General features: G+C 34.8%; 38 protein-coding genes and 1 tRNA gene (1 of these 39 cut by a window edge). 15 read left to right on the top strand and 24 right to left on the bottom strand.

Going from position 1 to position 46,067, the window contains the following annotated elements:
• The 4 genes from G508_RS0102860 to G508_RS0102875 form a co-directional block, all read right to left on the bottom strand.
• Positions 1-245, bottom strand: the 5' portion of a protein-coding gene (locus G508_RS0102860) for a hypothetical protein (RefSeq protein WP_157485861.1). 43 nt of this gene lie to the left of the window's left edge; only the first 245 of its 288 coding nucleotides appear in the window; the start codon lies at positions 243-245; its stop codon lies off the left edge, out of view.
• Between the two features lie 126 nt (positions 246-371).
• The gene (locus G508_RS0102865) at positions 372-3,776 is read right to left on the bottom strand and encodes a hypothetical protein (protein WP_026703912.1); all 3,405 of its coding nucleotides are present in this window, start codon (positions 3,774-3,776) and stop codon (positions 372-374) included.
• A gap of 121 nt (positions 3,777-3,897) precedes the next feature.
• Positions 3,898-5,154, bottom strand: a complete 1,257-nt coding sequence (locus G508_RS0102870) for an aspartate kinase (RefSeq protein ID WP_026703913.1) — start codon at positions 5,152-5,154, stop codon at positions 3,898-3,900.
• A gap of 52 nt (positions 5,155-5,206) precedes the next feature.
• Positions 5,207-5,686 carry a GNAT family N-acetyltransferase gene (locus G508_RS0102875; protein WP_026703914.1) on the bottom strand — a complete coding sequence of 160 codons (480 nt, stop codon included), beginning with the start codon at positions 5,684-5,686 and terminating at the stop codon, positions 5,207-5,209.
• Positions 5,687-5,794: 108 nt separating this feature from the next.
• On the opposite strand from G508_RS0102875, the gene fbp reads away from it, so the two are divergent.
• Positions 5,795-6,814: a class 1 fructose-bisphosphatase gene (gene fbp, locus G508_RS0102885; protein WP_026703915.1), complete on the top strand. Its 1,020-nt coding sequence runs from the start codon at positions 5,795-5,797 to the stop codon at positions 6,812-6,814.
• Between the two features lie 183 nt (positions 6,815-6,997).
• Here fbp and G508_RS0102890 read toward each other — a convergent pair whose 3' ends face one another.
• A complete protein-coding gene (locus G508_RS0102890) occupies positions 6,998-7,429 on the bottom strand; it encodes a tellurite resistance TerB family protein (protein ID WP_026703916.1) in 432 nt (143 codons plus the stop codon).
• Positions 7,430-7,602: 173 nt separating this feature from the next.
• Between G508_RS0102890 and G508_RS0102895 the strand changes: the two genes are divergently transcribed.
• The 3 genes from G508_RS0102895 to G508_RS0102905 all read left to right on the top strand — a co-directional run bounded on the left by G508_RS0102895 (position 7,603) and on the right by G508_RS0102905 (position 10,350).
• Complete coding sequence (locus tag G508_RS0102895; protein WP_026703917.1) at positions 7,603-8,193, top strand: HupE/UreJ family protein; 591 nt, start codon at positions 7,603-7,605, stop codon at positions 8,191-8,193.
• 153 nt (positions 8,194-8,346) lie between these two features.
• A complete protein-coding gene (locus G508_RS0102900) occupies positions 8,347-8,778 on the top strand; it encodes a deoxycytidylate deaminase (protein WP_026703918.1) in 432 nt (143 codons plus the stop codon).
• Positions 8,779-10,350, top strand: a complete 1,572-nt coding sequence (locus tag G508_RS0102905; protein WP_026703919.1) for a S41 family peptidase — start codon at positions 8,779-8,781, stop codon at positions 10,348-10,350. It abuts the gene before it with no gap.
• 260 nt (positions 10,351-10,610) lie between these two features.
• Here the strand turns inward: G508_RS0102905 and G508_RS0102910 are convergent, their stop codons facing one another.
• The 3 genes from G508_RS0102910 to G508_RS0102920 are packed head-to-tail and all read right to left on the bottom strand — an operon-like array spanning position 10,611 to position 12,038.
• On the bottom strand, positions 10,611-11,219 hold the full coding sequence (locus G508_RS0102910; protein WP_026703920.1) for an FAD-dependent oxidoreductase: 609 nt from the start codon (positions 11,217-11,219) through the stop codon (positions 10,611-10,613).
• Between the two features lie 2 nt (positions 11,220-11,221).
• The gene (locus tag G508_RS0102915) at positions 11,222-11,422 is read right to left on the bottom strand and encodes a hypothetical protein (RefSeq protein WP_026703921.1); all 201 of its coding nucleotides are present in this window, start codon (positions 11,420-11,422) and stop codon (positions 11,222-11,224) included.
• Between the two features lie 40 nt (positions 11,423-11,462).
• Entirely contained in the window at positions 11,463-12,038 is a 576-nt protein-coding gene (locus G508_RS0102920) for a MarC family protein (RefSeq protein WP_026703922.1), read from the bottom strand.
• A gap of 184 nt (positions 12,039-12,222) precedes the next feature.
• On the opposite strand from G508_RS0102920, the gene G508_RS0102925 reads away from it, so the two are divergent.
• The 6 genes from G508_RS0102925 (at position 12,223) to G508_RS0102955 (ending at position 19,115) form a co-directional block, all read left to right on the top strand.
• Positions 12,223-12,789 (top strand): DUF3109 family protein, encoded by a 567-nt coding sequence (locus tag G508_RS0102925; RefSeq protein WP_026703923.1) that lies wholly within the window; start codon positions 12,223-12,225, stop codon positions 12,787-12,789.
• Between the two features lie 266 nt (positions 12,790-13,055).
• A complete protein-coding gene (locus tag G508_RS0102935; RefSeq protein WP_026703925.1) occupies positions 13,056-14,045 on the top strand; it encodes a ribonucleotide-diphosphate reductase subunit beta in 990 nt (329 codons plus the stop codon).
• A gap of 182 nt (positions 14,046-14,227) precedes the next feature.
• The gene (locus tag G508_RS0102940) at positions 14,228-16,648 is read left to right on the top strand and encodes a ribonucleoside-diphosphate reductase subunit alpha (protein ID WP_026703926.1); all 2,421 of its coding nucleotides are present in this window, start codon (positions 14,228-14,230) and stop codon (positions 16,646-16,648) included.
• 103 nt (positions 16,649-16,751) lie between these two features.
• A complete protein-coding gene (locus G508_RS0102945) occupies positions 16,752-17,456 on the top strand; it encodes an AAA family ATPase (protein ID WP_026703927.1) in 705 nt (234 codons plus the stop codon).
• A gap of 11 nt (positions 17,457-17,467) precedes the next feature.
• Positions 17,468-17,689: a hypothetical protein gene (locus G508_RS0102950; RefSeq protein WP_026703928.1), complete on the top strand. Its 222-nt coding sequence runs from the start codon at positions 17,468-17,470 to the stop codon at positions 17,687-17,689.
• A gap of 82 nt (positions 17,690-17,771) precedes the next feature.
• Entirely contained in the window at positions 17,772-19,115 is a 1,344-nt protein-coding gene (locus tag G508_RS0102955) for a deoxyguanosinetriphosphate triphosphohydrolase (protein ID WP_026703929.1), read from the top strand.
• A gap of 5 nt (positions 19,116-19,120) precedes the next feature.
• On the opposite strand, the gene G508_RS0102960 is transcribed toward G508_RS0102955, so the two are convergent.
• Genes G508_RS0102960 through G508_RS0102970 form a run of 3 tightly spaced genes read right to left on the bottom strand, consistent with a single transcriptional unit; the run spans position 19,121 to position 22,549 of the window.
• Complete coding sequence (locus G508_RS0102960) at positions 19,121-20,089, bottom strand: DUF3078 domain-containing protein (RefSeq protein ID WP_026703930.1); 969 nt, start codon at positions 20,087-20,089, stop codon at positions 19,121-19,123.
• A 45-nt stretch (positions 20,090-20,134) separates the two neighbouring features.
• Positions 20,135-21,904: a 1-deoxy-D-xylulose-5-phosphate synthase gene (locus G508_RS0102965; protein WP_026703931.1), complete on the bottom strand. Its 1,770-nt coding sequence runs from the start codon at positions 21,902-21,904 to the stop codon at positions 20,135-20,137.
• Between the two features lie 54 nt (positions 21,905-21,958).
• Complete coding sequence (locus G508_RS0102970) at positions 21,959-22,549, bottom strand: hypothetical protein (RefSeq protein ID WP_026703932.1); 591 nt, start codon at positions 22,547-22,549, stop codon at positions 21,959-21,961.
• Positions 22,550-22,608: 59 nt separating this feature from the next.
• Between G508_RS0102970 and G508_RS0102975 the strand changes: the two genes are divergently transcribed.
• Entirely contained in the window at positions 22,609-23,055 is a 447-nt protein-coding gene (locus tag G508_RS0102975; protein WP_026703933.1) for a nucleoside deaminase, read from the top strand.
• On the opposite strand, the gene G508_RS0102980 is transcribed toward G508_RS0102975, so the two are convergent.
• The 8 genes from G508_RS0102980 to G508_RS19965 all read right to left on the bottom strand — a co-directional run bounded on the left by G508_RS0102980 (position 23,052) and on the right by G508_RS19965 (position 29,775).
• The gene (locus tag G508_RS0102980) at positions 23,052-23,501 is read right to left on the bottom strand and encodes an outer membrane beta-barrel protein (protein WP_026703934.1); all 450 of its coding nucleotides are present in this window, start codon (positions 23,499-23,501) and stop codon (positions 23,052-23,054) included. The genes G508_RS0102975 and G508_RS0102980 overlap by 4 nt on opposite strands.
• Before the next feature lie 197 nt (positions 23,502-23,698).
• On the bottom strand, positions 23,699-24,064 hold the full coding sequence (locus G508_RS0102985) for a DCC1-like thiol-disulfide oxidoreductase family protein (RefSeq protein WP_026703935.1): 366 nt from the start codon (positions 24,062-24,064) through the stop codon (positions 23,699-23,701).
• Positions 24,061-24,798 carry a GLPGLI family protein gene (locus G508_RS19395; protein WP_051197410.1) on the bottom strand — a complete coding sequence of 246 codons (738 nt, stop codon included), beginning with the start codon at positions 24,796-24,798 and terminating at the stop codon, positions 24,061-24,063. The genes G508_RS0102985 and G508_RS19395 overlap by 4 nt, the downstream gene beginning before the upstream one ends.
• 5 nt (positions 24,799-24,803) lie before the next feature.
• Positions 24,804-27,299 carry a hypothetical protein gene (locus G508_RS0102995; RefSeq protein ID WP_026703936.1) on the bottom strand — a complete coding sequence of 832 codons (2,496 nt, stop codon included), beginning with the start codon at positions 27,297-27,299 and terminating at the stop codon, positions 24,804-24,806.
• A gap of 29 nt (positions 27,300-27,328) precedes the next feature.
• Positions 27,329-28,195 (bottom strand): hypothetical protein, encoded by an 867-nt coding sequence (locus G508_RS0103000; RefSeq protein ID WP_026703937.1) that lies wholly within the window; start codon positions 28,193-28,195, stop codon positions 27,329-27,331.
• Positions 28,167-28,808: a hypothetical protein gene (locus G508_RS0103005; RefSeq protein WP_026703938.1), complete on the bottom strand. Its 642-nt coding sequence runs from the start codon at positions 28,806-28,808 to the stop codon at positions 28,167-28,169. Before G508_RS0103005 ends, G508_RS0103000 begins: the two co-directional genes overlap by 29 nt.
• Positions 28,809-28,863: 55 nt before the next feature.
• Positions 28,864-29,112, bottom strand: a complete 249-nt coding sequence (locus G508_RS0103010) for a hypothetical protein (protein WP_026703939.1) — start codon at positions 29,110-29,112, stop codon at positions 28,864-28,866.
• A gap of 492 nt (positions 29,113-29,604) precedes the next feature.
• A complete protein-coding gene (locus G508_RS19965; protein WP_157485862.1) occupies positions 29,605-29,775 on the bottom strand; it encodes a hypothetical protein in 171 nt (56 codons plus the stop codon).
• A 312-nt stretch (positions 29,776-30,087) separates the two neighbouring features.
• Here G508_RS19965 and G508_RS0103020 point away from each other — a divergent pair, with 312 nt between their 5' ends.
• The gene (locus tag G508_RS0103020) at positions 30,088-31,827 is read left to right on the top strand and encodes a helix-turn-helix domain-containing protein (RefSeq protein ID WP_084625906.1); all 1,740 of its coding nucleotides are present in this window, start codon (positions 30,088-30,090) and stop codon (positions 31,825-31,827) included.
• Here the strand turns inward: G508_RS0103020 and G508_RS0103025 are convergent, their stop codons facing one another.
• The 4 genes from G508_RS0103025 to G508_RS0103040 all read right to left on the bottom strand — a co-directional run bounded on the left by G508_RS0103025 (position 31,828) and on the right by G508_RS0103040 (position 34,970).
• A complete protein-coding gene (locus tag G508_RS0103025; RefSeq protein WP_026703941.1) occupies positions 31,828-32,343 on the bottom strand; it encodes a hypothetical protein in 516 nt (171 codons plus the stop codon). It lies immediately after the preceding gene.
• Positions 32,344-32,444: 101 nt separating this feature from the next.
• Positions 32,445-33,011 carry an aminoacyl-tRNA hydrolase gene (gene pth / locus G508_RS0103030; RefSeq protein ID WP_245569836.1) on the bottom strand — a complete coding sequence of 189 codons (567 nt, stop codon included), beginning with the start codon at positions 33,009-33,011 and terminating at the stop codon, positions 32,445-32,447.
• A gap of 354 nt (positions 33,012-33,365) precedes the next feature.
• Entirely contained in the window at positions 33,366-33,977 is a 612-nt protein-coding gene (locus G508_RS0103035; RefSeq protein WP_026703943.1) for a 50S ribosomal protein L25/general stress protein Ctc, read from the bottom strand.
• A 51-nt stretch (positions 33,978-34,028) separates the two neighbouring features.
• The gene (locus G508_RS0103040; protein ID WP_026703944.1) at positions 34,029-34,970 is read right to left on the bottom strand and encodes a ribose-phosphate pyrophosphokinase; all 942 of its coding nucleotides are present in this window, start codon (positions 34,968-34,970) and stop codon (positions 34,029-34,031) included.
• Between the two features lie 203 nt (positions 34,971-35,173).
• Between G508_RS0103040 and G508_RS0103045 the strand changes: the two genes are divergently transcribed.
• The 3 genes from G508_RS0103045 to G508_RS0103055 all read left to right on the top strand — a co-directional run bounded on the left by G508_RS0103045 (position 35,174) and on the right by G508_RS0103055 (position 36,492).
• Positions 35,174-35,253: transfer RNA gene (locus G508_RS0103045), tRNA-Leu, on the top strand.
• Between the two features lie 87 nt (positions 35,254-35,340).
• Positions 35,341-35,976, top strand: coding sequence for a hypothetical protein (locus tag G508_RS0103050; RefSeq protein ID WP_026703945.1), 636 nt, complete (start codon positions 35,341-35,343; stop codon positions 35,974-35,976).
• Positions 35,977-36,096: 120 nt separating this feature from the next.
• Positions 36,097-36,492: a DUF983 domain-containing protein gene (locus G508_RS0103055; RefSeq protein ID WP_035693854.1), complete on the top strand. Its 396-nt coding sequence runs from the start codon at positions 36,097-36,099 to the stop codon at positions 36,490-36,492.
• Positions 36,493-36,505: 13 nt separating this feature from the next.
• On the opposite strand, the gene G508_RS0103060 is transcribed toward G508_RS0103055, so the two are convergent.
• Positions 36,506-45,376: a choice-of-anchor D domain-containing protein gene (locus G508_RS0103060; RefSeq protein WP_026703947.1), complete on the bottom strand. Its 8,871-nt coding sequence runs from the start codon at positions 45,374-45,376 to the stop codon at positions 36,506-36,508.
• Positions 45,377-46,067 lie beyond the last annotated feature (691 nt).

A 46,067-nucleotide genomic window follows, 5' to 3' on the forward strand; every position in this document is an offset into this window, starting at 1 on the left:
TATGTTCCAAATGAAATACCTAAAGCTAATAAAATCAAAATATTGGAATCTATAGGCACTACAGTATCGCAATAGTCTTGTTCCGGATCAGCCTCACAAGCTATCAAGCAATCGGATTCTTCTGCCGGTGGTAATCCAATACAACACTCACAATCTGTATCTGGAGGAGGAGGAGCACCATCATCATCAGCAAACGCCAAGGCGACGTTCAAAAATAAAACCAATACTAAAATATACTTCTTCATTTCAATTTTCATAGGTCGTAAAAGTAAAAAAAAAAATTGTGAGACAAAACTTTTATGTGTTTATTATTGATTTATTAATACTTATGTGTTTTTTTATGAGTAAAAATTTACTTTTTGGTGTGTTTTTTAAAAGAAAGCTCTGAGTTGTATATTCCCAGTATGAATAGCATTACTGGTTTCACTTTTTCGCCCTTGATAATTTATATTTACGTCTAAATATTGTGTCAGGTTTTTTTGTACCAATAGACGCCACGTGAGGTTTTCGCCAGCTTGCAATCCTTCGAGCATCTGGAAAGCAACGGGCGACAAAACATCTCCTGAAAAATTATTTTGATATAACGAAAACTCTCCGTTCATCGTGAATTGTTTCTGGCTAACATAGGTAAATGAAGTTCCAAATCGCTGCTGCTTCAAAGTTTCTAAAGTACCAATGGTGTTTTCTTTGTTCTGAAATTCATAAAAAAGATCCAAACTGGTGCTTTTTGAAAAAAGATAGGAAATTTTTGGAGCCAATTGATAACCTTTCAACTCATAGTTCTTAGAACCATAATTTTCAGAAAAAAGAGTAGTTTCGATTGTTTTTCCACCAAACCCGAACAGCCAACTTTTTTGAAGCAAATGTGCATATTGCAATTGGTGCGATTTATTATTATTCTCTTGAGAACCAACCGACAGCAAATTCCGAACCCGGTTGATAAGATAAGTATAAGTCACAGAATGTTTTTGCTTTCCACGATTGTAAAATAAACTATTGCGGAAACTCGAATTTAATCCTAACAAATTAGTATCATTTGAGCTAAAAGGATTAAAGTCAAAATCACTGCCTTTGCGTTCAATTTTCCTTTCTGTTAGATAAGAAGTCTGGTTGTAAAAATACGACAGGAATTTCTTAATGCCTTTTTCATTTTGCCATTGTGTTGGATTCAAGGTCAACGATTGTGAGAATTTATTTTGATGGGTTTTCAAAAACACCTGATTTGGCAAATAGACCCTAATATATTTTGCCTGATCGGGAAACGGAGCAATTTCAAATTCTTCTAATTCCTGAATACTATTCTCATTGTAATCGTTCCAAGTATAAACGCCTTGACCGGGTTCTACCTCGAGATACGAAAATTCCTGTTGGGCAATTCGTCCCGAAGTGGTTTCATAAGCCGTTGTAAGTTGAATCAGTTGATTAAAAAATCGTGTATTATAAAGCAATCTCGAATTCAACGAAGGCTCATCTTCACGAGCCTTATCTTCATATTTTAATTTTCGATAATTTACAAATAGAGACAAATCACTTTTGTCATTTTGAATCAGTTTTGATTTCAAATAATAAGAATTTGAGGTGTTCACGCGTTTTAGGAAACCATCTTGCAAACTGTCGTTGACTCGGTTCAAATAGCCCAATTCGACATATACTTTCGTAGAATCGCCTCTTCCTATGAAAGCTCCATATTCTGTAAATTTTTGGCTTAAAGCCGAAAAAGAATTCGTTGCTTTTATTTTTTCCTGATTGTTTTCTAGTCGTAACGTAGCACCAACCCAATTTTTCTTGAAATGATATCGAGTTTGGGTTTGATTACGCAAGAATTTCGATGTCGAGAGTGATCCGTCGCTTTGCAAATAGCTTCCATTGTTTTGAAAGCTCCAGTTTTTTAACTTGAAATTTCCGTTGATCACATGACGATTTCCCGAAAAGCTATCCGAGAAATCGAGTTTCTCAAATTGATACGTCAATTGTCCTTTTTCTGGTAAAGTAAACGAAGCTCCCGAAATCAACAAGCTTTGGTTGCCTGTCGGGTTGGTCAGGTTCCAATCACGGTCAAATTCTATGGTAAACAAACGCTCAATTGTTTTGAACTCTTTCTGAACAAATTGATAATTCGCAAAAGCATCAATCTGCCATTTTTTTGAAAGTAAACGTTGTTTGACGTTGATTTTTCCTGCCAGACCTTGATTGTCACTATCATCAATGGACGAAAATAAGTTTTGGTCGTTATTGCTAAGTCCGATTTCAAAATCAATATTTGTTTTTTCTGATGGATTATATTTTCCCAAAACGGTAGCAATTTGGATTTTTGTTGGCGGAACCAATCGGCTGATGGGTTCATAATCGCCTCTCGGAACCCCATTTTCGGGGGCTATATATTTATAAACTCTTCCTGTTCCGGTAACGGTTTCTAATTCATAGTTTCCCATCTTGGCACCAACAAGCGAAAACCTCACGTTGTACAATTCTTCATCTGGATTGGTTGAAGCTTCAAAAATTTCTACACCATTAAAAAAAGTCTTACGGTATAGGATTTTATTTTCAGAATAGGAGTCGACATAAGCAGAAGGAGCCGTCATTAAATCGGGATTGTCTCCAGCATTTGCCAAAATTTGTGCTTGTTCAGGAGATAAGTTTTGTTGTAAAGGCTGATTCTTTACATCATTTTCAGAATATAAAAAACCGCCAATGCTCCAATTTTTTCTTTCGTGAGTCGCACCAGCATAGGTTACAAAACGGGTATAATTTCGATCCGAGAATTGATATTCGATATTGATTCGCATCTCCGAAGTAATCGGAAAAAGTGATGTAAAGATGATTTCTCCAGCATTGTAATCGATAATGTAATCATTATTCTCACCACGTTTTAGCAAAATTCCGTTTACAAAAACCCTTTCCGAACCTGAAATGATGAGAATAAACAATTCGCCATTTGGACCACGAAGTTTATATGGACCTTGATTGCCTTCCTGACCGACAAAAGTACTTTTGGCATATTGTCCCCGAACCAAAGCAGCCGAGGCAAAAACATTTGTTTTGGCTTCGTCATCGCCAAAAGTGAAATTGGCAGCCAAACCTTGTACTTTCTTATTAAAATTTAAAAACTTAGACTTTCTGTTTTCTAAAAATAAATCTCCAGCTCGAATGTTCCATTTGTCGCTGAAAAGTTCAATGAAAATCTGGTCGAATTCATCGAGTTTTTGAGAATAACCCCCTTCTTGCAGTGGGATGTTTGTATCTTGAATGGAGGCCCTCAAGCTGACCTTATCCGAAATTTTTCCTGTAATCTGCAAATCCAAAGACGAATTCACAACCGCATTTTGATTGTTTCCGATGGTAACGCCACGAGTGATACTGCCCGATGTATTCAATCCATCAAAGGGAACAAATCGTTTTGCAGGATCACGTGAAACCTTATACAAACCGCCAGAAGCATCGTTGCTAACAACACGGCTTTTGTCGTAAATGCTGTATTCTTTGGTAAGATAATTGGGTAGTTTGAAAAAACGAACAATTAGAGTATCAGAAGCTGCATAATTTTCATTGAAAACTAAAGTTCCTTTTTGAAAGTTTATCTTATAAAAGGAAGTATCAACGGTAGTGCCAGCTTGGTCAATCACTTTAAAAAAACTCGGATTGATACTTACACTGTCAATTTTTATGGTGTCACGAGAAGGAAAGATCTTTTTTGTCTTGTAGGGCGAATTGATTTCCTGGGCATTAACGCCAGAAAAGAATCCAATTGCAAGACAAAAAAGAAGTTTTTTAAGCATAGATAGATAACTCTAAAAGCCCAAAAGTAGTATTTAAAATCCTAAAATTAACTTTGCGACTTTAGCCTCTAATGCATAGAATAAAAAACCACGCTGTTAACGTGGTTTAATTTTTTTTGGATTATACTTCCCTAGTCACAATTTGCATCGTCTCTCGACTGACTTGTTTCAAAAGAACTTCTTTGTTTTTTTCTACCATCTGAGAAGCTTTTTCATCAAAATGGCGAATCGTGTAGAGCGAAACATTCTCGTTATAGGAAACTTGGAATTTTTTAGAAAGTATATTTTTTAGCTCATTAAAATTGCCAAATTTGTCTTCGATACAAACGGAGAAACTAATGGCAGAATTCTGAATCAAGCTTACCTTCATTTTATATTTGTGGAACAAACCGAAGATTTCACTGATGTTTTCTTCCATAATAAAATCGAAGTTTATGGAAGAAAGCGAAACTAATAATTGACTTTTTTTCACAATAAAACAAGGCAAGTGTGGCTCTAGATCGGCACCTTTGCTAACGCTTGTTCCTGGTAAATCAGGATTTATAAAGGATTTTACAAACAACGGAATTTCTTTTTTTCTTAATGGCTGTAAGGTTTTAGGGTGAATAACCGTTGCGCCATAAAAAGCCAATTCGATCGCTTCACGATAGGAAATCTGGTTGAGCAAAGTTGCATTTTCAAAAAATCTCGGATCTGCATTCATCACTCCGGGAACATCTTTCCAAATCGTTACACTTTCGGCATTCAAGCAATAGGCAAAAATAGCAGCGGTATAATCTGATCCTTCACGTCCTAAAGTTGTCGTGAAATTATTTTCATCAGAACCTAAAAATCCTTGGGTAACATTCAGCACTTTTCGCTTTACGTTTTTCGAAATATTTTGCTGTGTCAAATCCCAATCTACTCCTGCATCGCGGTAGTTACTGTCGGTTTTTATGAAATCGCGAACATCAATCCAGTTGGTTTTTATTTCGCGATAGTTCATGTAATGGCTCAAAATGGTAGTCGAAATCAATTCTCCGAAACTCACGATTTGATCATAAACAAAGTTGTAATTTGGCGATTTATTATGGTTGAGGAAATATTCTAATTCGGCAAAAAGGGTAGTCACATTTTTAAACACAACATGCCTTTCGTCTTCAAAAAGATCCATCAAAATTTCGTTGTGATACTTCTTGACTTCCTGAACTGAAGCTTGCAATTCTTTCGATTTTTCGAAATAATTCTTTATTACCACTTCCAATGCGTTAGTAGTTTTTCCCATTGCGGAAACCACTAACAATACATCCTCATAACCCACTTTTTGAAGAACGTCATACACGTTTCTCACTCCGGCAGCATCTTTTACAGAAGCACCTCCAAATTTGAATACTCTCATTTTTAGATTTTAGATTTTAGATTTAGGAATTAGGATTTTCCTGAACCTGAATTTATTTGGTATTTAGATTGTAAAATTCTTCTATCCCCTTTTCGTCCATTTGGACCACTCGCCAAGTTTCTAGCAATTTAGCTCCCGATTTTTCATAAAAATCAATGGCCGGTGTGTTCCAATCCAAGACATTCCATTCCACTCTTCTCACATTGTCTCTTTTTCCCTGTTTCAAAACTTCAGAATATAAGGCAAACCCTAAACCTTTTCCACGCATTTTTTCATTTACAATCAAATCTTCCAGATGGATGGTTTTGCCTTTCCAGGTAGAATAACGGTAATAATAGAGTGCAACACCAACAATTTTGGCATCAACTTCGGCAACAAAAGTATGGAACAAAGGAGTTGCCGAAAAACCATCACGTTCTAAATCTTCGACTGTAATCACAACTGCATCAGGTTCTTTTTCAAAAACCGCTAGTTCTTTAATCAGATTTAAAACCGAATAGATGTCTTGTTTAGTGCCTTTGCGAATGTTCATTGGGAATAATTTGGGCAAATATACAATTCTCGGAAACTATCCAATAAAAAGGCTTCCATTTTCACAAAAAAACCGATATTTGTACCACATAACTACAACGATTTCGGAATGGAAGAACGTAACAAAACCTTAGGTGAGTTTATCATCGAAAAACAAAAAGACCACCAGTATTCATCTGGAGAATTATCAAAAATAATCAATTCTATCCGCTTGGCGGCGAAAGTTGTAAACTACAAAGTGAATAAGGCAGGGTTGGTAGATATTGTTGGAGCTGCAGGAGAACAAAATATTCAGGGTGAAGATCAGCAAAAACTCGATGTGTATGCCAATGAAGTTTTTATACAAACGCTAATCAATCGTGAAATTGTTTGCGGAATTGCCTCCGAAGAAAACGACGATTTCATTACCGTAGAAGGTTTAGACAACGGTCATAATAATAAATATGTAGTATTGATGGATCCGCTTGACGGTTCTTCAAACATCGATGTCAATGTTTCGGTAGGAACTATTTTTTCGGTTTATAAAAGGATTACGCCAATAGGAACTCCTGTTACTTTGGAAGATTTTTTACAACCTGGAACAGCTCAAGTAGCTGCAGGTTATGTAATTTATGGAACTTCAACAATGTTGGTTTACACTACAGGACATGGTGTTAATGGATTTACTTTGAATCCAGCAATTGGAACATTCTATCTTTCACACCCAAATATGAAATTTAAGGAAGATGGAAATATCTATTCTATCAATGAAGGAAATTATATCCATTTCCCACAAGGAGTTAAGGATTATATCAAATATTGTCAAACAGAAGAAGGTGATCGTCCTTATACTTCTCGCTACATCGGAAGTTTGGTTTCCGATCTTCATCGAAATATGATTAAAGGAGGAATTTATATTTATCCAACAAGTTCAAAAGCTCCAAACGGGAAATTACGTTTACTTTACGAATGTAACCCTATGGCTTTTATTGTGGAACAAGCTGGAGGAAAAGCTTCGGATGGTTTTGGTAGAATCATGGATATTGAACCTACAGAATTGCATCAACGTGTACCATTTTTCTGCGGAAGCTTGAATATGGTAGAAAAGGCCGAAGATTTCATGATGAAGGCCAAATTGAGCAAGTACTAAATCAGTAACATATCTCGCAAAAACGCAGAGCCGCAAAGTTTAATTTCTTTGTGGCTCTTTATTTTATAAAAATATAAAAACCATTAAGATGTTAAGTTTATTAAGTCATGCTTAATTTTTCTTAATACCTTAATGGTTTTAAAAACTCAGTTGCTTAGTAGCTTAGCCACTCAGCAACTTTTCTTATTTATTCATGTGTTGCATCTCGAAAAGGAAAGTATCCAAATCAACATTCAATACTAATAAAGACAAAGCTTTGTCTACAATATAATGAACGTTTCCTGGTGTAAAACCTAATGCCAATGCAAAACGAGTCAAAATTTCTTTTTGTTTTGGGCCAAGAACGTGATCTGCATAAACCATTCTCGACAAATCGTATAAACGCTCCAACCTTTGGGTGTGCAAGTAAGGAGGGTTAATTGGATATTTCAAAGGATTTTCGAGAATCTCTTTGTATTCTTCCGAAGAAATTTCCAATTGGTTGGCCAACTTGTCCAAGAAATGTCTTTCTTCTTCGCTCAAGTGTCCATTCTCCATTGCGACTCTCACAATAGAAGAAAAGTGACCTTTATTTCTGTTTTTAAATCCGCTATCAAATAATTCTGCAAATGACATAATTAATGTTTTAAATATCCTGCAAATATAATTCTATTTCAAAAATTTTAGCCGTATAATTTTAAAAGTTTTATCAATAAAAACAAATCATTGCGTTATAAAGATAGGAATTCTTTATTCGCAAAATAAATTGTAAGTTTGACTTCCCCAAAAACGTTTAAAAATTATTTACTATGTCAGAATTAATGATATATCTCGAAATAGGACTTCGCCACGTTCTAGACATCAATGCCTACGATCATATTCTTTTTCTTGTGGCATTAACCGTTCCCTATGCCTTCAAGGATTGGAAAAAAGTATTGATTTTGGTTTCTATTTTCACACTCGGACACACCTTGGCTTTACTGCTATCGGTTTTAGAAGTGGTAACTATAAAAGCAAGCTTGGTCGAATTCCTTATTCCTATAACAATTCTTTGTACAGCAATTTACAACCTTTTTACGGCTGGAAAATCAGTCAGAAAAGAAAATATCAGCGTCACAGGATTCATCACTTTATTCTTTGGAATTATCCATGGACTCGGGTTTTCTAACTATTTCAAATCCATACTAGGAGGTTCGGCTGGAGATAAATTACTGCCTTTACTTGAATTTGCATTAGGAATTGAAGTCGCCCAAATAATTGTAGTCTTGCTTGTTCTCGTTCTTTCTTTCATCGTTCAAAATTTTTTCCGAAACTCAAAACGCGATTGGATTCTCATCGTTTCGTCGATTATAATAGGAATAATCATCCCGATGTTAATAGAAAGCGAAATTTGGAATTAATAGCTTTTGAAGCGAAACGTTTGCGTATTTTTGTAAACCATTTTCCTGCCTTCCTTCCAAATCTTTTTATTTTTTTAAAGAAAAAAAATAAAAAGGATTTTCCCTCCAGTCAGGGCTAGAAAGGAAACCATTTGAATTTTTGTAAACAAAGTAATGAATCTGAAGAAACTCAATAAATACGACAAAGCCTATCTCCGAATTGCAAAGGAATGGAGTCTTCTGTCCTACTGTAAACGAAAACAAGTTGGTGCCATCATCGTAAAAGACAGGATGATTATTTCCGATGGCTATAACGGAACTCCAAGTGGATTCGAAAACTGCTGTGAAGACGAAGAAGGATTGACACATTGGCACGTGCTTCATGCCGAAGCAAATGCTATTTTAAAGGTAGCACGATCCACACAATCCTGTGAAGGAGCAAGTTTATACATCACACTTTCACCATGCAAGGAATGTAGTAAGCTCATCCATCAATCTGGAATTAAAAGAGTAGTCTATCAAAATGGTTACAAGGACGATTCTGGAATTCAATTTTTGATAAAAGCAGGAGTAGAAGTAGTCCATATTCCAATATTAGAGCAATAAATGAAAAGCACAAAAAAATATCTTCCCATATTATTTTTTGCAACCTTGGCAATTGGCGTTGTTCTTGGAACTATGCTCAATTTTCCCGTTCCTGGAAATTTTTCTTCGGCAAATAATCATAAAAACAAACTCAACAAGCTGATTGATTTTATTGATGCAGAATATGTTGATAGTGTCAATACCGATTCTATTGTGGATCTAACCGTAAATAACATTCTCGAAAAGCTCGACCCACATTCGGTTTATATTGCTCCAGAAGAAATGGAAGGTGTTTCCCAAAGCATGAAAGGCGATTTTGTAGGGATTGGGATTAATTTTTATATGGTAGGAGATACTATTGCAGTCATCAAACCTGTAGAAAACGGTCCTTCAGCCAAAGCTGGAATTCAAGCTGGTGACAGGATTTTATTTGCTGGAAAAGACAAGCTCTTCGGAAAAAAAATACATCAGGATACGTTGTTTTCGAAATTAAAAGGAAACGTTGGCTCAGAAGTGCAATTGACGGTCTATAGGAAAACCCAAAATAAAAAGTTCAATGTAAAAGTCATTAGAGATGTAGTTCCCATAAAAAGTGTAGATGTGGCTTTGATGCTCGACAAAACAACGGGTTACATCAAGATCAATCGCTTTGCCGAAACTACTTATGATGAATTCAAGAAAGGTTTGTTTTCGCTTAAAAAACAAGGAGCAAAAGCATTGGTAATTGACGTTCGGGATAATGGCGGTGGTTATCTCGAAAAAGCAGTAGAAATAGCCGATGATTTCTTGAAAAAAGACCAATTGATTGTTTTTACAAAAAATAAAAAAGGTAGAACCGACAAGACTTTTGCTTCCGAAAAAGGAATTTTCGAAACCGGAAATGTATATGTTTTGATTAACGAAAATTCAGCTTCAGCGAGTGAGATATTGGCTGGAGCTTTGCAGGATAATGATCGAGCTACAATTGTTGGAAGACGTTCTTTTGGAAAAGGATTGGTGCAACGCGAAATGGATTTTGGTGATGGTTCGGCTGTTCGATTAACGGTTGCCCGTTATTTTACACCAACAGGTCGTTCGATTCAAAAATCATACAAGGAAGGAAACGAAGATTATTTCAGGGAATTTGGGCATCGTTTTGAAACGGGCGAATTATATTCAAAAGACAGTATCAAAATCGCCGATACTTTGAAATTCAAGACACCAAAAGGTAAGATTGTATATGGTGGTGGCGGAATTGTACCCGATGTTTTCGTGCCTTTGCAAGTAGAACATGGTCAGGAAAGTATCGTCTATATCATGCAATCGCCAATGGTTGGGAATTATGCTTTCGAGCAATTGGATCAAGACAGAAATGCTTTTAAAGGACTTACATTTGAGCAATTAGTAGCCAAAATGCAAAAAACGGATTTGTATTATACTAATTTCAAAGCCTATCTCAAGAAAAATGAAATCGATCTGAAATTGGATAAAAACAAGGAGATGGTTAAAAGATACATCATGGCAGAATTTGCCGGACAACTTTTTGGAGAAGAGAAGTATTTTGAAATCATTCTGCAACAAGATGCGATGATCAAGGCAATTTTGAAGAAGTAAGGGTATGAGTTAATGGATTCAAAACAGAAGGAAATCATTAACTGAAAAGAAAATCCAAGTGCGAAATATTATAAATCAAGTTTATAAGCCCAGAGGGCTGAAATTATTATAGCATAATTTTACAACATTTAAAAAACCCTGTAGGGGTGACATTATTGTAGAATGTTTGTTGGTAAATCATCACAACCCCGTAGGGGTGACATTTTATCTAAGAAATAATGTCATCCCTACGGACTTGATATATTTTGCGACAACAAAACTTATTTTTTTATACTATCGTGAGCTTGAGAATGAATTCCATTATTCCACAAAGTCAAAATATCGGTAGCAACGGATGCACCACTTCCCGAAGCTATAGAAAGCTGGCTTCTCCAACCCGCTAAAGTTCCCGCAACATAAATTCCTTCAGTAACTTTATGGTCAACGTTTGTTAGTTGAATTCGGTTTTTCTCTGGAATAGCCTTTCTGTGAGGCTCTACATATTGCATCAAGCCTTCAATCGCAAAGGTATTCGAAGTATTGATGGCTACAACAATATTTTGTGTACGGTAGGATTTTTTATTAGTTACAACCAAAAAATCAGGATATTCACCTTCAATTTTGAATACTTTTTCGTTGGGAATTTGATCGATATGAGGATAAGCTTCGGATAGATGCTCAAGACTTTCAGTCAATAATTCGGAACCTAATTTTCCTGCTGGAATTCCGTAGGCATTATTAAACAAGGCTTCTTGAAGGTTTGAACTTTTTTGATGAGTAAAGATTCCGATTTTTTTATCGCTTGCAAAAGGTTTTTTATAGGCAGAACCTAGAACCAAGGCACATGAAACTCCCGAAACTCCGCCACCAATTATTAGAACATCAAACATGCTTAATTGCCTTTTGTTTTTTCTTCAATCATTTTCGACATTCTGAAGATAAGTAGAATAAAAACAGCACAAAATGAAGCTGCAATTCCAATCAATCCAACCAAACTATCTCCTGTGAATAAATTATCGAAGTCAAGAAGCGTGATGTTGAAAACAATTAGGGCAAGTGCCAAAACTATTAATATGGAAGTGAAAATTTTCATTAAATATATTTTATAGGAAGTGAAATTAGTATTTTTTAGCCTAAATAAACAGTGCTTTAACATTAGATGCAAATAATTTAACAGCAATCGCTAAAAGCACTACTCCAAATGTTTTTCGGATGACTCCTAAGCCATTCTTGCCCAGCATTTTCTCGATTTTTGAAGACGATTTTAGTACGGCATAGACCAAAATAATATTTAGAATAATACCGATGATGATATTTACCGTTTGAAATTGGGCTCTCAAAGACAATAAAGTTGTCATGGTTCCAGCTCCAGCAATCAAAGGAAAGGCAATCGGAACAATGGAAGCCGAACTTGCTTCTTCATCTTTATAAATTCGAATGCCTAGAATCATTTCTAAAGCAAGAAAAAACAATACAAATGAACCTGCTACAGCAAATGAATTTACGTCAATCCCAATCAGGTTTAGGATTTCTTCTCCAACAAAAAGAAAAACAATCATGATGATTCCGGCAACAAGCGAGGCCTTTTCAGACTCAATGTGGCCGTGTTTTGATCGTAAATCAATAATAATTGGAATACTTCCGATGATGTCAATTACTGCAAATAATACCATTCCAACAGTAATCATTTCTTTGAAATCAAAGTTCATAAGAGAGGGGTTTTTTCAGACCGCAAAAGTATTTTATTTTATAGAGAACATTGCCAAGTATTAGTTAATTTTTTTAGATGTTTATCTGTTGAAAATCAAAACGTTGTGAGTTTAAATCCTAAAGCCTAAATCTAATCCCGAAGCTTCGGGACTAAATTCTAAATTCTAATCGTATCTTTGCAGCATGTTTCAACTAGGAAAAACAATTGTCTCCGAAGACATTTTAGAAAAAGATTTTGTGTGCAACCTTTCGGCTTGTAAGGGTGCTTGTTGTGTAGATGGTGATGCAGGAGCTCCATTATCCGAAGAGGAAACTAAAATCATGGAAGCTATCTATCCAAAAGTCAAGCCTTTTCTTCGCAAGGAAGGAATCGCGGCAATCGAAGCTCAAGGCACTTGGGTTGTGGGAACCGATGGAACTTTAGAAACGCCTCTTATTGATGAAAAGGATTGTGCTTACGTTATTTTTGATGGAAAAACCGCACTTTGCGGAATAGAACAAGCCTATAATCAAGGAGAAGTTGATTGGAAAAAACCTGTTTCCTGTCATTTATATCCAATACGAGTAAAAGATTTCTCTGAATTCGCAGCTGTCAATTATGACCGTTGGGATATTTGTGATGATGCCTGTTCTTTGGGTAAAGAATTAGAAGTTCCTGTTTACAAATTTGTAAAGGAAGCTTTGGTTCGAAAATTTGGTGAAGATTGGTATGCTGAACTTGAAAAAGTGGCTGCCGAACTCAAAAAATAAACAACTCAACAATAGTATTTATTTTCGTTTTTATTTGTAATAGATTCCTATATTTTACAGCACTTCGCATTCTTTTTTTATTTTTAAAATATTGATTTTCAGTATTTTGTAAATTGTATGAAAACGCCTCACAATTTTTATCGTTGTTAAAAACTATCGGCAATTGTGGATAAGTTTGGCTTTTATTTAACGCAAGAAATCGCAATCTTTGTATCACCCTTTACGGCAAAAATTAATCTTCATAATACAATAAAAGTCAGTCCAGTATGTCATCAATAGAACCAATTTTACAAGAGAACAAAGATCGTTTCGTAATTTTTCCTATAAAACACCACGATATCTGGGAATGGTATAAGAAAATGGAAGCCAGCTTTTGGACTGCTGAAGAAATTGACCTTCACCAAGATTTGAACGACTGGAACAATAAATTGAACGAGGATGAAAAGTATTTCATCAAGCACATCTTAGCTTTTTTTGCTGCTTCTGACGGAATTGTAAATGAAAATCTAGCGGAGAATTTTGTGAATGAAGTGCAATATGCCGAAGCGAAGTTTTTCTATGGTTTCCAAATCATGATGGAAAACATCCACAGTGAAACCTATTCGCTTTTGATTGATACGTATGTAAAAGATGAAGTAGAAAAAGACCAATTGTTTCATGCCTTGGAAGTGTTTCCAGCGATTCGTAAAAAAGCGGATTGGGCTTTGAAATGGATTGAATCCGATTCATTCGCTGAAAGACTGATTGCTTTTGCAGCCGTTGAAGGAATTTTCTTTTCAGGTGCATTCTGTTCGATTTATTGGTTGAAAAAACGTGGTTTGATGCCAGGTTTGACCTTTTCGAACGAATTGATTTCTCGTGACGAAGGTGTTCACTGTGATTTTGCGGTTCATTTGCACAATCACCATTTAATAAATAAAGTGCCGAAAGCGAGAATCACGGAAATTTTAGTCCAAGCTTTAGATATTGAAAGAGAATTTGTTACCGAGTCACTTCCTGTAAGCCTTATCGGGATGAATGCAAAATTAATGACACAATACTTGGAATTTGTAACCGATAGACTTTTAGTGGAATTAGGATGTGCAAGAGTGTACAATTCTACCAATCCGTTTGACTTTATGGACATGATTTCACTTCAAGGAAAAACAAATTTCTTTGAAAAAAGAGTTTCAGAATACCAAAAAGCGGGTGTAATGAACAGCGGAACAGCAAACGATAGCGATAGCCAAAAAATAAGCTTCGACGCCGATTTCTAAATTTCTGCCTTTAGGCAAAAGCCAAAATCAAAATTAATAATCAAAGTTTAAGACAACTTAAACTTCAAAATAACGTTGCAATATCATAGCGTAGCGACTTTATGCCTTGACGGCAAAATATATTACAAATAACCCGAAATCAGGGAAGGGATTCTCGGTTTCACAAAAAAAAACAAAAGCTTATGTATGTAGTAAAAAGAGACGGCAAGAAAGAGCCGGTAATGTTCGACAAGATTACGGAAAGAATTAAAAAACTATGTTACGGGCTGAATCATTTGGTTGACCCTGTTAAAGTTGCAATGCGTGTTATCGAAGGTTTGTATGACGGTGTTTCTACCTCAGAACTGGATAACCTTGCGGCAGAAACGGCAGCGGCAATGACCATTACACATCCGGATTATGCACAGTTGGCGGCTCGTATTGCGATTTCTAACTTGCACTCCAATACCAAAAAATCATTCTCGGAAACCATGACAGACATGTATAATTATGTCAATCCGAGAACTAATAAACTTTCTCCATTATTGTCTGATGAAGTTTATGAATCCATTATGGAAAATGCTGAATTCTTGGATTCGCATGTGATTTATACGAGAGATTTCAATTACGATTACTTCGGGTTCAAAACCTTAGAGCGTTCGTATTTGCTTAAGATAAATGGAAAAATCGTCGAAAGACCACAGCACATGTTGATGCGTGTTGCTGTCGGGATTCACTTGAACGATCTTGAAGCGGTTATTGAAACCTACGACTTGATGTCGAAAAAGTTCTTTACACACGCTACACCAACACTTTTCAACTCAGGAACACCAAAGCCACAAATGTCGTCTTGTTTTCTTCTAACGATGAAAGATGACAGTATTGATGGAATTTACGATACGTTGAAACAAACGGCAAAAATCTCGCAATCAGCGGGAGGAATCGGTTTGGCTATCCACAATGTGAGAGCTACAGGTTCTTACATCAGCGGAACAAACGGAACGTCTAACGGAATTGTGCCAATGCTTCGTGTGTATGACATGACAGCTCGTTATGTTGATCAAGGTGGAGGTAAAAGAAAAGGAAGCTTTGCGATTTATATCGAACCTTGGCATGCTGACATCATGGATTTCCTTGATTTGAGAAAAAACCATGGTAAGGAAGAAATGAGAACCCGCGATTTGTTCTTGGGAATGTGGATTCCAGATTTGTTCATGAAACGAGTTCAGGAAGATTCAACTTGGACGTTGATGTGTCCAAACGAATGTCCAGGTTTGAGCGAAAATCATAGTGAAGCTTTTGAAGCTTTATACTTGAAATATGAAGCCGAAGGAAAAGGAAGAAAAACCATCAAGGCAAGAGAAATTTGGGAGAAAATCATGGAATCTCAAGTAGAAACTGGACTTCCTTATATGTTGTATAAAGATGCAGCCAACAGAAAATCCAACCAGAAAAATCTTGGAACTATCCGTTCGTCTAATTTATGTACGGAAATCATTGAATATACGTCTCCAGATGAGGTTGCGGTTTGTAACTTAGCTTCGATTTCACTTCCGATGTTTGTGGAAGATGGCGAATTCAACCACCAAAAATTATATGAGGTAACCAAACGCGTTACCCTAAACTTGAATAAAGTAATCGACAGAAATTACTATCCTGTAATTGAAGCCGAAAATTCAAACAAACGTCATAGACCAGTAGGTTTGGGAGTTCAAGGTTTGGCCGATGCTTTCATTATGTTGAGAATGCCTTTTACAAGTGATGAGGCCAAGAAATTGAACCAAGAAATTTTCGAAACGCTTTATTTTGCAGCCGTAACTTCTTCGATGGAATCTGCGAAAGTAGAAGGGCCATATTCATCGTATGAAGGTTCGCCAATTTCGCAAGGAGAATTTCAATTCAACCTTTGGGGATTAAAGGATTCTGATTTGTCAGGTCGTTGGGACTGGGAAGGATTGAGAAAAGAAGTATTGAAACACGGTGTTAGAAATTCACTTTTGGTGGCGCCAATGCCAACGGCTTCTACGTCACAAATTCTTGGAAACAATGAAGCTTTTGAGCCTTATACATCTAATATTTATACCAGAAGAACACTTTCTGGAGAGTTTATAGTAGTAAACAAGCACCTTTTGGAAGACCTTGTAAAAAGAGGATTGTGGAACGAAAACTTGAAGCAAGAAATCATGCGTCATAATGGTTCGGTTCAGAATATCGATGTGATTCCGCAAGATTTGAAAGAACTTTACAAAACCGTTTGGGAAATGTCGATGAAAGATATCCTTGATATGTCGCGTCAAAGAGGATATTTCGTAGATCAATCGCAATCGTTGAACTTGTTTATGCAAGATGCGAATTATGCAAAATTAACGTCGATGCATTTCTATGCTTGGCAATCAGGATTGAAAACAGGAATGTATTATTTGAGAACAAAATCAGCAGTTGATGCGATTAAATTTACATTGAACAATGATAAAAAAGTAGAACCAATTCCAGTAGCAGCTCCTTTAGAAGTTGTAAACATGGTGCAGGAACCCGTTGCTCCAATCGCTGTTGATGATTTCAAAGCAATGTTGGCAAGAGCACAAGCTGCTGAACCAGATGATTGTGAAATGTGTGGTTCGTAAATAAGAATTATAATTTAAAAATTAGAAAACAGCTGTCAAATGACGGCTGTTTTTTTTAAGCACTAATTTCAGTCTTCGTATATTTGCATCAAAATAAAAAAGCTTGAGTTTATTATATTTTAGAGATCGGGAGAATGTTGATTTGGAAAATGTTTTCTTCGAACATTCCGTTTCCGAACAAATCCAGCAATTCCTGAAGGAACATCAGTTTGCTGAAATTCTGCAACAGTATGAACTTCCTGTAGCCAACAAGATTTTATTGTATGGAAAAACAGGTTGTGGCAAAACCATGACGGCAAAAGCCATTGCAAAAAAGCTCAACAAGAATATTTTTATTGTCAATTTGGCTTCGGTTGTTTCTTCGAAATTGGGAGAAACGGCGAAGAATGTCCAAAGCATTTTCAAGGAATCCAATTATGAAAATTCGGTTTTGTTCTTTGATGAATTCGATTCGTTGGGACAAATTCGAGACTATGATAATAAAGACAGTAGCGAGATGAAACGAGTGGTAAATGCCATTCTTCAATTAATTGATAACTTCCCCAAAAACTCTATCTTAATTGCAGCTACAAATCAAATCCAGATGATTGACGAAGCTTTGATTAGAAGATTTGAACTACGGCTTGAATTTGCCTTACCTTCAAAAATAGTTTTGGAAGCATTTTACACCAAATTACTGTCTAAATTTCCTGCTAAATATCAAAACATCGAAAAGCAATATGGAATTTCGTTTTCTGAAGCAAAAGACCTTATCTTTAGGCAAGTCAAAAACAACATCATTTCGGATGAAATGAATAAATTAAATTAAAAAACATTAAAATGTCAAAGGAAAAAGGAGTCTATACCGGAATTATAGAGCAAGATGCCGACGGAAATTTTTTCTGTGGAGAATACCTGCTGGATTATCAATATACAGTTGCGAATTTCAAATTAGGAGATGAAGTTAATATCAAAACCGTGATTGTAAATCCAAGTGATAGAAGCTACAATCTATATCCGAAAAAATCAAGAAACTTTTTCTTGGCGAACGAAAAGGAGTAGTGATCAGTGATCAGTTGAAGTGAAATCCTCAATCCTAATTCCTCAATCTAAACTCTAAAATCTAAACTCTACAATCACAATGATGCACTGGGAACAACTCTTATCCTTAAAAAGACAAGGCGACAAAGGCAAAAGACTACGAAAAGAACAAGACGATACAAGGCTTGGTTTTGAAGTAGATTATGACCGGATTATTTTTTCGTCGGCTTTCCGGAGCCTTCAGGATAAAACACAGGTTATTCCGCTTTCAAAGACTGATTTTGTGCATACACGTTTGACCCATAGCTTGGAAGTTTCGGTTGTAGGCCGTTCTATCGGAAGATTGGTAGGCAAAAAAATCATTGAAAAATATCCGCATCTTCAAGAAATACATGGTTATCAAGCGAATGATTTTGGTGCAATTGTAGCTGCTGCTTCGTTATCGCATGATATTGGAAATCCACCTTTTGGACATTCGGGCGAAAAGGCAATTGGAGAATATTTCAAGATTGGAAATGGCAAACAATTCAAAGATCAGCTTTCGCCAAAAGAATGGCAGGATTTGATTGATTTTGAGGGAAATGCAAATGGATTATACGTTTTAACAGGAACAAGACCGGGAGTTTCTGGCGGTTTAAGATTAACGTATGCTACTTTGGGAGCTTTTATGAAATATCCGAAAGAATCACTTCCAAAAAAGCCCACTCCAAATATTTCGGATAAAAAATACGGTTTCTTTCAAGCTGATAAATTATTTTTCCAGGAAGTTGCCGAAGAATTGGGAATGATCAAAAAAACAGGAACGGACATCGCTTTTCAAAGACATCCTTTGGCCTTTTTGGTTGAAGCTGCCGATGATATCTGCTACACGATTATCGATTTTGAAGACGGAATCAATTTAGGTTTGGTATCAGAGGATTTCGCCTTGGAATATCTGATTAATTTAGTAAAAGACAGCATTGATTCTTCTAAATTTCATCAACTCACAACAAAAGAAGACCGAATCAGTTATTTGAGAGCTTTGGCTATCGGAAGCTTGATTAACGATGCAGTAAAGGTTTTTATCGAAAACGAGGAAGCCATTTTAAGAGGCGAATTCCATTCGGCCTTGACCGATAAAAGCAAGTATAAAGTACAGATGGATGACATCATTAAATTGAGTGTCAAAAATATCTATCAAAGCAGGGAAGTGGTCGAAAAAGAAGTGGTTGGTTATCAGATTATCCAAACTTTATTGGACAAATTCATCACGGCTTTCAACAATAAATTCAACGGGGAAGCTTCGAATTATGATAATTTACTCTTGAAAATGCTGCCTGAAAAATTCCACGAAGAGAAGGATGATTTATACAAAAGATTGCTTCACATTTGCCACTACGTTTCACTATTAACTGATGGAAATGCATTAGAATTATTTGAAACAATAAATGGAAGAAAGAAATTATAGACTGACTAGAAGCTATAAATTAAACCAATTCCTAACATCTGTTTCAATTGCATTTTGGGACCAAGAGTAACTTGAACACCATCAATTTCTTCTTTTGCCTTGATATCATCGTCATAAATAATATGAGTGTTTACTGTAGCTCGGACATGTTTGTTGACAATAAATTCCCAATTCATTTGCCAATCGATGTCGATATTTCCAAAATTGTTGAGATAATCGGTATAAAGATTCAATCGATTATCGAGTTTAATATTTTTGAAAACTTCTTTCTTATAATTGCTGGTAAATAAGAAACCAAGTTCCGTTCTAGAATTTTTTCCTTCTCGAAGTAGCTCTTCTGTTATAGGGTCATAAATCGCTTTTTCAACCCCAAAAGCTCCCTGGTTGGCTAATCTTTGATCCAAAACCAAGGTGTTTTTCATCGTCAATGGCGAAATATAGAGTTGTAAATTCTTAGCCTTATTGTTATATTCGGCACCGACACCCAGAAAAGTATAGGCTGGAGCAAAAAGACGGGAAATGGCTAGATCCGTGTTGGGATAGGCATAACCGTTCGTGAATTGTGTGTTGAAATTGAATTTCGCACTATGGTACCAATTCGATGTGGTGTCTTTTCGATAACCAACTGTGGAGTTGATTTGGAAAGCATCATCAGTTTTACGCAATTCTACACCATCCTGCTTGCTAATCCCGTATCTAACAATCAATTCGTTAGACCATTTTAGATTTTCATTGTTATAATTTCGAGTAAAAGTTCCTTTTAATAAACCTGAAATAGAACTGTTTCCACCGGCACTCCAATTGACAAATGCAATTTCATTTAAGTCAAAACCCACAATATTTTCTTTTTTCCAATGGCTTTTAATTATTTTGGTAGAATCTGGCAGGTTTACTTTTATCGTGTCTACAGATTGTGCAAAAGAGCTGAACCCGACAAAAAGTACCAACCAAAAGGTCAAGGAAAAAAATCTCATAGTGAAGCAATTAATCAAATTAGGGTAATGCAAAAATCCATAATTTTAATAGCTTTCAAAAATTATTTGCAAACTTTTTGCATCAATTTCACTATAACGTTGTAGTTGATTCACGGTTCCATGTTCAATAAATTCATCTGGAATGCCGAGAATTTTTATTTTTGATGTATAATGATGAAGTGCAGCAAATTCAAGTATAGCAGTTCCAAAACCACCTTTTATAACCCCATCTTCAACGGTAATAACGTGTTCAAATTGGGTTAAAATTGATTGTAAAAGCTTCTCATCTAATGGTTTTACGAAAGGAAAATCATAATGGGCAAACTGGTCTTTATTTTTTATTTCGGCTAAAGCCAAAGTCACACTGTTGCCTATATACCCATTTGAAATGACAGCTACTTTCGAACCTTTCTTTATCAAGTTTGCCTTTCCAATTTCGATTTCTTCGTAAGGTTTGATCCAATCTTGATGCAGTCCACGACCACGAGGATAACGAATCGCTATCGGATGTTTCAGGCCTAATTGAGCTGTATATAAAATATTTCGCAGATCCATTTCATTCATTGGAGCATAAAGGATCATATTTGGAATGCATCGTAAATAGGCGATATCAAAAACGCCATGATGAGTAGCACCATCTTCGCCAACCAAACCAGCTCTGTCCAGACAAAAAATAACCGGAAGATTTTGCAACGCCACATCGTGAATTACTTGATCATAAGCTCTTTGCAAGAAAGTAGAATAAATATTGCAAAACACAATCATTCCTTGAGTTGCCATTCCAGCAGCCAAAGTTACAGCGTGTTGCTCAGCAATTCCAACGTCAAAAGCTCTGTTTGGAAAAGCATCCATCATGAATTTTAGTGAACTTCCCGATGGCATTGCAGGAGTAATTCCGATAATTTTTTCGTTGTTTTTGGCCAAATCTAAAACGGTCAAGCCAAAGACATCCTGGAATTTAGGAGGCAGATTTTCTTCAGATTTCTGAATGATTTCACCCGTTAATTTGTCGAACTTTCCAGGAGCATGGTATTTTACTTGGTCTTTTTCGGCTTGCTCCAAACCTTTTCCTTTTGTCGTGATGATGTGAAGGAACTTGGGGCCTTTTGTATTTTTTAATCGTTTCAATTCTTTGATTACAGTAAATATATCATGACCATCAATTGGTCCTGAATAATCAAAATTCAACGATTTGATCATATTATTCTGCCTCGGATTTTTTCCAGATTTTACCGCGGTCAGATAATTTTTTAAAGCTCCAACACTTGGATCAATTCCAATGGCATTGTCGTTCAAAATCACCAATAAATTTGTATCGGTAACTCCGGCATGGTTCAAACCTTCAAAAGCCATTCCCGAAGCAATCGAAGCATCACCCACAACTGCTACATGGTTTTTTTCAAAATCACCTTTTAAATTCGATGCAATTGCCATTCCCAAAGCGGCTGAAATTGCGGTAGAAGAGTGGCCTACGCCAAACGTGTCGTATTCGCTTTCAACTCTTTTTGGGAAACCAGAAATTCCTCCCAGTTGTCTGTTGGTGTGAAAATTATCTTTTCTACCGGTTAAAATTTTATGCCCGTAAGCTTGATGACCAACATCCCAAACCAATAAATCTTCGGGAGTATTGAAGACATAATGCAAGGCAATCGTTAGTTCTATAACGCCTAAACTCGCACCCAAATGGCCTTCCTTTACTGAAACGACATCGATGATAAAATCGCGTAATTCTTTGGCAAGTTGAGGCAATTCCGTTTCGGGAATAAGACGTAAATCTTTTGGGGAATTGATATGTGAAAGTAAATTGCGATTCATAGTATCCATAGAGAAGCAAATTTACATTATAAAATCGAATTTCTATTTCTCTGTTTATTTTAAAGAGTCTTTTTCGCGAACTATTACCGCTCCTGTAAGAACGATAGGTTCAGCAGGTTTTTTAGGTTGCTTTTTTATTACTGACTTGGTTTTACCAACGCTAGTTGGAGCTACAAGTTTGGCAGTGTCAATTGTAACATTTTGAAGTGTTTGGTTATTTTGTTCCAAGGTGTCAGGATGGAGAGGCAATCCCATAGTAGTCACAGGATGTGTTGTGTCATCAACAATTTCAACCTTGTCAATTTTTTGTTTGTCGCCATTTTTATCAGAACAACTCAATAATGTAGTTCCCATTGTGACCAATAACGCCAAAAGGAACATTTTATGAAACTGGACTTGAGAAACTAAAATCTGTTTTGGAATTTGAATGGTTATGGTGCTTAATTGTTTTTGATTGAACCGTCCACAAACTTTTTTCACTTGATTCTCTACTAAATAATGCTGGATTTCTGATGTATTCCAATTGGTAAAATCGACTACATTTTTCATGCAAGTGTCACAAAATCTTCCGTTTTCACTTGGTGTCATCTTCTCCCAGCTTTTAGAGCAAGGTTTTGGGATTTCAATTTTGTATTTAGTTTCCATAAGTAAGAGTCATTTTTAAAGATAACGGAAAATGATATCAAAAACGTATTTTTGTACCTATGGAAAACATTTTTACCGACGAATATTTTATGAAAAAAGCCCTTCAAGAAGCCGAAATGGCCTTTGAGAAAGGCGAAATCCCTGTTGGAGCCTTGATTGTAATCGACAATAAAATCATCGCTCGAACCCATAACTTGACCGAGATGTTGAATGATGTTACGGCTCATGCCGAAATGCAAGCTATTACTTCGGCAGCAAATTTCCTTGGCGGTAAATACCTGAAAAATTGTACGCTTTACGTAACCTTAGAACCTTGCCAAATGTGTGCTGGAGCTTTATATTGGAGCCAGATTTCTAAAATCGTTTTTGGAGCAAGTGATGAACAACGCGGTTTTGAGAAAATGGGTACTCAGATTCATCCTAAAACTACTGTTGTGAGAGGTGTTTTGGCGAAGGAAGCTAGGGATTTGATGAAGCGGTTTTTTTTGGAACGCAGAAAAAACTAAAATCGATATTCCATTTTCAATAAAGCATATCTTGGTTGCAAACGGTATTCTATTTTTGAAATAGTGATGTCGGAGATGCTGTAATTTCTAAATGTTTCAGTATTGAAAAGGTTGTTCCCAGAGAGTGAAAGTGTGAGTTTATTGTTTGTAAGCACATACCGAGCTTTTAGCTCTAGAAAATGATATTGGTTGTTTTCGCGATCGAGATTTCCAAAAAAGTAACGTTCAGATTTTAGTTGAACATTAAATTTATCGCTAAACATAAAAGAAAAATCCAGAAAACTCATTTTGTCCGTAAAGGAGTTCTCAATTGTAGTTTTCACTTGATTGTAATTCCATTTTGAGCCAATGTGGTAATTGAAAATGCCTCTAAAACCAGAACGGACTTCAAAACCATAATCGGTACTGAGGCTTTTAACTTCTCTCAGATTCGTGTTGTTCACCATGTTTTTGAAATTGATTTTAGACCTACTAGGATGAATGTAAATTAAATTTTATAGGTTCTAGATAATGTCAATGTTTGATGAAAGTGGCAAAAACGCTCAGTTCATTCTAAGGCTATGGAAAATAGTTCTACTGAATTTTGCATAAACAAAATAATAATTTTAAAAACTCATCAACTATTTTTAGTACACTCCCTTTTTTATATTTCGCAACTTTTAGAATTGCAGTGTATAGGTATTATTTTTCTTTTAACTGCTAATTCATTATAAATGTATTCTCCTATTCTAGTTATTTTTAAAATCAAAAGTAATGGGGTAATTAACCAAAATATTGGTAATTTTGAGAATATTAAACATATGGATTGAAAACCATAGTTCCATTTTCCATTATAACATGCCATTTGTTTTTTTGCTAATTCTAGATTTAAGTTTGGATAGGTGTTTTTATCTATATTTCTTAATTTTTTAGCATCTATTAGTTTAAAGTAATCTAGTTTTTGAATGGTATTTATAAAATTAGTGCAATTAGGACACCAATTGTCGTAGAGAACAATTATTTTTTTCATTTTTTAAATTGTGAAACTAAATTAGTTTTCTTTAATAAAAATACGGTTTCTTCTGTAAAATCATTTTGTTTAATATTTTTTAATTCATTCTTAATTGTGCTTTCAGATTTTGTGTAATTACTATAATTTTTTTCATAAGAAATCTTAGTTACAGAAATTGTACTAAAGTAATCCTCTGCCCATAAGACAAGACCAGGTAAATTATTATAGAGTGATGGTCCTGTTTGCACGGGAATCTCTTTTGTAAACCATACCGTAAACATTAAATCTTTATTTTTTGAAATTGCTTTATAACATTTGTAACCCATAATTTCTTTTGTGTCGTTTAATATTTCCCATTCTATGTTGTCTTTTCCTGTGATGTATATTTCTTGATCAAATATTTGCTCTTTTCTTTTATAGTAACCATCTTTTTGAATGATACAAAAATTTATTTTATTTTCAGGGTCTGTCCAATAATCCTCCTTACCTTTTACTTTAGTAACGATTAAAGTATCTAAAACAAATAAAGATTTTTTTTCTTTTAAATTATAATAGAGCGAATAATTGTAATTGTAACCTGTTCTTAAAGCAATGTCGAAATCTTTTTCTTCTTGCGGCGTTGAAGCATCATGGTTAAAGTAGTATTGACTGATTGGCAATAGACTATAATTAATTTTTAATATATTTTTATCACTTTGAGAAAATGCGAAATTTAAAAAAAAGACAGTACAAAATAAAGCAAAATGGTTCATGATAATTAAAGTTTAAATTGAATTCCGGTTAATAAATATCCTAATATATTAGGGTTTGTTGTTGTTGTAGTTATGCCTTGATTGTTGTTTGTTGAAATATTAGAAATGGGATTATCTAAATTAAATAGTGTTAATAGGGAATTTCCGGAGATCGTTAAATTAAATGTTTTAGAAAATTTATAAATAAAATTTAAGTTTATGTCATGTCTTTTAAATTTTGTTGAACCTAAATTAAAATTTTCTATATAAAAATTTGTTTTAAATTCTATTTTAGAGCTTTCGGCTAAAAACGACAAATTATATTTATCTATGATTACTGTATTTGTTTTTAAATTGTTTTCAAAAAAAATTGTATTACTAATTGAATAATTCAAGGATGCCTCTTTAATAAACCATTTGTTAGGCTCAAAAGAAATGTTATATTTTTGAATAAAATTTTGATTGTTAAATTTTACTGAATGATTAATGTTGTTTTGAATAAAAGTAAATTCATATTTTGGACTAATGGTAATTTTATGTAATTGTTTAGAAAAATACCAACCTTTTGAATAGGTTACATTATTATTTGTTACTATTTGTTTGTCTGATATAATTGCATTATAGACAAGCTGATTATTATCTATGCTATTAAAAATATAATTTATAGCATTATAGTTAAGGGAGCCATTTGTTGATAATGATAAATACTCTGATTTAGAAAAATTATAGAACGTGTATTGCAACCCTAGATTATTATTGGTTACTAATTGATTGTTAAAAGCGGTATCTGATAAATATCTAGAAAAACTATCTTTGTAATAAATTGGAATTGTTTGGATTATATCATTTTTTTTTAAAGTTCGCTCATAAAATAAATTCACACTTTTTTTTCTATTAATTTTAATGAATGCCGATAATGATATTGGAATAATAAATTTTTTAATGCTTATGTCATTTATTTCATTTTCCCAAATGGAGGCATTTGTTTTAAAAAAATAATTTATTTTTTTATAATCTCCTCTAAAAATTAAAGGAAATGAAAATATAGTTTCCGTATTTTCTAAATTAATAGCATTGATGCTCAGACTTTCAATATTATTCAAAACTTCTAATCCAAAATTAAAATTATGCTTATTGAAGTTATAGTCAAATAAATAATTAGTTTTAATTTTTGTTGATTTTAGATTGATGTTCTGGTCAAGATTTTGAGGTATTGGCATGTTATTTTGCACTACATCAGTTGAGTTTTCATTATAAAGATGAAAATCAAACGCACCTACAAAGTTATTTTTAAATTTTTGCTTTAATGAAATTGTATTAATGATGTTTAAAACTTTTAGATTAATGATTTCATTAGTATCAAATAAAGTCTCTGGATTATAAGATAAAGTTGATGTTGAATTTTCTTTTCTTTTATTAGAATAGCCAATGTTTGAGTCAAAAGTTAAAATATTATTTTGGTTTAATATTTTTGTATATTGAGCATTAAAAAGGTTTAGACTTCCCTTGTGTTCATTTTCAATTTTTTGATAGTTAATTAATTTATCAATTTCATTTCGTTCAATTTTTGTTTCAAAAATATTTTTAAGTGTATTTTGATAAACAATGAAGTTAAATTTTGAGTTTTTCTTTTCTTTTCTTAAAGTTAAACTGGATGAGGATAAGAAAGAAGTGTTTACGTTCCTATTTTCTGATGTAAAATCATAAATCAAGTTTTTATAATAATTACTTGATAAATTATTTATTTCTGTACTATTGTTTTCAAATTTTAAATCTTTTTCTAAGACATTATTAGTATTATTTGTAAAGAAAAAATTTAGTTTATCTGAAAAATACATGGTTTTTATTTTAACTAAGTATTTGTTTGAATAACCCGCACTAGTTTCAAAATTGCCTTTTAATAAACCTTTAAATTTAGTTTTGGTATCTATATTAATCACAGAATTCCTTTCGCTTTCAAAATCAAAACTAAATTTATCTTTATAGTTATTTACTACTTGGACTTTTTCTATCATTTCTTTAGTTATATTATTTAGTGCCAAATTATTTTGATTTATAAAAACTTCTTTTTGGTTAATTAATATTTTATTTATGGGTTTTCCTTCATAAAAAATGGTACCATTATCTGAAATTTGTAACTCATTATTTTTGTTGAGGATATCCTTTAAGGTTGATTCTTCAGTAAGATTATCACTTATTTTTAAATCAACAGTATCTTTAAGTATTTTGGCTGTTATCTCAACTTCTTTAAGAATAAAATTTTCTTCTTCTAATTCTATATCATAGATTTCTAATCCTTCAAAATTTATATTTTTTGTTTTGTAACCGATACTCGATATTTCTATCCTAAAAATTTTACCCTTGTAATTGACTTTAAAAAAACCCTCTTCAGTTGAAGTTGTATAGTTTATAATTTTATTGTTTAAATCATACAATAAAATTGAAGCCGACACAATTGGCTTTTGCTGCACATCATATATTTTGCCTTTTATTTCTTGTGAAAAAGAAATAAAAGAGATCATAAAAAGCAATAAAAAAAAAAAATTACGTATCAATTTAGTACTGCTTCTTTAGGTTTAACGAAATTAAAATCTTTACAGAATGCAGTAATATTCCAAATTATCATAATGGTTGCAAAGCTGTACAAGTTCAAAAAAAAGGCTATTCCTAGATGCATAGAAATTATGGAGATTAGAATTATATTTCGAAATCTTTTAAATAGTATTAATGGATAAAATATTTCCATCAATAATATGCTAAAAGATAATACAGCATATATTGTTGGAGGCAATTCTATTGAGAATTTATAGATAGAGCTTATGGATTTATAAATTGCATTTCCATTCCACCAACCCGTGTCTATTGATTTTGCGATGCCAGATGTAAAATAAACAATACACAAATGTGCTTGTAAAAATCGTCTTAAAAAAAGGCTATAAGTTATATTGTCCTCTTTGTATAAAAAAGTAGCAGGAAATAGTGCAGTGTAGAAAAAAGAAATGGTTAAAAAATTATCAAATCCATAATTAAACGAAGAGAATGACTTGAAAATTATCAGCTGTAATACTAAAACAATTATTGATACCAATCTTGATTTGAATCCAATTATAAATAAAATAAGTGCTATAATATATAGTAGTATAATGTTGTTATAAAATAGGTCTAAATAATTATTGGTCTCTAAAAATACATAGATCGGTTTTAGAAACCCATAATAATCACTATATAGATATAACAATTCTTGCGGAATAATTGTTTGATCTTTTGAAAAGAAAGATTTTATATCTGAAATAATTGATAATACATCTATTAAAGCTAATAAACCAATCGAGATCCTGAAAAATATTGTTATGAAACTATAACTAGCATTAGAATTTGAAAAATACTCTTCAATTTTTAACATAATATATTTTTTCATTTAAAATGTATTTTTTTAATTTTTCTTCTTCATATTTCCATATATCGCTTGGTATTAAACAATAATGTGTAACAACATAATGCGTACAATTTTTTGATAGATCAATATTTTTAATTTTGAAATTATTATAATTAAACAAACCTATATATTTTGATATCCTATCGTTATATTTTATCTTGTTTTCAATATTTAACGAATCACTCTTTTTTGTTTTAGTATTTTTTGTTTTTTTAAAATCGTCTATTGCAGATAGTGAGTTCATTTCTGAAGAAGCTATAGTTAAAAACCTAATCAAAGAGTTTTTAGATTTTAAATTGTTATTTGTTGTAGTATAAACGAGTTGATTTTTATTATAAATATCAGTTTTATAATAACTTTCTGTCGCAACATTAATTCCAAAAAAACCATAACCTGTATTCAATCCAGAATACCTTTTGTAAAAATCAGTAGCACTATTATTAAGTATTAATGTTGATGAATAATTAATATTGTCTACAATTTTATTATTAATTTTTTTAAATTCGAAATAGTCAAAAAAAACCAAACTAATTGAATGAAAAAAAATGAAAGCAAAATGAACGATAAAGAATACTATAAAAAATTTATTTTTCATATTGAATAAGAATTAAAGTTGGGCAAGTGATTTGCCCAACTTTAAAAATTAAAAATTAGTAATTTTCAATTACATTAGATTCTGCCAATACAGCTGGCTCATACGTTCTTCTTCTTGTTGAGAACTTATCAGGAAAAGTTTTTTCATCTCTTGTGAAAATTTCTTTTGCAGCTGTTATTAAATTCTCATAAGAAGTAATCACTTCAAGATTAACCTCTTTTTTATCACTATTTGTATCTACTGAAGTAAATGATAATAATGAAAACGACCCTACTGCTACTGCAGCTATTAAAATTTTTTTCATCTTTGTTGGTTTTTAGATGATTAAACAATTGGTTTTATGATTAATTCGGTAATCAAATTCTTTTCCTACACCTTATTTTATTTTTCTTTGGGTTTAATAGGTAAAATCCCTCAACTTCGTGGCCACAAAATATTTTTAGTATAAAAATTATTTAACCGTAATTTTTCTCAAATGGTTCTTAAAACTATTTTCATAAACGACTTCATTAGTTCTTAGATTTATAATTTTTATATTCCATATACCTAATATCTTGTCGTAAACAGATACAAATTCCATGTTTAGCATTAATTCAGAACTCTCTTTAATTTTGTATAACACTATTATTAACAAAAAAAACAGCTCCTTAAAGAATGACTTTTTTGTTCCATTTGCTCTTGAACGTTAATTGACCTTGTGTTTCTTTTTTCCGTGAAACACATAGTCGCACCATTTTGTCTTTTATTTGGGTTGCAAAAATCTCGCAATTCGTAGCTATTTAATGTTTTTAATATCTTAATTTCCTTTTACAACCTTTTCATCTTTCCCCCAATCTTTATCATGTGTTGGAGGAGTTGAGTCTGTTACAACTTCTGTTGTGTTAACCTCTATATTAATTTCGTTATCATCTGTTGTACAAGCCAATGTACTGATGGTCAAAAACAATAAAACGGCAATTTTTTTCATAATCATAAAATTTAGAGTTAGTCCACACTTTTGGTGTAGGGTTTAAAATCATTTTTATGAACTACTACCGGTTTTCGTTCTGTAAAGTAAAATCACTTTTTTGTGATATTTTTTTCAACAAATCTATGGGGTCAAATCAAGTTTCACAACCAATATAACGTGGAATTTATAAATTCGGGGTACCCAAAACACACCGAATTTATAAATTCGGTGTGTTGTTTTTAGCTGTAAAGTATTGATTTTATTGGCTTTTTGCGTTGGGGATGTGTTTCGTAAAAAACTGGTAAAAAAAATGTGTTTGGTGTGCTAAAAATGGTTATAATTGTAAGTAAATATCAGATTATGTTAATGCTTAAACGCCAGTTTTTAATCTTTTTCGCCTTTTTTATTTCAAGTCAGTATTTTTTTGCTCAAAAAAAGGCAATAGCTATTTCAGGGACTCTTGTCAACAAGGACTACGAATATTTAAAAAACCAAATCTCTAACTCCGAAAAAGATAGTATAAAACTAGGTATCCATCTTGACTATTTCGTTAAAAAAGCAAGAAATGAAAATAATCTGCATGAGTTATGCCATTTTTATCGATATTATCATTTTTATTATCCGGAAAACAAACATTTTGTTTATGCAGATAGTGCTATTTATTATGCTAAAAGGATAAAAGACAATGCTTTAATAGGAGATGCTTATTATTCTAAAAGCGTAGTCTATTTTTTTAGAAAGCAATACAAAGAATCGCTTGATGCTACTTTAATTGCAAATGAGTATGTTGAGAAAACAAATGATGATTATCTCAAAGCCAAAATTAAGTACAGAATTGCAAACATAAAATTGTATCTAGGTTTTTACAAAGACGCTATTGTTCTTTTTAAAGAATGTGAGTCCTATTTTGGGCAAAAAAAGGATTACAATAATCAAAAAGGATATTTAAAATCGTTAAGTGGCTTGGCCAAATGTTATATAAGTTTAGGGAAATATGATCAAGCCTCTACCATTCTATTATTAGGAATAAAAACGGCAGAAGAACAAAACTTTGACTTCGATGTTCAATATTTTGCCAAGACACAAGGAATTAATGAGTATTTTAAAAAGAACTATGAGGTGGCGGTTTCGCAACTAGAACAGGCACTTCCTACTATTATAGAAAATAAAGACATTTCTGCCGAAACAACTTTATATTTTTATATTGGGAAAAGCCTGTTGGCACTCCATCAGCAAGGAAAAGCTATGTCTTATTTCTTTAAAGTAGATAGTGTTTTGGCGGATGAAACCTTTATGACGCCTGAATTGAGAGAGAATTTCGAAATTCTCATCGATCATTATAAGAAACAAAATAATATCGAGAAGCAATTGGAATATGTCAACCGGCTTATTGATGCTGATAAAGTGTTGAATCAAAATTATCAATACTTGTCAGGTAAAATTCATAAGGAATATGATACTAAAGGTTTGCTTGAAGCAAAAGAATCCCTAGAAGCTGAACTTTCGCAGGAAGAAGCTAAATCATGGATATATATAGGTTTTGTAGCTTTGCTGGTAATAAGTTTAGGGAGTATCGTGTATTTATATTTTAAAAAGCAACGATTATACAAACAAAAATTTGAAGCTTTGTTGTTAAGGCAAAAAGAGCAAGTGGAAGTTAAAGAAACTCCGAAACCAATTGCTAAAAATATCGGTATCAATCCAGAAGTAGTGAACAATTTATTAAAAAAAATCGAGCGTTTTGAAAAAGAACAGCTCTTTCTTAAAAAAGGAATTACGCTAAACAAACTTGCTGATCAATTCAAAACCAATTCTACTTATTTGTCTAAAGTTATCAATCATTACACCGGTAAAAACTTTAGTACTTATATTAACGATTTGAGAATTGAATATGCCATCGACCTGCTCAAAAGTGAAAGAATTACGCAAAAGTACAGCATCAAAGCTTTAGGCGAGATGACAGGTTTTACAACCACACAACATTTCTCTGATGCGTTTCAGCTTTATTCTGGCTTAAAGCCTTCTTACTTTATTGATGAATTAGCAAAAAGTCAGTTGAAAGTCGTTTAATTACAGATTAATTTTCAATCTAGTCACTTTTTGATCTTCCACAACGGCAGGAAAATCTATCGAAATCTCGTTTCCTATTTTAGAAAAATTGCCTTTTGTGATTTTATAATTTCCTGCTTTTCCTTTGCAGTAACACCAAACGCCGAATAGCATTTTGGTATTTTGAAGTTCTTTGTTCGATAATTTTAGATCCGTAGTATTCGACGAGTTGAGTTCGAAAATTATTTCTTCTTTATAACCCGCATCTTGATATTGCTTGTCGGTTTTTTGGTTGTAAGTATAGTGATAAACAGTTGTTCCGTTAAAATCTTCTAGTTCAAAAAAGGTTGCACCAATGCCATCGGTTTTGACGATCATGGTTTTGTTAGGAAATACTTCCAAGGAGCATTCGTAATCTTCTGGACAAGAACTTAAAATTTGTGGTTTTATGTTTTTACTTTCTTGAGAAACGTTTTTCTTGCAGTTGCAGGACAACATCAAGAAGGAAATAAGCGATAATAAAATTGTTTTTTTCATGGCAAGAAAATTAATTTGTTTCTAAAGATAATAAAAAAAAGAGTGTTCAGTCACGGTCACCGTTTTCAGTGGTTTTCTGGAACCTTCTTATTTCCTTACAATTATTTTCCATTAAAAGCATTCATCGTGTTTTCCAATCCAGCAGTTCCGAAAGATTTAATGATTTCTGAAGCTAGTTCGAGTCTTTCAGGAAGAGCTGCTTTTTCGGCTTCGTCCCATTCACCCAAAACATAATCTACTTGTTGGCCTTTCTTGAATTGGTCGCTGATGCCGAAACGGAATCGGGCATAATTTTGTGTATTTAAAACCAAGTTGGTGTTTTTTAAACCATTATGACCACCATCACTTCCCTTGGGTTTGATACGGATAGTTCCGAAAGAAAGGTTCAAATCGTCGGTGATGACCAATATATTTTCTAATGGGATGTTTTCCTTATCCATCCAAAATTTTATGGCTTTCCCAGAAAGGTTCATATAAGTATTTGGTTTCAGTAGAAGGAACGTTCTGCCTTTGAATTTATATTCGGCTAAAGTGCCAAGCTTTACGGTTTCGAAAGTGAGGGCTTCTTTCTTGGCGAAAAAATCTAAGACTTTAAAACCTATATTGTGACGTGTATTGACGTATTCTGCTCCAATGTTGCCGAGGCCAACGATTAAGAATTTCTTCATTGGGTCTGTGTTTTCTGTAATTTTTGTTTCTTGTTTCTGGAATAAATTGGTAAGCCATTTCATGTGGCAAAGATAGGAAAGTTTACAAACACACAAATGGTTTTGTCCCGAAGCTTCGGGATAACCCTGATTGTCTCACATTGCACTTATTGATATAAGTGTTCGGTGAACATGGTTGAAACGGCATCCTTTTTCTCGCTTCTTTAGCGAGGAAAAGATAGAGTGGAAAGCAGGAATATGTCCCGAAGCTTCGGGATGAAAATGCTCTACCGATTCGTTCCTGAAAATTGAAATGGTTGTAATAAAAAAAGCACCAGTTTTGAGGCTGGTGCTTTTTGAAATATAATGGTAAGATTATTTTTTCTTTCCTTTCGCAGGTGCTTTTGCTGCTTTTGCTGCTTCTTGAGCTGCTTTCATCGCTGCACGAGAAATTCTTACTTGAGCTACAACAGTGTTGTCTGGGTGAAGTAATTTGTAGTTATCTGCAACAAGTTTTGTTACATACAATTTGTTACCCATTTCAAGTTCAGAAATGTTTGCTTCAACAAAATCCGGAAGGTTTTTTGGTAAAGCTTTTACTTTCAATCTACGAGTGTTCAAACGTAAAACACCACCTAAAAGTACACCTGGAGAAACTCCTGTTACTTTTACTGGAACTTCCATAGTGATTTCTTTGTCATCGTGTAATTGGAAGAAGTCAATGTGTAAAATCTTGTCAGATACAGGGTGAACCTGAATATCTTGCAAAATTGCATTGAATTTTTTACCACCTTCAAGGTCGATCTCAACTGTGTGAGCGTTTGGAGTGTAAACCAAGTTTTTGAATGCTTTTTCATCTGCTGAAAAATGAACTGGTTGATCTCCTCCGTATAAAACGCAAGGAACCGCTCCAGCATTACGTAAGGCTTTAGTAGCTACTTTGCCCACGCTTTCTCTTTCTGATCCTTTAATTGTAATCGATTTCATTGTAAAAATATATAATTAATAAAAAATACTAGTTAAAGTGTTTGTTCCTGACTACATCAAGAATTTTCCACTGATAGAGTTGTTGTGTTGTACCATTTGCATTACTTCTGCAAAAAGTGGTGCACAACTCACGACTCTGATTTTGTTTGATTCTTTCTTTAACGGAATAGAATCGGTAACAATTAATTCCTTTAATTGGGAATTTTCAATTTTTTCGTAGGCTTCTCCCGATAGAATTGGATGCGTACAAATTGCGCGAACGCTTAATGCTCCTTTTTCCATCATTAAATCGGCGGCTTTCGCCAAAGTACCTCCGGTATCTATCATGTCATCTACTAGGATGACGTTTCTTCCTTTTACTTCTCCGATAAGTTCCATCGTGTCGATCACGTTGGCTGCTTTTCGTTGTTTGTAACAAATCACCACGTCTGACTCTAAAAATTTAGAATAGGCATAAGCTCTTTTTGAACCTCCCATGTCTGGTGATGCAATCGTTAGATTGTCTAAACCTAAACTTTTTACATACGGCAAGAAAATAGTTGAAGCAAACAGGTGATCTACTGGTTTTTCAAAAAATCCTTGGATCTGATCTGCATGCAAGTCCATTGTCATAATACGCGTTGCTCCAGCAGATTCTAAAAGTTTTGCAACCAATTTAGCTCCAATCGGAACACGAGGTTTGTCTTTTCTATCTTGACGTGCCCATCCAAAATAAGGTATTACAGCTGTAATGTGTCGAGCCGAAGCTCTTTTGGCAGCATCAATCATCAGTAAAAGTTCCATCAAGTTGTCGCTACTTGGAAAGGTAGAGCAAACAAGAAAAACCCTTAAACCTCTGATAGATTCCTCGAATGACGGTTGAAATTCACCATCGCTGTATTTTGAGAACGTTACTTTACCTAGCGGAACTCCATAGCTTTTGGCTATTTGTTCTGCCAAATATACACTTTGAGAACATGCAAAAATTTTTGCTTCCGGTTCTTGGTGTGGCATTTTAATTTGTTGTTTAGTAGTTAGTTAGTGTTGTGTCGCCGAAACGAGGTGCAAATTTAGGAATAAAAATGAACTCTGAAAGGAAAATTTCGAGTATTTTTTTTAGAATATGTAAAATTATTTTTTACATTTGCACCGTGTTAAAGGAATTGGTGTTACAATCAATTCTATTGCGATGAAGCTGTTGCTTCTTCGTCTGCTAAGCCCGGATGGCGGAATTGGTAGACGCGCTGGTCTCAAACACCTGTGGGAAACCGTGCCGGTTCGACTCCGGCTCCGGGTACAAAAGCCTCTTCGAAAGAAGGGGCTTTTCTGTTTTTTGTAGTTTCTAACGAAGAAATATTATCTTTAATTTTCAAAATCATTATTTATGAAATATAAATGCTTAATTTTCGTAGTACTGTTTTTAGTTATCGTTTTTGGATGCAAAACCAAATCAAAGATAAGTGAAACTGTAACAGATCGATCGGACTTTATCAAAGACAGTTTGGCTTTTGAGCTTTGCAAAATATATGGCTCAGACCAAGGTATTAGAGATTTTAGCTTAAACTTTAATAGAAGGGAGATTATGCCTAAGATTGATACTTTAAGTTTTAATAGAATAGTTTCTTTCTTGACACAAAATGGATATCCAAGTAAGGATTTGCTAGGAGAAAAAAATATGCAACATGAATGTGTTGGAGCCGCATTTACAGCAGTGCTCCTGCATAACCCACATCGTTTGGTTAATGAGCAAAAATACTTCGATTTGTTTTTAAGCGAAGTAAAAAAAGGAAATTTAAAGGCAAGTTACTTCGCTTCTATTCTTGACAAATACTATTGGGCAAAAAGCACAAACAAAGAGAACCGAAGGGTTTTTTATGGCTCCCAATTTGGTAAACCTTGTATACAAACGAAAGATGCCACCAATAAAGCAAGGATTGAAATAGGATTAGAACCCTTAGCAGATGATGGTTTTGTGGATTGTGGAGATGAAAAGCTGGAGATGCCAAAAGAAAGGAAATAGAGTCCTAAAAGTCCAATTTTTTACGACAATTCCACAATATGAAAGTATTCTTGTAGTTGTAAATTTGTTCTATAAATAGGGAAGGATACCTTCACTATCAATTTATTAAAAACTATTATTATGTTTGGTAAAGGAACAAAAGCTTACAGCATTTTTACAGGAACATGCCCGAAATGTCATGGCGATCATATGTATGTGAACAAAAATCCATACGTTTTAACACAAACAATGAAAATGCATGATACTTGTAACAATTGTGGTTTTCGCTATAAAGTAGAACCTAACTTCTTTTTTGGAGCCATGTTTGTGAGTTATGCAGTTTCGGTTTTTACAGGAATAATGATTTTTTTGCTTTGTTATTATGGTCTCAAGATGGGGTTGCTGGATATTTTTATTGCAATTTTTGCAGGATTAATTGTTTTGATGCCAATCATTACTAGAATTTCAAGAAATATCTACATTAATATATTTGTAAGCTATAATAAAGAGGCCGGAAAAAAAAATATTCCGGCCTAATAGGTTTGCTAATTTAGAAAATCACTTTCTTGGTGACAATGGTTTGGTCGTTTAATACGACTTTCACAATTAAGGTTTGTTGGTGATGTACAACATTGTCCGTGCTAAATCGTTCTGAATTAATTGCATCTTCATCGAAAACCTTTCTTCCTAAGATGTCAAAAACGTTTACTTTACTTATCTTTTCAAACAGTGATGTAACTTTTAGTTCCGTTTTGTCTTTCCAAATCATGACACCTCCTGCAATCTTATCAATTGTTGGGGTTGAAAGCACTTCTTCGGGAAGGTATCTCAAAACAAAACGATTATTAAAAGTACCTGGAACAGTCGTAAACGTATAGTCGGATGCTTTCAAATTGTGTACGGTATTTAAAAGTAAATCTTCCAGATAAATATCCTGTCCTTCAAATAGTCCATCAAAATGATCGATGCTGATTTTTAGATTTCCTGTCAAAGTAGTTTTGTAGCCGAGTGGCACTTCATCTTCATCTTCAAATGGTAGTGCACGACCTTGGATGGTCAATTTTTTGTCTTCTAAGATAGAATATAAAGATACTTTATTGCCTCCAAATTGATCTGCATCATATCCCCAATCTAAACCATTTGTAGCATTTTGGATATAGCCTACCATTGTTTGATTAAAAGCATTTTCTCCAGTTAAGTTTAGCCATATCCGGTGTTTTCCTGTGTTTTCCCAATTACTTACGGGTTCGGTTGGGCTTGTTTTAAAAAATTGGTTGTTGTTTTCGGTAACTCTCATAGAATTATTGAAAATAACATTTGCCGAAGAGGCTATCATTCCTTTAACAAAGAACGATTGACCAGTTGCCACAAATTGATTTGGAACTAGACCTCCGGAATCAGCTGCTGCTGTAGCTGTCGATCCGCTAAAATTATAAGTAGCATAATCATCTGGGCTATATTGGTAGGTTCCTGTTCCACCAACATTTTGGATCTGGGTGTTATGGGTCCACAAATAAATCGTTCCATGCAAATAATCTTCATTAAACAAAAGGAAGGATTCTATATCAATCGCTGATGGATAAGGATTTCCTATCAAGTTCCATTTACTAACCGTTTCATCTCCTGTAACAGGATGTTCTACCCTTCCGTTGTTTGGAACTCCTACAAATGTGGCTGTATAAGGTGTTGCTGTAGCTCCAACGGCTCCTTCAACATCAAATGTTTGTGGGGCTCGAACAATATAGCCCGTTCCAGGTTGCATCACTTCGTTTCCATAAGGGATTTGATCCCAACCTTGTGGATCGGCATCATGTTCCCATTTAAAGAACTTGTTGAATAAAGTTAGTGGAGAAAGACTTACGGGATCTGTTCCTAATTTATATCCTGAACCCAAGGTTAATGGGGAACTCCAATAGGTATAATCAAAGCGAAACAAATCTGGCGTGGTTCGTTTTATGGTTACAGTTCCTGTATTGACAACAAGGTCATTGTGTTGCAACAAACTGCTATTATTGTTGAGTAGCACAGTACCACTATTTTGTAAAGCACCTTGAAAGTCTAGGCTTGCTGGAATCGTCCCATCCTCATTTCCAACAGTTAACATATTTCCTGAATTTACTTGGCATTCGCATCCTCCTAGTGTATCATAAGTGGTTGCTCCAATCGTGTAAGGCAAAGTAAGGTTTCCATCAATAATCGCAATCTCTGAAGCAGTTGGAGGATTTCCATCACCACTCCATACAGTTCCGTCCCAAGTTTTTGATACTTTTCTTTTTGCTTTGAGTTCGATGTTGTCGATGGCCCAGATTTCGTTTGCATTATCATTCTCAATAGTAATTTTCATTCTTAATGAATTTACCAAAGGCAAGTTTGTTATTTGCAAACTACTATAACCATCTGTTGTACAATAACCGCCAACTTGAGGTTTAAACTGATTTTCTACAGTTCCGTTATTGTCATAAACGGCTGTGCCAATGCCTGTTCCACTGGTAAAACTCCATTTGCTTTGCAGGCTCCATCCCGATACGGCTATTTCGTCCGTCCAAGTTGTTCCCCCATCTTTACTGATCGAAACCCGAACAGTGTCATCGCCTTCCATTCCGTTTGATGAAGAGCCAGTCGAAAATGCTCCAACTCTCATTGATATATTTACATCTGATAAAAGAGAAGTGTCAATTGTGTCAAAAATAATTTCTGTAGTAGCGTTGTTTATTTGAAGGCTTTTTGCTCCAATAAATTTATCAGAGTTTCCGTCATCTCCAAATGCTGCATAAGCCGTTCCGCCAGTAACTGTAGCTCCAGCAGGAAGTGGCGTGGTGTAACCCCAAATTGGAGTTGCAGGACTGTCCTCAAAATCTTGAATGGCAATTGTTTCTTCAGTACCATAGCTGCATTCTATATAATCGATTCCTTGTCCTTGGATATTAAAAGTATAAGGATTTTCATCAGGGTCATTACTTTCGATGGTAACAGTAGCAGTTCGAATTTCAGTATCTGTATTTGATGGTGTAAATTTTATAACCAAATAAGTGGTGCCTCCAACTGCTACTAAAGAAGCAGGAGAAGTCGAAATGCTAAAATAGGATGGGTCAGTACCTCCAATGGTTACGTTAGTGATTTCAAGATTCCCTTTTGCTCCAGCAAGATTCTGAATTAGAAAAGTACTTGATCGAGTGGTGGGGCTGTAGCCAAAATCAGTAAAGTCAGTTTCATCCGGAGTCGTATCTCCATCGGGAATGTTTTCATTATTCCCTACGACATTAATTTCTGGAGCTCCAAGAGGAAATCCAGCCGATAGTTCGTTAATACTGGAACTTGTGGCATCATCCGTTACAGTAATTTCCAAGGTGTTTGCAGTTGTGCCAATTGCCGTTCCACCTTCTGTCCATTGGATGCCGTTCCACCTTCCAGGTTTTGAGTTGCTTTCTATTCCAGAAACGTCATAATTCATGGGACTTGAGTGGTATTTGCCTGAAAAAGTATATCCTGCGGCACCTGTTATCCCTTCTGAAGTAAGTTTCCAATATCGAGTGAGATAATCAGCAGAGGCTTCCATTTCAGGATGCTTATCGTCGAGAACTGATACCATCATGTAAGCGGTTGAAAAAGTTCCAGTATTAAAAGTTACCGTTGCTGGAGTATATTGAGAACCATTTGCGGAGGCATTTTTATCACCTATTGGGAAAGTAAAAGTATTATTAATAAGGGTTACTCGTTTTTTTAATCGTCCAGAAGGCCCAGATTCATCAGCAATGACATAGCTTGTTGGCCCTCCAGTTGCTGTAGTAGAAAGATCGAGTGACATATCATAGGCATCTAAATCTACTAATCCTTTGGTTAAGGTTAAAGAAGCATCAATGCTTATGGGAGTTCCCAGTGTCATTGCAATTGTGTTATCTTGACGATTTATGGTTAAATTACCTAGAGTTTGGCTGCCTGTTGTAAAATTGACCGTACCAATACTTCCATTTCCTAAAAGATTCATGTTAGACGAGTTACTTCCTTTAAAGCTACCCAAGCCAAAAATAGTATTGTTTATACTGGCGGTTCCTAATGTCAGCGTTTTTCCATTCAAATCCATTATGTCATTGGCACTGCCAAAAGAAATTACATTTCCAGTGTTTGGGGCGGTTATAGACAAGTCCGTATTCAATACTACAGTGGCATTTCCGCTTGACGGAACTTCAAAAACAACATAATGAAAAGTAGGTGGTGAGGCAACGGGTGCTGTTATGGTTTGTGTTCCTGAGCTTGCATTTTTTATAAAGAAAATGGCACGATTGTTTGCATTAAAAGTATATCCAGTATTAAAGGTGATATCGCCGCCTACTTTTAAATCATCGCCAGCATTTGTGCCTAAGGTCATTGAACCTGTCAACGAAATGTTTCCTCCCACAGTTAATGGTCCTCCACAGCTCCCCATGGAGAGATTACTGCCAGAATTTATTGTTAGATTGCCTGTCATCCCTCTTGCTCCAGTTAGAAAGGAATAATTTAGGTTCGTATTGTTAGACAATGTAACGTGATGTGGAACCCCAAAAGTTCCTCCTATATTGGATGTCCATTCAATACGTCGATCATAGGATCCTCCCGAGTTATAATTTAATGTAGAGGAGGAGCCATATTTTGGGGCGTGAAAATCTACATAGGAACCGGAGTTCAATCGGAGTGTGCCATTGATCGTTGTTGGGTTTCCTGTTCCAAAATTGAGTCCTGTTTCTAATACTAAAGTGGTTGCGGTATCCAGTTCAAGTGTTCCAGGATTTATAACGGCTAAATGTGAAGTGGTTACTCTGAAAATTCCTCCTGAAAGGCTGCTTGTTATTTTTCGGTTGCCCGATGCTAGGTCTAAATTTCCTCCGCCAGAAATGGTAAAGGTTTGTCCGTTTAGGTCTAAGGTGCTTGTAGCATTGCTTGAAACTAGTGTTAATCCATTGCTTGTATTGATAGTTGCATTTGTTCCTGTTGCTAGTTGTAAAGTTCCGCTTCCGCTTATCTGTAGATAATTAAAAGTTTCTGTTCCCCCACCTGTAACGGTTAGAACTTGTGTCGCATTTCCGTTAAAGAAAACAGCTCTCCCGTTTGGATTAAAAGTAGCTCCGGAAGCTCTTGTCCAATTTCCAGCAACATATAAATCGGTACTTACTGTTCCGCTCAAGGTTAAGGTTCCGCTTGTAATGTCGAGGTTTCCTGCCATTCCTCTGCTGGCTGTTGGCAATGTAAGAGAAGTCGAGTTGTTTACAGTTACATTTTGAGGCACACCGTTTCCTGCTGTTGTAGCATTTCCTGTCCATTCAACATTAACTGTATAAGGCGCTCCAGTGTTGTAAACCAAAGTAGAGGCATTTCCATAAATTGGTGCAGCCGTTACGTTTCCTGAATTTATTGTAAATATTCCGTTAATGGTTGGAATGGTAGCAAGTGTTACTGTTCCGTTTATGGTGATATTGTTAAATGTGGTTGAGTTTGTTCCACCAATTGTTCCACCTCCATTAAAGTTTACTAATCCAGGTCCAGCAACAAAAGTACCATTGTTAGTGAGAGTTGTAGTCGTTAATTGCGAAGCAGCATTATCAAAAGTTAGTGAATCTCCAGTATTGATGGTTATAGAAGTAGGGGTGTTTGTTGCAGTAGCTGATAATGTAACGGCATGATCGATCACCACATTTGCACTAGCAGGAGGAACGGCATTGAGTAGCCAAGTAGCTGCGGTATTGTAATCGCCGTTTTGTTTGGTAACGTAGCCCGAAATATAAGTAAAGCCTGTTCTAATTCCAGTTCCAACTGGTGAAGTAATACTGACATTGCCACTTGTTCCAGCTCCTACAATTGCAGTTATTTGAGTGTCACTATCAACTGTAAACGAGGTTGCAACCGTTCCGCCAAAACTAACCGCAGTTGCTCCTGTAAAATTTGTTCCCGTAATAACAACTGTTGTTCCGGTATAGCCTGATGTTGGATTAAAATTAGTTACCGTAACTGATGACGGAACTAATTCCCCCGAAGGTAAAAGAATAGCTTCTCCTAAATATCCATCAAATGTAACTTTATCAAGTTGTGCAATAGTCAACCCTCCAACGCCAAAAAACAGTTTTCCTCCAGTTCCAGAAGCTCCAGCAGTCCCTGTCCAGCCTGTTATTGTTAATGTTGTTCCTGCCCAAGTAATCCCACTACTATTGGCAAATACCAATGAATGATTGTTGCTTCCTAACTCAATTGAGCTATTAGCATCCAAACTCAAGGTAGAGGAACTGGTTAAGGTTGTTCCTGCGGCAATTCCTGTAGTGCCTAATTTTCCACCATTTAGTTTTATTTGAGAAGCAAAAGTTGCTGTTGTACTACTTGGGTTGAGTCTGAATTCTCCAGAGGTATTAATTGTCGTGGTTCCAGTATAGGTATTTGTGCTATTCGTCAATAAAAGGATTCCTGAATTTACAGTTCCAGAAGTTGAAATATTTGTTGCAACATCAATGCTAACTGGATTTATCGATGTGTTACTTGCTATTAAATAGGGAATGGTACTGGTTGATGTTCCTGAAATACTTTGTGCAATACTTCCATTAAAGGTTATTGCACGAGTGTTGTGAGTTAATGTGCCATTGTTTGTAAAATTCCCTCCCACATTTAAATCGCCTCCAAAAGTAGCAGATAGTGTGAGAGATCCATTATTGGAGATACTTCCTAAAATGTTTAAGGGCTGATTTGTAGTTCCCATATTTAGTGCACCTGTTCCGTTTGTAGTTGCATTTCCGCCAACCGTTACAATAGCATTATTTGCATTCAAATTAAATGAAGCTCCGTTATTAACGGTTAAATTACCCGCCAAAGCACGTGCAGCGTTTGCTCCATTAACCACATTAAATGTTCCAGCATTTATGGTAACATGGTTTGGATATCCTGGTGTGGTGCCAATAGTCCCTATACCTGTGTGGTTCCACTCATCGAAACGATTATAGGAAACGTTATATAGAAGTGTTGAGGTATTTTCGTAAATGACAGGATTTTTAATATTACCGTTTTTTATCTCCAATATCCCTTTAATTCTTGAAATGGTGCTTAAGCTTGTTGGAAGTGTTACTTCGCCAGTATTAATAGTAAAGTTGTTAAAAGTAATTGCCGAACTTCCGTTTACAGTTCCTGCACCGGCAAAGTTTACCAGTCCCGTCCCAGACGTAAAGGTGTTGTTGTTGGTTAATGTTCCTCCCGCAGCTATGTTTAAAGTTCCAGCTGCAGTAAAATTTAAAGTCCCATTATTTGTGAGAGTTGTAGTGGTTAATTGGGAAGAAATATTATCAAAAGTTAGTGAATCGCCAGTATTGATGGTTACAGAAGTAGGGGTATTTGTTGCATCAGCAGATAATGTAACGGCATGATCGATTACCACATTTGCTCCAGCAGGAGGTACTGCACCTTGCAACCAAGTTGCTGGTATATTGTAATCGCCATCTTGTTTGGTGGCATAACCAGTATTAAATGTAAAAGTAGTGGAACTGTTTCCTGTTCCTGCTGGAGTAGTAATGCTTATATTTCCTGTTGATCCTGTAGCAACTTTGGCAGTTATTTGAGTATCACTATCAAATGTATAAGTGGCAGCCGCTGTTCCGCCAAAGCTGACAGCACTTACTCCTGTAAAATTTGTTCCTGTAATGACAACTGTTGTTCCCGTATAGCCAGATGATGGTGTAAAGCTGGTAATTATTGGCACAGGAGGAGGTACTAACTCACCCGTTCCTAAAAGTATAGGTGTTCCTGGAAATCCTGAGAAAGTAATTTTACCCAATTGTGTTGAAGTTAGTCCGCCAACGCCAAAGAAGAGCTTACCTCCCGTGCCAGATGTTCCAGCAGTTCCAGTCCATCCCGTAATGGTTAGTGTTGTTCCTGACCAAGTTACTCCACTGCTGTTGGCAAATATGAAGGAGTGGTTGTTGCTGCCTAACTCAATCGTACTATTAGCATCCAAACTCAAGGTAGAGGAACTGGTTATGGTTGTTCCTGTCGCAATTCCTGTAGTGCCTAATTTTCCTCCATTAAGTTTTATTTGAGAGGCAAAAGTTGCTGTGGTAGTGCTTGGATTGAGTCTAAATTCTCCAGCATTGATTGTTGTGGTTCCAGTGTAGGTATTAGAAACATTGGTCAAAACAAGTGTGCCAGTTCCGTTTTTTTCTAAAGCATTGCTTCCTGAAACAACACCATTTAAGGTGATGGTTCCAGTTCCAGAAATTCGGCTGTTTGAAGCAAGGTTTACATTTCCTTGCCATTCTGATGCTGTTGCAGATGAATTGATTAAAGCACCACCACTCGAAATTCCTGTTCCATTAAGTGTCAGGTTTTCGGTAGCTGATCCTGTTAGCGAAAAACCATTCAAATCTAAAACACCTCCAGAATTTACGGTAGTTCCATTTGTGGGAGTTCCTACAGGTCCTGAAGTAGAAGCGGAGGATGAAACGCCTAGTTTTAAAGTGGCATTATTATTTACGGTTGTTGTTCCTGTATAAGTATTGGCACTACTTAACACAACAGATGAACCAGCATCTCCACCAACAAGAATAGCATTAACAGAATTAGTACTTGTACTGTTGGCTTCCAAACCATCTGTAATAAGGCCTGGAGTATAAGTTCCAGAAGCTAAAAAATAGCCCAGCTCTACTGTTTTTGTGTTGGTAACGGTTGAGGTTTGTTTCCAATAAACATCGAAATTGCTACTTCCGTCATTTATATCAAAGCCATAGATAGAAAAAGAATCTATATTTCCTGAACCATTCATAAAAACGTTATATCCGGATCCGTTGACTGGATAGGTTGTTCCGTCAACCGTTAGAAGTACATTTGCCGTGGAATTGGAAGTTATTTTTATGGTAAACTCAAAATTTTTGGCAGTTCCAAAAGGATTATAGGACAAACTTGATATGGCAGTTCCGATGGCGTTCCAAGCAGTGAAATTTTCTGTTTTGAAATTTAATCTCGATCCGCTCGTCCTATTGGTGTAACTCGAACCAGAGCTTCCTCCTGAGTTTAATGAAAATCCAATTTCTCCACGAACCTGCCTGCTGTTGACCGTAATTTTAAATTCATCACCCACTTGAAGTTCTCGATTAGACCCTGAACCATCTCCTGCTGTTTTAAACGTTCGCCAAGCAACAGTGTGTTTATTTCCAGAATTTGCCCACATGCCTAGTTCGGTTGTGCCGTTATTAAAAAAATCCCCTCCGTCATTAAACTGTGTTGGGAAATAGGCATCCTGCATAGTATAAACAACAGTAGTCTGTGCGACAAGGATTTTGGGAAAAATAAAACTGCAAGCTAAAAATAAATACAAGTAGATGCTTCTTCCCACTTTGTGAATTTGAAACATTGGTTTGAGAGGATTTGGAATTGTTTTTCCTCCCCTTTGTTTTCCCATTCGTAAAATAATTCTTCTCATAACATTTTTTGTGGTTGTGATTTAAAAAAAAGCTAACACGTACGCATGTTATTGACATCATCGGAAGTTGTTTAAAGTAATAATCAAGCTTCCAAAATGTATGAGTTGCAGTAATTTAAAGAATTTGGGAATAGTAAATTTAACAAAAAATTTACAAGATTTTAAGGTTGCGTTAAAAAAACACAACTATAACGTTTTCGTGTTTATAACTTTCTGTTTTAGAAGTAGAATCAGGGATAAAAAATCGGGGATGTGGTGGTTTGTTTTTTTAAAATAACAGCTGTATCGCCATATACCTAGTAACTTTACATAGGCTTGTACGGCTTATGTACGACTTTGATACGGCTTTGGTATGGCTTTGATACGGCTTTACTCTATTTAAAACTACAATTTGAACTCTTTCTTTTTTGGGTTTAAAGTCTATACGAATAAAACTTATAGTAGTTTTTTTGTGAAGGGATTTTGTTAGTCTTTCCAACGAAAAATCCTGCACAGTGATTTTCAGTACAAGATTTTTTTTGGGTATTGGTCTTAGTTTTTGATTTTTTATATCATTTTTAGGCTTTTTGTTCCATAGGTTTTAACCTTCCTAATAGACAATCTTTTTATTGAGGATCTGTCCGTTTTGAAGCTGAATCTTGACGATCAGAGGTTGTTGTTGGATGACCACGTTTTCGATGGCCCAGTTTAG

Origin of the sequence: Flavobacterium soli DSM 19725 (assembly GCF_000422705.1) — a bacterium.
Taxonomy (GTDB): domain Bacteria; phylum Bacteroidota; class Bacteroidia; order Flavobacteriales; family Flavobacteriaceae; genus Flavobacterium; species Flavobacterium soli.

Excerpts from the sequence above, each read along its gene's own strand:
- G508_RS0103055 (WP_035693854.1), top strand. The coding sequence starts at position 36,097 with ATGTTTGGTAAAGGAACAAAAGCTTACAGCATTTTTACAGGAACATGC.
- G508_RS0102955 (WP_026703929.1), top strand. The coding sequence starts at position 17,772 with ATGCACTGGGAACAACTCTTATCCTTAAAAAGACAAGGCGACAAAGGC.
- G508_RS0102900 (WP_026703918.1), top strand. The coding sequence starts at position 8,347 with ATGAATCTGAAGAAACTCAATAAATACGACAAAGCCTATCTCCGAATT.
- G508_RS0103025 (WP_026703941.1), bottom strand. The coding sequence starts at position 32,343 with ATGAAAAAAACAATTTTATTATCGCTTATTTCCTTCTTGATGTTGTCC.
- G508_RS0102905 (WP_026703919.1), top strand. The coding sequence starts at position 8,779 with ATGAAAAGCACAAAAAAATATCTTCCCATATTATTTTTTGCAACCTTG.
- G508_RS0102910 (WP_026703920.1), bottom strand. The coding sequence starts at position 11,219 with ATGTTTGATGTTCTAATAATTGGTGGCGGAGTTTCGGGAGTTTCATGT.
- G508_RS0103020 (WP_084625906.1), top strand. The coding sequence starts at position 30,088 with ATGGTTATAATTGTAAGTAAATATCAGATTATGTTAATGCTTAAACGC.
- G508_RS0103060 (WP_026703947.1), bottom strand. The coding sequence starts at position 45,376 with ATGAGAAGAATTATTTTACGAATGGGAAAACAAAGGGGAGGAAAAACA.
- G508_RS0102890 (WP_026703916.1), bottom strand. The coding sequence starts at position 7,429 with ATGTCATTTGCAGAATTATTTGATAGCGGATTTAAAAACAGAAATAAA.
- G508_RS0102870 (WP_026703913.1), bottom strand. The coding sequence starts at position 5,154 with ATGAGAGTATTCAAATTTGGAGGTGCTTCTGTAAAAGATGCTGCCGGA.
- G508_RS0102985 (WP_026703935.1), bottom strand. The coding sequence starts at position 24,064 with ATGAAAAAAATAATTGTTCTCTACGACAATTGGTGTCCTAATTGCACT.
- G508_RS0102980 (WP_026703934.1), bottom strand. The coding sequence starts at position 23,501 with ATGGTGAACAACACGAATCTGAGAGAAGTTAAAAGCCTCAGTACCGAT.
- G508_RS0102975 (WP_026703933.1), top strand. The coding sequence starts at position 22,609 with ATGGAAAACATTTTTACCGACGAATATTTTATGAAAAAAGCCCTTCAA.
- G508_RS0103000 (WP_026703937.1), bottom strand. The coding sequence starts at position 28,195 with ATGAAAAAATATATTATGTTAAAAATTGAAGAGTATTTTTCAAATTCT.
- G508_RS0103040 (WP_026703944.1), bottom strand. The coding sequence starts at position 34,970 with ATGCCACACCAAGAACCGGAAGCAAAAATTTTTGCATGTTCTCAAAGT.
- pth (WP_245569836.1), bottom strand. The coding sequence starts at position 33,011 with ATGAAGAAATTCTTAATCGTTGGCCTCGGCAACATTGGAGCAGAATAC.
- G508_RS19395 (WP_051197410.1), bottom strand. The coding sequence starts at position 24,798 with ATGAACCATTTTGCTTTATTTTGTACTGTCTTTTTTTTAAATTTCGCA.
- G508_RS0102875 (WP_026703914.1), bottom strand. The coding sequence starts at position 5,686 with ATGAACATTCGCAAAGGCACTAAACAAGACATCTATTCGGTTTTAAAT.
- G508_RS0102915 (WP_026703921.1), bottom strand. The coding sequence starts at position 11,422 with ATGAAAATTTTCACTTCCATATTAATAGTTTTGGCACTTGCCCTAATT.
- G508_RS0102950 (WP_026703928.1), top strand. The coding sequence starts at position 17,468 with ATGTCAAAGGAAAAAGGAGTCTATACCGGAATTATAGAGCAAGATGCC.
- G508_RS0102925 (WP_026703923.1), top strand. The coding sequence starts at position 12,223 with ATGTTTCAACTAGGAAAAACAATTGTCTCCGAAGACATTTTAGAAAAA.
- G508_RS0102970 (WP_026703932.1), bottom strand. The coding sequence starts at position 22,549 with ATGGAAACTAAATACAAAATTGAAATCCCAAAACCTTGCTCTAAAAGC.
- G508_RS0103050 (WP_026703945.1), top strand. The coding sequence starts at position 35,341 with ATGAAATATAAATGCTTAATTTTCGTAGTACTGTTTTTAGTTATCGTT.
- G508_RS0102995 (WP_026703936.1), bottom strand. The coding sequence starts at position 27,299 with ATGATCTCTTTTATTTCTTTTTCACAAGAAATAAAAGGCAAAATATAT.
- G508_RS0102965 (WP_026703931.1), bottom strand. The coding sequence starts at position 21,904 with ATGAATCGCAATTTACTTTCACATATCAATTCCCCAAAAGATTTACGT.
- G508_RS0102940 (WP_026703926.1), top strand. The coding sequence starts at position 14,228 with ATGTATGTAGTAAAAAGAGACGGCAAGAAAGAGCCGGTAATGTTCGAC.
- G508_RS0103035 (WP_026703943.1), bottom strand. The coding sequence starts at position 33,977 with ATGAAATCGATTACAATTAAAGGATCAGAAAGAGAAAGCGTGGGCAAA.
- fbp (WP_026703915.1), top strand. The coding sequence starts at position 5,795 with ATGGAAGAACGTAACAAAACCTTAGGTGAGTTTATCATCGAAAAACAA.
- G508_RS0103005 (WP_026703938.1), bottom strand. The coding sequence starts at position 28,808 with ATGAAAAATAAATTTTTTATAGTATTCTTTATCGTTCATTTTGCTTTC.
- G508_RS0102920 (WP_026703922.1), bottom strand. The coding sequence starts at position 12,038 with ATGAACTTTGATTTCAAAGAAATGATTACTGTTGGAATGGTATTATTT.
- G508_RS0102895 (WP_026703917.1), top strand. The coding sequence starts at position 7,603 with ATGTCAGAATTAATGATATATCTCGAAATAGGACTTCGCCACGTTCTA.
- G508_RS0103010 (WP_026703939.1), bottom strand. The coding sequence starts at position 29,112 with ATGAAAAAAATTTTAATAGCTGCAGTAGCAGTAGGGTCGTTTTCATTA.
- G508_RS0102960 (WP_026703930.1), bottom strand. The coding sequence starts at position 20,089 with ATGAGATTTTTTTCCTTGACCTTTTGGTTGGTACTTTTTGTCGGGTTC.
- G508_RS19965 (WP_157485862.1), bottom strand. The coding sequence starts at position 29,775 with ATGAAAAAAATTGCCGTTTTATTGTTTTTGACCATCAGTACATTGGCT.
- G508_RS0102865 (WP_026703912.1), bottom strand. The coding sequence starts at position 3,776 with ATGCTTAAAAAACTTCTTTTTTGTCTTGCAATTGGATTCTTTTCTGGC.
- G508_RS0102935 (WP_026703925.1), top strand. The coding sequence starts at position 13,056 with ATGTCATCAATAGAACCAATTTTACAAGAGAACAAAGATCGTTTCGTA.